At 62.4% G+C, this 52506-nt stretch carries 42 protein-coding genes, 1 tRNA gene and 1 pseudogene; 8 read left to right on the top strand and 36 right to left on the bottom strand.

Annotation, left to right across the window (positions count from 1 at the left end):
- Positions 1–245: 245 nt before the first annotated feature.
- The 3 genes from QMX91_RS05980 to gabD form a co-directional block, all read right to left on the bottom strand.
- Positions 246–1457 (bottom strand): response regulator, encoded by a 1212-nt coding sequence (locus QMX91_RS05980; protein WP_282412406.1) that lies wholly within the window; start codon positions 1455–1457, stop codon positions 246–248.
- Positions 1458–1588: 131 nt separating this feature from the next.
- Positions 1589–2866, bottom strand: a complete 1278-nt coding sequence (gabT, locus tag QMX91_RS05975; RefSeq protein ID WP_003220503.1) for a 4-aminobutyrate--2-oxoglutarate transaminase — start codon at positions 2864–2866, stop codon at positions 1589–1591.
- Between the two features lie 185 nt (positions 2867–3051).
- Positions 3052–4494, bottom strand: a complete 1443-nt coding sequence (gene gabD / locus QMX91_RS05970; RefSeq protein ID WP_007963502.1) for an NADP-dependent succinate-semialdehyde dehydrogenase — start codon at positions 4492–4494, stop codon at positions 3052–3054.
- Positions 4495–4937: 443 nt separating this feature from the next.
- On the opposite strand from gabD, the gene QMX91_RS05965 reads away from it, so the two are divergent.
- A tRNA-Arg gene (locus tag QMX91_RS05965) sits at positions 4938–5014 on the top strand.
- Positions 5015–5090: 76 nt separating this feature from the next.
- Here the strand turns inward: QMX91_RS05965 and QMX91_RS05960 are convergent.
- The 5 genes from QMX91_RS05960 to QMX91_RS05940 form a co-directional block, all read right to left on the bottom strand.
- Positions 5091–5357: a hypothetical protein gene (locus tag QMX91_RS05960; protein WP_225137024.1), complete on the bottom strand. Its 267-nt coding sequence runs from the start codon at positions 5355–5357 to the stop codon at positions 5091–5093.
- Positions 5358–5377: 20 nt separating this feature from the next.
- Positions 5378–5977 carry a hypothetical protein gene (locus QMX91_RS05955; RefSeq protein WP_210556900.1) on the bottom strand — a complete coding sequence of 200 codons (600 nt, stop codon included), beginning with the start codon at positions 5975–5977 and terminating at the stop codon, positions 5378–5380.
- Complete coding sequence (locus tag QMX91_RS05950) at positions 5974–6555, bottom strand: RNA polymerase sigma factor (protein ID WP_262415644.1); 582 nt, start codon at positions 6553–6555, stop codon at positions 5974–5976. Before QMX91_RS05950 ends, QMX91_RS05955 begins: the two co-directional genes overlap by 4 nt.
- Before the next feature lie 29 nt (positions 6556–6584).
- On the bottom strand, positions 6585–8270 hold the full coding sequence (locus tag QMX91_RS05945) for a VWA domain-containing protein (RefSeq protein WP_282412405.1): 1686 nt from the start codon (positions 8268–8270) through the stop codon (positions 6585–6587).
- 88 nt (positions 8271–8358) lie between these two features.
- On the bottom strand, positions 8359–8919 hold the full coding sequence (locus QMX91_RS05940; RefSeq protein ID WP_098966595.1) for a YbhB/YbcL family Raf kinase inhibitor-like protein: 561 nt from the start codon (positions 8917–8919) through the stop codon (positions 8359–8361).
- A 139-nt stretch (positions 8920–9058) separates the two neighbouring features.
- Between QMX91_RS05940 and QMX91_RS05935 the strand changes: the two genes are divergently transcribed.
- Positions 9059–10582, top strand: coding sequence for an FAD-dependent oxidoreductase (locus tag QMX91_RS05935; protein ID WP_282412404.1), 1524 nt, complete (start codon positions 9059–9061; stop codon positions 10580–10582).
- A gap of 103 nt (positions 10583–10685) precedes the next feature.
- Here QMX91_RS05935 and pgaD read toward each other — a convergent pair whose 3' ends face one another.
- The 13 genes from pgaD to QMX91_RS05870 all read right to left on the bottom strand — a co-directional run bounded on the left by pgaD (position 10686) and on the right by QMX91_RS05870 (position 25851).
- Positions 10686–11219, bottom strand: coding sequence for a poly-beta-1,6-N-acetyl-D-glucosamine biosynthesis protein PgaD (gene pgaD / locus QMX91_RS05930; protein ID WP_135294709.1), 534 nt, complete (start codon positions 11217–11219; stop codon positions 10686–10688).
- Positions 11216–12571 carry a poly-beta-1,6-N-acetyl-D-glucosamine synthase gene (gene pgaC, locus QMX91_RS05925; protein ID WP_139053644.1) on the bottom strand — a complete coding sequence of 452 codons (1356 nt, stop codon included), beginning with the start codon at positions 12569–12571 and terminating at the stop codon, positions 11216–11218. Before pgaC ends, pgaD begins: the two co-directional genes overlap by 4 nt.
- Before the next feature lies 1 nt (position 12572).
- The gene (gene pgaB, locus QMX91_RS05920; RefSeq protein WP_282412403.1) at positions 12573–14570 is read right to left on the bottom strand and encodes a poly-beta-1,6-N-acetyl-D-glucosamine N-deacetylase PgaB; all 1998 of its coding nucleotides are present in this window, start codon (positions 14568–14570) and stop codon (positions 12573–12575) included.
- Between the two features lie 12 nt (positions 14571–14582).
- Complete coding sequence (pgaA, locus tag QMX91_RS05915; RefSeq protein WP_282412402.1) at positions 14583–17066, bottom strand: poly-beta-1,6 N-acetyl-D-glucosamine export porin PgaA; 2484 nt, start codon at positions 17064–17066, stop codon at positions 14583–14585.
- Between the two features lie 247 nt (positions 17067–17313).
- On the bottom strand, positions 17314–18819 hold the full coding sequence (locus QMX91_RS05910; RefSeq protein ID WP_282412401.1) for a YdgA family protein: 1506 nt from the start codon (positions 18817–18819) through the stop codon (positions 17314–17316).
- 292 nt (positions 18820–19111) lie between these two features.
- Positions 19112–19747: a hypothetical protein gene (locus tag QMX91_RS05905; RefSeq protein ID WP_025113416.1), complete on the bottom strand. Its 636-nt coding sequence runs from the start codon at positions 19745–19747 to the stop codon at positions 19112–19114.
- Positions 19748–19840: 93 nt separating this feature from the next.
- Entirely contained in the window at positions 19841–21283 is a 1443-nt protein-coding gene (locus QMX91_RS05900) for an efflux transporter outer membrane subunit (RefSeq protein WP_282412400.1), read from the bottom strand.
- Positions 21280–22167: an HlyD family secretion protein gene (locus QMX91_RS05895; RefSeq protein WP_097086795.1), complete on the bottom strand. Its 888-nt coding sequence runs from the start codon at positions 22165–22167 to the stop codon at positions 21280–21282. Before QMX91_RS05895 ends, QMX91_RS05900 begins: the two co-directional genes overlap by 4 nt.
- Complete coding sequence (locus tag QMX91_RS05890) at positions 22164–22373, bottom strand: DUF1656 domain-containing protein (RefSeq protein WP_139053649.1); 210 nt, start codon at positions 22371–22373, stop codon at positions 22164–22166. The genes QMX91_RS05895 and QMX91_RS05890 overlap by 4 nt, the downstream gene beginning before the upstream one ends.
- Complete coding sequence (locus QMX91_RS05885; RefSeq protein ID WP_282412399.1) at positions 22370–24433, bottom strand: FUSC family protein; 2064 nt, start codon at positions 24431–24433, stop codon at positions 22370–22372. The genes QMX91_RS05890 and QMX91_RS05885 overlap by 4 nt, the downstream gene beginning before the upstream one ends.
- Complete coding sequence (locus tag QMX91_RS05880; RefSeq protein ID WP_282412398.1) at positions 24430–24858, bottom strand: MarR family transcriptional regulator; 429 nt, start codon at positions 24856–24858, stop codon at positions 24430–24432. Before QMX91_RS05880 ends, QMX91_RS05885 begins: the two co-directional genes overlap by 4 nt.
- Positions 24859–25016: 158 nt before the next feature.
- A complete protein-coding gene (locus QMX91_RS05875; RefSeq protein WP_098966581.1) occupies positions 25017–25262 on the bottom strand; it encodes a DUF2789 domain-containing protein in 246 nt (81 codons plus the stop codon).
- A 127-nt stretch (positions 25263–25389) separates the two neighbouring features.
- Positions 25390–25851 (bottom strand): YbaK/EbsC family protein, encoded by a 462-nt coding sequence (locus QMX91_RS05870; RefSeq protein WP_098966580.1) that lies wholly within the window; start codon positions 25849–25851, stop codon positions 25390–25392.
- Positions 25852–26005: 154 nt separating this feature from the next.
- On the opposite strand from QMX91_RS05870, the gene QMX91_RS05865 reads away from it, so the two are divergent.
- Complete coding sequence (locus QMX91_RS05865) at positions 26006–26557, top strand: NfeD family protein (RefSeq protein ID WP_282412397.1); 552 nt, start codon at positions 26006–26008, stop codon at positions 26555–26557.
- 2 nt (positions 26558–26559) lie between these two features.
- On the top strand, positions 26560–27318 hold the full coding sequence (locus tag QMX91_RS05860) for a slipin family protein (RefSeq protein WP_041070974.1): 759 nt from the start codon (positions 26560–26562) through the stop codon (positions 27316–27318).
- Here QMX91_RS05860 and QMX91_RS05855 read toward each other — a convergent pair.
- The 7 genes and pseudogenes from QMX91_RS05855 to QMX91_RS05825 all read right to left on the bottom strand — a co-directional run bounded on the left by QMX91_RS05855 (position 27284) and on the right by QMX91_RS05825 (position 40215).
- The gene (locus QMX91_RS05855; RefSeq protein ID WP_134785136.1) at positions 27284–28264 is read right to left on the bottom strand and encodes a sulfotransferase family protein; all 981 of its coding nucleotides are present in this window, start codon (positions 28262–28264) and stop codon (positions 27284–27286) included. The genes QMX91_RS05860 and QMX91_RS05855 overlap by 35 nt on opposite strands.
- Positions 28252–29037 (bottom strand): aspartyl/asparaginyl beta-hydroxylase domain-containing protein, encoded by a 786-nt coding sequence (locus QMX91_RS05850; protein ID WP_282412408.1) that lies wholly within the window; start codon positions 29035–29037, stop codon positions 28252–28254. Before QMX91_RS05850 ends, QMX91_RS05855 begins: the two co-directional genes overlap by 13 nt.
- Positions 29034–29639: an adenylyl-sulfate kinase gene (cysC, locus tag QMX91_RS05845; protein ID WP_134785134.1), complete on the bottom strand. Its 606-nt coding sequence runs from the start codon at positions 29637–29639 to the stop codon at positions 29034–29036. The genes QMX91_RS05850 and cysC overlap by 4 nt, the downstream gene beginning before the upstream one ends.
- Positions 29623–31140: pseudogene (locus QMX91_RS05840) on the bottom strand (TolC family protein). The gene cysC and the pseudogene QMX91_RS05840 overlap by 17 nt, the downstream one beginning before the upstream one ends.
- A 46-nt stretch (positions 31141–31186) precedes the next feature.
- Positions 31187–37498 (bottom strand): Ig-like domain-containing protein, encoded by a 6312-nt coding sequence (locus QMX91_RS05835; RefSeq protein WP_282412407.1) that lies wholly within the window; start codon positions 37496–37498, stop codon positions 31187–31189.
- Between the two features lie 137 nt (positions 37499–37635).
- Positions 37636–38481 carry a sulfotransferase gene (locus QMX91_RS05830; protein ID WP_098966570.1) on the bottom strand — a complete coding sequence of 282 codons (846 nt, stop codon included), beginning with the start codon at positions 38479–38481 and terminating at the stop codon, positions 37636–37638.
- A gap of 54 nt (positions 38482–38535) precedes the next feature.
- A complete protein-coding gene (locus QMX91_RS05825) occupies positions 38536–40215 on the bottom strand; it encodes a glycosyltransferase family 39 protein (protein ID WP_282412396.1) in 1680 nt (559 codons plus the stop codon).
- Between the two features lie 242 nt (positions 40216–40457).
- Between QMX91_RS05825 and QMX91_RS05820 the strand changes: the two genes are divergently transcribed.
- Both QMX91_RS05820 and QMX91_RS05815 read left to right on the top strand, forming a co-directional pair.
- Complete coding sequence (locus tag QMX91_RS05820; protein WP_098966567.1) at positions 40458–41045, top strand: tail fiber protein; 588 nt, start codon at positions 40458–40460, stop codon at positions 41043–41045.
- Between the two features lie 56 nt (positions 41046–41101).
- Entirely contained in the window at positions 41102–41413 is a 312-nt protein-coding gene (locus QMX91_RS05815) for a hypothetical protein (protein WP_139053654.1), read from the top strand.
- Between the two features lie 9 nt (positions 41414–41422).
- Here QMX91_RS05815 and QMX91_RS05810 read toward each other — a convergent pair whose 3' ends face one another.
- From QMX91_RS05810 to QMX91_RS05795, 4 genes are read right to left on the bottom strand one after another with little or no spacing between them, the layout of a single operon-like run.
- Positions 41423–41917: a GNAT family N-acetyltransferase gene (locus QMX91_RS05810; protein WP_098966563.1), complete on the bottom strand. Its 495-nt coding sequence runs from the start codon at positions 41915–41917 to the stop codon at positions 41423–41425.
- Between the two features lie 11 nt (positions 41918–41928).
- Entirely contained in the window at positions 41929–44025 is a 2097-nt protein-coding gene (locus QMX91_RS05805; RefSeq protein WP_282412395.1) for a biotin/lipoyl-binding protein, read from the bottom strand.
- Positions 44026–45345 (bottom strand): HlyD family efflux transporter periplasmic adaptor subunit, encoded by a 1320-nt coding sequence (locus QMX91_RS05800; RefSeq protein ID WP_098966560.1) that lies wholly within the window; start codon positions 45343–45345, stop codon positions 44026–44028. It abuts the gene before it with no gap.
- Positions 45342–46121 (bottom strand): efflux RND transporter periplasmic adaptor subunit, encoded by a 780-nt coding sequence (locus QMX91_RS05795; protein WP_098966558.1) that lies wholly within the window; start codon positions 46119–46121, stop codon positions 45342–45344. Before QMX91_RS05795 ends, QMX91_RS05800 begins: the two co-directional genes overlap by 4 nt.
- 169 nt (positions 46122–46290) lie before the next feature.
- Between QMX91_RS05795 and QMX91_RS05790 the strand changes: the two genes are divergently transcribed.
- Both QMX91_RS05790 and QMX91_RS05785 read left to right on the top strand, forming a co-directional pair.
- Positions 46291–46656 (top strand): type II toxin-antitoxin system RelE/ParE family toxin, encoded by a 366-nt coding sequence (locus tag QMX91_RS05790; protein WP_047290723.1) that lies wholly within the window; start codon positions 46291–46293, stop codon positions 46654–46656.
- Positions 46649–46954, top strand: coding sequence for an XRE family transcriptional regulator (locus QMX91_RS05785; RefSeq protein ID WP_098966556.1), 306 nt, complete (start codon positions 46649–46651; stop codon positions 46952–46954). The genes QMX91_RS05790 and QMX91_RS05785 overlap by 8 nt, the downstream gene beginning before the upstream one ends.
- 95 nt (positions 46955–47049) lie before the next feature.
- On the opposite strand, the gene QMX91_RS05780 is transcribed toward QMX91_RS05785, so the two are convergent.
- From QMX91_RS05780 to QMX91_RS05765, 4 genes are all read right to left on the bottom strand, one after another.
- Positions 47050–48597 carry an efflux transporter outer membrane subunit gene (locus QMX91_RS05780; protein ID WP_282412394.1) on the bottom strand — a complete coding sequence of 516 codons (1548 nt, stop codon included), beginning with the start codon at positions 48595–48597 and terminating at the stop codon, positions 47050–47052.
- The gene (locus QMX91_RS05775; RefSeq protein ID WP_098966553.1) at positions 48594–49664 is read right to left on the bottom strand and encodes an HlyD family secretion protein; all 1071 of its coding nucleotides are present in this window, start codon (positions 49662–49664) and stop codon (positions 48594–48596) included. The genes QMX91_RS05780 and QMX91_RS05775 overlap by 4 nt, the downstream gene beginning before the upstream one ends.
- A gap of 26 nt (positions 49665–49690) precedes the next feature.
- Positions 49691–51229, bottom strand: coding sequence for an MFS transporter (locus QMX91_RS05770; protein WP_282412393.1), 1539 nt, complete (start codon positions 51227–51229; stop codon positions 49691–49693).
- 214 nt (positions 51230–51443) lie between these two features.
- Positions 51444–52361 (bottom strand): LysR family transcriptional regulator, encoded by a 918-nt coding sequence (locus QMX91_RS05765; RefSeq protein ID WP_282412392.1) that lies wholly within the window; start codon positions 52359–52361, stop codon positions 51444–51446.
- Positions 52362–52506 lie beyond the last annotated feature (145 nt).

The raw sequence follows: 52506 nt of genomic DNA, 5'->3' as shown, positions 1-52506 counted from the left end.
CCGGGACCGTCAGGGATGTCATGGATACACACTCCGGAAGGAAAAATACCAGAGCATTTTAGTAAGGCTTACTGCTGACGAAAATTGACTTATTGGCAGGTTATAAGTGCGCTCAGTACAGCAATGAATATCCAATGTGGGAGCGGGCTTGCTCGCGAAGGCGGTAGGTCATTCAGCATTTATGTTGGCTGATACACCGCCTTCGCGAGCAAGCCCGCTCCCACAGGGTTTTGTGAAAAGTCAGATTACTTACGCATCCGCATCAATTCCGGCAGCCCGATCTTCAGCAGTCGCGCCGTACGACTCCTCGCCAGTTCCTCAACGCCCTCATGCTCGGTCAGACGGGCCATCTGCGCCGCCATGTTCATCACCAGCGCCTCACGGGAATAGACCCCACCACCGAGCTGGTAGACCGACGCAATCAACTCACGCAGCTCCAGCGGCAGGCGCCAGCGTGTACGCAGCGCCGAACCGTAGGCCGCGCCAAACTCCGCCAGCGCGTCACCGACTTCCTCCCACTCATCCAGCTCGCCACCGGCCTGTTTCCACTCCTGCAAACAACGCAGCAACGCCAGGTCACCGAGACGATGCAGCATGCCCGCGCAGTAGCAGCGCTCCTGATCCAGATCGAGCAGGCGCGCCAGGGTGCGGGCGTATTCCGCCGTGTGCAGCGACAGCCCCCAATAGCGCTCGGCGTAATCCGCCAGGCACGGGTCACTGAGTCTGGCGCTGCGTTTGAGCGCCAGGCCGAGGATCAGGTTCATGCTCTGTCCGGTGCCGAGGCGATGCAACGCCTGCCCCAGGGTCTGCACCGCCACACCATGATGCTGCGCCGCACTGTTGGCGGCGGCGATCAGCACGGCGGTGATCTGCGGATCGGTGCGGATCTCTTCTTCCAGCAGCTTCAGATCGAGGCCATTGGGATTGAGGCTGCGCTTGACCGCCACTTGCACATCGGTCATCAACGGCGCGCCATCGGCCTGCTCGCGGCGACGCTCGAGGAACACCGACAAGGTCATGCCCGGTGCCAGCGTCGGTACTTCGCAAAATACTTCTTCGCCAGCATCCAGCAGCAAGCCCTGCAAACGCTCGGTCAGGCTTTCCATGTTCAGCGGTTTGGTCAGATAGGCCGTCGGGGCCAACGGGATGGCTTCGCGCACGCTGGCGCTGTCGTTGCGACTGCTCATCAGAATGAACGGCAGCGGCGGATTGCGTTTGCGCTGGCGCACGCTGCGCAGCACGCTCAAACCATCAATGCCCGGCAACTCCCAATCGACAATGGCCAGGTCATAAGGCACTTCGCTGAGTAACGACATGGCTTGCTGGCCATCGGCACACAAGTCCAGCCGCGCATCACAGCGCACGTTGAGCAACACTTGTTTAAGCAGGTCACGAGACCACGGATCGGCCTCGGCAATCAGCACTCGGGGTACGGCGGGTAAATCAACGGCGGTCATGCGCGCTCTCCCTTGCAATGCCTGAACCTTAGCCAATGCCGGCCCTTCAATACAGCGCAAAAGGGTTTCCAAGGCATAAAAAAACCCGCCTAAGCGGGTTTTCTCTCAATCCGATCACACAGTGCCCGAAATTACAGCTCCGAGAAGCACTCTTCGATGATCGCCAGGCCTTTGTCCAGTTGCTCGTCCGGCGAGGTCAGCGGTACGAGAACGCGCAGCACGTTGCCGTAGGTGCCGCAGGACAGCAGGATCAGGCCCTTGTCGCGCGCCTTGGCCACCACAGCCGCAACGGCGGTCGGGTTTGGCTTGTGGCTGTCGCCGTTTTCGAACAGCTCGACCGCGATCATCGCGCCCAGCGCACGCACTTCGCCGATCACCGGGTACTTGGCCTGGATGGCCTTCAAACCGGTTACCAGACGCTCGCCGACAGCCTTGCAGCGGTCCAGCAGTTGCTCTTCTTCGAACACTTCCATCACGGCCAGCGCCGCAGCGCAAGCGATCGGGCTACCGGCGTAGGTGCCGCCCAGGCCGCCTGGAGCGATGGCGTCCATGTATTCGGCCTTGCCGCAGACACCGGCGAGCGGGAAGCCGCCAGCGATGGATTTGGCGAAGGTGGTCAGGTCGGCGGCAACGCCCATCTGTTCCATGGCGAAGAAGGTGCCGGTACGGCCAGCGCCGGTCTGCACTTCGTCAGCGATCAGCAGGATGCCGTGCTGGTCGCACAGGGCACGCAGACGCTTCATGAATTCTTTCGGCGCGACGTAGAAACCACCTTCACCCTGCACAGGCTCGATGATGATCGCGGCGATGTCTTTCGGCTCGGCGTCGTTCTTGAAGATGCGCTCAATGGACGCGATCGAGTCGTCGATGCTCACACCATGCAGTTCGTTCGGGTACAGCGCGCGGAAGATGCCGCCTGGCATCAAGCCCATGCCGGCCGAGTAAGGCACGACCTTACCGGTCAGGCCCAGGGTCATCATGGTGCGACCGTGGTAAGCACCGGTGAAGGCGATCACGCCGGCACGGCCAGTGGCGGCACGGGCGATTTTCACGGCGTTTTCCACGGCTTCGGAACCGGTGGTCACCAGCAGGGTTTTCTTGGCGAAATCACCTGGCACCTTGGCGTTGATCTTTTCGCACAGCTCAACGTACGGCTCGTAGGCCAGCACCTGGAAGCAGGTGTGGGTCAGCTTGTTCAGCTGTTCGGTCACGGCGGCGATGATTTTCGGGTGCACGTGGCCGGTGTTCAGCACAGCGATACCGCCGGCGAAGTCGATGAATTCACGACCTTCAACGTCAGTCACGGTAGCGTTCTTCGCCGATTCAGCGAAGATCGGGTGAATCTGGCCAACACCACGTGGAACAGCTGCGGTACGACGGGCCATCAGTTCAGCGTTAGTCTTGCTCATTACAGTCCTCATTCACCGCTCATCGGGCGGCGTGGTTCAAGGATTAAGCGGGAGGAATCGGCGGTGGCAGCATGCGATGATCGACTGTCACGGCGTTCCCGGCCGCAGAGAAAGTTCCGGTTTGAAACGACGCAAAGGGACAGCGCTCTCGTGCCCTTTGCGTTTGCAGCGATCCCTTTCCCGGCTTAGATGCCCAGGCAGAGGTATTTGATTTCCAGGTAATCTTCGATGCCGTACTTGGAGCCTTCACGACCCAGGCCCGAGGCCTTGATGCCGCCAAACGGCGCGACTTCGTTGGAGATCAGCCCGGTGTTGACGCCGACCATGCCATATTCCAGCGCTTCCGCCACGCGGAACACACGACCGAGGTCACGAGCGTAGAAGTACGACGCCAGACCGAACTCGGTGTCGTTGGACATCGCGATCACTTCGGCTTCGTCTTTGAAGCGGAACAGCGGCGCCAGCGGGCCGAAGGTTTCTTCCTTGGCGACAGCCGCGTCTTTCGGCACGTTGGTCAGGATGGTCGGCTCGAAGAAGTTGCCTTCCATCGGCTTGCCACCGGCCAGCACGGTGGCGCCTTTGGCCACGGCGTCAGCGATGTGCTCTTGCACCTTGGCCACGGCTTTTTCGTCGATCAGCGGGCCAGTGGTGGTGCCTTCTTCCAGACCGTTGCCGATCTTCAGCTTGGCGACGGCCACTTTCAGCTTCTCGGCGAACGCGTCGTAGACCGAATCCTGAATGTACAGACGGTTGGCGCAGACGCAGGTCTGGCCGTTGTTGCGGTATTTGGAAATGATCGCGCCTTCGACGGCCTTATCCAGGTCCGCGTCGTCGAACACGATGAACGGCGCGTTGCCGCCCAGTTCCAGCGAGACTTTCTTGATGTCCTTGGCGCATTCCGACATCAGCTGACGGCCGATTTCGGTCGAGCCGGTGAAGGACAGCTTGCGCACGATCGGGTTGCTGGTCAGCTCGCTGCCGATGTCGCCGGCGCTGCCGGAGACCACGCTGAACACACCTTTAGGGATGCCGGCCCGCTGCGCCAGTTCGGCCAGGGCGAAAGCGGAGAATGGGGTTTGCGACGCTGGCTTGAGCACCATGGTGCAACCGGCGGCCAGCGCAGGGCCGGCTTTACGGGTGATCATCGCCGCCGGGAAGTTCCACGGGGTGATCGCGGCGGTTACGCCGATCGGCTGCTTGATCACGATCAGGCGCTTGTCCGGCTGGTGGCCCGGGATCACGTCACCGTAGATACGCTTGGCTTCTTCGGCGAACCACTCGATGAACGAAGCGGCGTAAACGATTTCGCCCTTGGCTTCGGCCAGCGGCTTGCCCTGCTCGAGGGTCATCAGGCGCGCGAGGTCGTCCTGGTTCTCGATCATCAGTTCGAACCAGCGACGCAGCTTGCCTGCACGCTCCTTGGCGGTCAGTGCACGCCAGGCCGGCAGCGCCTTGTCGGCGGCTTCGATGGCACGGCGGGTTTCGGCAGCGCCCATCTTCGGCACGGTGCCGAGGATTTCGCCGGTGGCCGGGTTGTTGACCTTGATCGTCTGACCGTTGTCCGCATCGACCCAAGCGCCATCAATGAAGGCTTGCTGGCGGAACAACTGGGTGTCTTTAAGCTGCATGTCGGCTTTCCTTAACAGCACCGCGGCCTGCGCGGAGCAAAATTATGATTGTAGAAAGGCGCCTCGCAAGGCTGCCGTCAGGGAAATCATCTACCGGGTGAGGCGCAGCGATCGTGCGTTATTCACAGCATCTGCGCATCCACACCCCGTCAAAGAGCGTTTGAAATCTCAAACGGATCGTAGGAGCAAAGGGGGTAAAGGACAATAGGTCGTTCGAAAAAAAGAACAAAAACCCAGCGTTTGCTGGTTTTTTCAGATCAACGCGCAAAAAGCCCCGGCCGCAACCAAACCATAGATCAGCCAGGAAAAAGCGCCAAGCGAGGGTTTTGCAGGACGTTACAGCTTTAAGGAATGCAGCGTTTCACACCGACACGCGCACTGACAAAACCCGCCAAAACCCGGCATGGACGCCCCGAGCCGACCTAGGTATGATGTCGCCCGCTGCACCAGTAGCTCAGCTGGATAGAGTACTGCCCTCCGAAGGCAGGGGTCGTGGGTTCGAATCCCGCCTGGTGCGCCATGAATTGAAACGAGAAAGCCCCGGACTGTGATGGTCCGGGGCTTTTTTGTGGGCGCGGTGTTTCATGCGACGACGGTCACTCCGTCGTCCAGTCAAACTCATCGTAATCGTCGTCTTCCTCTTCTTCCCCAACCTCCTCAAAAACCTCGTCTTCTTCCACGACGTCTTCTTCCGACTGGTTCAGCAGAAACTCCTTGCGCGCCTCGGTAATCGCGCGCCGCATCTCCTCGCCCTTCTGCGGGCAGTTGAGGAGTTGGGCGATGCGGTCGATTTTTGCTGCCACTTTGTTCTCCAGCGCTTCAGCCATGGCCCGATAGTGCGCGTTTTTGCCGGGCAATGCCAAATGGCTGGGTGAACAAGCGGTCAGTTCTGGCGGATTTTTTCGAGTCGCCGGTCGAGGTCCACGCCGGGGTAGCGTTTGTGCAGGTTGTTGTATAGCGCGTCAGCGGCTTGCAACTGACCGGAGTCGCGCAGGCGCAGGACTTCGCGCAGCTGCGTATCTAGGCCGTTGGCTGGGGCGGCGGCGCGTTTGTTGAGTTTGGCTTGGTCGGCGCTGATCGCGTCGCTTTGCATCGGCGCGGCCATTTCCATCATCGGCGCCGGCGCGGACATGGCCGCAGCGGGTGGAGCGGGCAGTGATTGCGCTTCCGGGGCTTGTTTACGCGCCAATGGCGCGGCCGGTTTGGCCGCCGGGGCGAAGTCGAATTGCGGTTGTGGTTCCGGCGTGTGTTGCACCAGCGACAGCATCAGTGCCACACCGACCAGGCTGGCGAAGGCGACCTGCCAACGCGGTTTCTGACAGGCCCGCAGCCAGCGTTGCCACAGGCCTGGCTTGGGCACCGGTGTTTCGCGGAGAGCAGCCTTGAGGATGAACGCATCAAGGTGCGCCGGCGGTTCAACATTGTGCTGTTCGCGTACATGTTTGATCACAGATTCTTCGGGTGTCTGGCGGGCGTCAGTCATGTCAGTACCTCCTCGGCCAGCAGCCGACGCAGTTTATGCTGGGCGTAGCGCAAGCGGCTCTTGACGGTTTCCAGCGGTGTTTCGGTGAGGCTGGCGATTTGTGCCAGGTCGAGGTCGCCGTGGGCACGCAGCAGGAACACTTCGCGCTGATCGGCAGGCAAGGTTTGCAGAGCGCTTTCCAGGCGCTGGCTGTCGCGGCTGAGGTTCAGTAATTGTTCGGGATCATTGGTCTCGTCGCCAATCGCATGCAGCTGTTCGTCGTAGCTGTCGTGCAGCGGCTGATGTGCGCCGTGTTTGCGCCAGTGATCGATCAGCCGATTGCGCGCAATCTGGAACAGCCACGTACGAAACGTCGCCCGGCCCTGTGGCTGACTGGTGCTGCGGATCAGGCTCAGCCAGGTGTCCTGAAAGACTTCGTCAGCCAATTCCGGTTTGCCGCTCAATCCAAGCAGAAACCGATACAAACCCTGACGATGGCGCGCGTACAAAATCTCGAACGCCGCGCCGTCGCCCTCGCGATAACGCGCCAGCAGCGTTTCATCGCTGCTGGCGGCCGCGCTGTCTGGCGTAGCAAACAGCTGACTGATGAAGCCTTTCAATCGGCTCACTATTCAATCCGTCGCTCAGTGGGCATCGCATTCGATGCGGTTGAGGCGCGCAGGCTTTGCGCCAGTTCCACCAGTTGCACGAACTCGTTGCGCAAGCCGAAGCGGTCGTCGCCCCGAGCGCCACGGGCCAGGGTTTCGGTGTCCTTGAGGCTGAAGTCGCCGGTGTAGCGAGCGTCCTTGAGCTGCTGGGAAAACGCCGCCACTGCCGCCGCGAAACGCAGGTCCTCACTGGCCGGTGCGAGCTGATTGGCAATCGGCCGCTCGATCAGCAGACTTTTCCCACCTTCGGGCTGTTGATAACGCACACGCAACATCGCCAATTCTCCATCCTTCGCAGCAACCACCTTCTCCGATTTACCGTAGCGCAGCGGTTCCAGCCAGCCCTTCTCACCTGTCGGAGCAATTTCATACAGCGCGGTCACCGTGTGTCCTGCGCCGACTTCACCGGCATCGACTTTGTCATTGCTGAAATCCTCACGCTTCAAGGCGCGGTTTTCGTAGCCAAGCAGGCGATATTCACTGACCTGCGCCGGGTTGAATTCCACCTGCAATTTGACGTTTTTCGCCACCACCACCAGGGTCGAACCGAGTTGATCCACCAGCACTTTGCGCGCCTCGCGCAGGTTGTCGATGTAGGCGTAGTTGCCGTCGCCGGCGTCGGCCAGTTGCTCCATCAAGTGTTCATTGTAGTTATCCACACCGAAACCCAGGGTAGTCAGGGAAATCCCGGTTTTGCGTTTATCCACAGCCATTTGTTTGAGGCTGTCGAAGTCGCTGACGCCGACGTTGAAGTCACCGTCGGTGGCCAACAGGATGCGGTTGATGCCTTTGGGAATGAACGCCTGCTGCGCCATTTGATAGGCCAGTTCGATGCCCGACGCGCCAGCGGTTGAACCGCTTGCGGTCAATTGCTCGATGGCTGTGCGAATTTTGGCTTTCTCGTGTCCGGACGTTGGCTCCAGCACCACACGGGATTCGCCGGCATACACCACCAGCGACACCCGATCCTGTTCGCGCAACTGATCGACCAGCAGTTTCAATGTGCTTTTGACCAGTGGCAGCCCTTCGCGGCGATCCATCGAGCCGGACACATCCACCAGAAACACCAGATTCGCCGGGGCCAGCTCCGCCACAGCCCGGTCAGAGGCCTTGATGCCGATGCGCAGCAGGCGGGTGTGCGGATTCCACGGGGTGGCGGCCAGTTCGGTGGTTACGCCGAAGGGCGAACCATCGGTCGGCAGCGCATAGTTGTAGGGAAAATAATTGACCAACTCTTCCAGCCGCACCGCGCCTTCCGGCGGCAGGCGTCCCTGATTGAGCAAACGCCGGACATTGGCGTAGGCGCCGGTATCAACGTCAGCGCTGAAGGTCGAGACCGGAGCCTCGTCCACGCTGTGGATCGGGTTGTCGGCTAGCGCCTGATATTGCTCGCGCTGTTCGTCACGATAGCCTTGTGAATAACTTTCCGGGGCCGGCATCGCCGCGAAACTGGCCATCGGCGCCGGTCGCGCACTGCGCTTGGCCATGGCGCCATCGGCGATCAGCGCCTCATGCTGAATCGACGCCTGTGGCTGGGCCGGCGCCGGAACGGCAGCCGATTCGGGATTGGAAGACACGCCGCAACCGGCGACGGTCAACAACACACCGACGGCAACGGGTCGCAGAAAAGGCAGGGAGCGGGACATGGGGGCTGACCTCGGGATGAAAGTGATCCATTCATCCACTGAGACGGGCAGCCCTTTCAGATCGGGTTAAACCCCGCTGAAAATTTTTTCAGCGGTGATAACGCCGTACCACGCTGCTGTTACGCAATACGTGGCCTTTGATTTTGTCCATCAGTTCGGCGCGGGTCAGGCCGGCTGGCAAGGCGTCCGGGGCCAGATCCAGGGCGTAAATCTGAATGATGTAGTGGTGGGCGCTGTCGCCAACCGGTGGGCACGGCCCGATGTAATGGGTGGTGCCTTTGGTGTTGGTACCGCCCATGCCTTCGAGATTGGATTTGGCGCCGACGCCAGCAGGGATCTGCCGGGTGGTGGCCTTGATGCCATAGTGAATCCAGTGATCGACGCCAGCACCTTTCTGACCGTCCGGGTCGTGCATGACGATCGCGTAGCTCAGGGTGCCGGCAGGCCCGGCGTTCCAGGCCAGCGCCGGGGACTGGTTCTTGCCACCGCAACCGGCCGCATCGCTCGCGGCGGCCGAGGTGAACAGACGGTTGTCCGAGACACCGGGGATGTCGAGGGTAAAGCGCTCGGCCGCCTGCGCCGGAAACTGCACGCAAAGGGCGACGGCGACGGCCGCCAGCCAAGGGTTGAGAGAGGTCAATCGGGTCATTCCGGGAGTACCTTGTGCAGTTGGGCCTTCGTCGGCCTGCAAACTATAGCTGTACCGTTCGTAGCTTGGCAGTGGCAATTGGCTGAACCTCGCACGGCGGCGCAAACTCGTAAGAGAAATGCCTGTCAGGAGCACGAACATGAGCCTGCACCGTGTCGCCCGTGTCGCCGATGTCCCCGAAGACCGTGGCCTGCAAGTCGAAATCGGCGAGCGCAAGATTGTTCTGCTCCATGCCAATGGCCAACTGCGCGCATTTCAGGGCGAATGCCCACATGCCGGGGCGCCACTGGCTGACGGCGCGCTGTGCAACGGACGCCTGATCTGTCCTTGGCATAAAGCCGCATTTCGCGTCGAAGACGGCGCGTTGTGCGAGCCACCGGCCCTCGACAGTCTCAAGCGTTATCCGCTGGAACTACGCGGCGAGGAAGTCTGGGTCGATGACCAGCCGTTAAACGATGCGCACACACCGCCAGAAGATGACCCGCGTACATTCGTGATTGTCGGCGCAGGTGCAGCCGGGACGGCGTGCGCGGCCGCATTGCGGGAAAAAGGGTTCGGTGGCCGGATCATCATGCTCGACCGCGAAGCGGATGCCGGTTACGACCGCACGGTGCTGAGCAAATTTGTCCTCGCCGGCGAGATGTCGGCGCAGGAAACCCCGCCGCTGCGCGATGAAGATTTTTATCAAGAGCAGCGCATCGAACGCCAGCAAGGCGCAATCACTGCCATCGACGCTTCAGCGAAAACCCTGCATTTGCACGACGGCCAATCCCTGCGCTACGACGCCGCAGTGCTCGCCACCGGCGGCGAGCCCAATCCGCTGCAACTACCCGGCGCCGACCTGCCGCAGGTTTTCGTCCTGCGCTCGAAAGCCCAGGCCGAACAGATCATGCGCACCGCCAACCCCGAACAGCGGGCGCTGATCATCGGCGACAGCTTTATCGCCCTCGAATGCGCCTCGGCCCTGCGTCAGTTCGGCCTCGACGTCACAGTCATCGCCCGCCACGCCATCCCGTTTGCCGCGCAATTTGGCGAAGCGGTGGGCAAGGCGATCCGTGCGCTGCATGAACAACACGGGGTGAAATTCATCACCGATCACGAAGCCCGGGAAATCACCGGTGATGGCAAAGTCGAGGCGGTGCTGCTGGACAACGGTTTGCGCGTTTCGGCGGATCTGGTGCTGGCGGGGGTTGGTGTGCATCCGGCCACAGAAGCGTTCGCTTCGCTGCCGAGGGAGAAAGACCAGTCACTGCGCGTCGATGCCGGCCTGCGGGTCTGCGAAGGTCTATGGGCGATTGGCGATATCGCCACGTTCACCCTGAGCGGCCAGCCGCAACGCATTGAGCATTGGCGCCTGGCCCAGCAGCACGCACGCATCGCTGCCGCCAACATGTTGGGTGCCGATGAACATTATCTGGATGTGCCGTTTTTCTGGACCTGGCACTTCGGCAGGAACTACGACTACCTTGGCCATGCCAGTCAGTGGGATGAAATCGAGTTCAAGGGCGAGCCCGAGCATCCGCCCTTCATCGGCCTGTTCGGCCACAACGGCGTGGTGGTTGCCGCTGTGGCATGCGAGGAGGAGCGGGCCATGGCGATGCTGGCCGAGCGGATGAAACAGCCGCTGACGATGGAAGACGCGTGGGAACTGATTCGCTGCTGAATGCTGAACAATGTAGGAGCGGCCGAAGGCTGCGATCTTTTGATCTTGATTTTAAAGATCAAAAGATCGCAGCCTTCGGCAGCTCCTACAGGGGAGTCGTTGTTCAGGTGGGGCGATTCACCGGGTCGCGATTGTCATCATCCTCGGCGTGCAGAAAGATCACCCGTGGGTGTTCCGGCGGCGCCAGTGGTGGCGGCAACTCCGCTGGCTGCAGCGGACGAAAGTTCAGCACCACGTGGCTGATATCACCTTCCTGATCGTTGTGGATGGTCATCACCCCGGGTGTGCGCAGCTTCTCCAGGCGGTCATCGCACAGGCGGAAGCTCTTGCTCAGCCCTTCATCATCGACCACCGGTGCCGGCAAACGACGCTGGGCGAAACTTCTGCTTTTGCGCTGCTGATAACGCGCCCAACCAATCAGGATCACTGCGTTGACCAGCGCCACCCACAGGTAGATCTGCAACGTACCCAGAGCCTCGAATGCCGAATTGTCGATGCGCGGCCCACCGGCGTGGGTCTCGATCAACGGCCACAGTCCGCGAATCAGCAGAAACAGCAGGCCGACCCAGGCCAGCACGGTGAGGACCACATCGACCACCACCAGGAAGGGCCGCTGCCGGGTCCGGATGATTTTCATTTGATGACCTCCTCTTCGTCGTCGCCGACCGGTTTGATACCCCGGTCAGGGCTGACCCAACGCGCACGCTTCTGGTGTTGACCAAACAGCACTTTGGGGAAACTGACCAAGGTGGTGAGCAGGCTGACCAGCCAGAACGCGATCGGATACCAGACCACCCAGAACATGGTTCGGCCCAGACCCGGTTCATAGCGCCGGTCGATGATGATGCTGACTGCGAATTGCACCAGGCAGACAAACGCCAGCAACAGGCCGGTGAACGCCGGGGGCATCAGGTGATGCACGGCAATCGATTCCGGCATGACCACGAACTTGCCGACGCCCCAGAAGATCACCGACAGCAGGAAGGTGAAGGCCCACCCGGTCGACAGGCAGTATTCGAACAGCAGCGGCCACAGGTAACGATGGCGGTACTGCCAGATGCCGCGAATGTTCTTGAACAGCACCTCGGCACCACCCTGCGCCCAGCGCAGGCGCTGCTTCCACAGGCCGCCGAGGGTCTCCGGCATGAGGATCCAGCACAGCGCACGCGGTTCGTAGAAGATGCTCCAGTGATCGAGTTGCAGCTTCCAGCTGATGTCGATGTCTTCGGTGATCATGTCCGGGCTCCAGTAGCCGACCCGGTTCAGCGCCGTACGGCGGAACGCGACGATGACCCCGGACACGGTGAAGATCCGCCCGAACACCCGTTGCGTGCGCTTGATCAGCCCGATGATCGATGAGAACTCGCCAACCTGCACTCGCCCGACCAGCGTCGAACGCGTGCGAATCCGCGGGTTGCCGGTCACCGCGCCGAGGCGCGCGTTGTCGAGCATCGGCGCCACCAGATAGGCCGCCGTGTTCGGCGCCAGCAGCGCGTCACCGTCGATGCACACCAGATATTCGCTGCGCGCAGCAATCGCCCCCATGCGCAGGGCCACAGCCTTGCCCTGGTTTTCTGCCAGATGCAGCACCCGCAGGCGTGGGTCTTCCTGGGCGAGCCGGTCGAGCACTTCGGCGGTGTTGTCCTTGGAGCCGTCGTTGATCGCAATGACTTCGATGTTCGGATAGTGCTGGGCCAGCGCCGCGTGAATCGTGTCGGCAGCGTTTTCGCCTTCGTTGTAGCAAGGGATCAGGATCGAGATCAGCGGCTCGCCTTCCAGTGGCGGCGGCAAAGTGTCGTCCTTCCATGGCCAGTGGCGTTCCCAGTGCAGCCAGAAATACAGGCCGCCGGCAATCCACAGGCCGGACATGAACAACGGGTAGAAGAACACGAAGTCCATCAGGAACTGCCCGGTGACCAGGAAGATCAACCCCAGCGGCACGCCGAGGACGAGCGCCAGAACAAGCAGGGCTAACAGTCTATCCAGCATGTCATGGGTTCCATTTGTTGGAGAGCGCAGGCCTTACGGTTTTCAGGTCCGGCAGATTGTCGAGGAAGTTGTCCGGGTAGTAACCGAAACTGGTCGCACCCTGACGCTTGAGCCGGCCCATCCAGTCGGCCAGTTGGGCGCCGTCGATGTCGGCCTGATCCTTTTTCGTCCAGTCGCGGGCCTGCAGTTCGAAGACTGTGCGATCCAGTGCACCGGGGCGCTGTTTGATCTTCGCCACCAGTTCTTCAAGCCACGGGCCGGATTGCGCCTGGGTCTGTTTTTCCATCAGCGGCATGGCCATCGGCGCCGTCCAGTCGTAGGTCACGAGGAAGTCGTCGAGGTTCTGCGCAAACCAGGCTTCGCTCTCAGGATTGAGTACCGGCTCGGCGAAGATGTTGCGTGCGGTCAGCACTTGCGGGCCACGGATCGCACGTACCTTGGCGGTCAGCTCATTGGTGAAGTCGATCAGGTATTTGCTCTTGAACCGCGTCCAGCGCTGCATGGCTGCCGGATCATCGCGAAGCGCAGCAATGGACCCCGGCAAGCCGTGCGCGGCATACGCCTTCAGGGCCTCGGGGCTGGCGTCTTCGAAGTCCGAGAGCACCGCGTCGTCGTGATAGAGAATGCCGTCGACCGAGGTCAGGCGCGCCACGTCTTCGTAGATTTCACCGATGATCTGCCGTACTTGCGGATCGAACGGCGACAGGCGCTGATACTGGCCCGGATCGACCGAGGTGGTGCCGGTCTGCGGATCCCAGCGCGTGACACGCGGCAACTTCGAATCGAGGCCGAAACTCAGGACCGGCATCCAGGCGAACACTTTCACGTGCGCCCGAGTGCGCAGTTGCCAGGCGACACGGTCAAAGATGTCGGCGCGCACCGGCAGGTGACGGTTGGGGAAGTACAGCGAGTGCACCAGCCCGTCGCCCTTCGGATCGGCGAAGGCCTGCAGGAACACAGTGTTGGCGCCCATGTCGGCCATGCGCTGGATCAGCTTGCCGAGGTTGATTTCCTGCTGCGCCGGGTCCGGGTCGTAAACGTTGTCCAGATCGACATGCACCACGCGCATGGCGAAGTCCGATTGCACGCCGACGATGCTGTTGGCGAAATGCTCGCCGTCAGGATCGGAGGCCACCAGGAAGCGCGGACTGCTCATCAGGTTGTCGAGAGCGTCCAGACCGTCATCCAGGGTCAGGGCCATCTCGTAGCCCTGCTCGCCGACCACGGTCAGCGAAGTACCGTCCGCCGTGCCGTAGGGCCAGACCCAGACTCGCGGTTTCTTGCCGGTGACCTTGCGGATCTTCTCCGAGATGGTCGCGACGTCGTTGCGGATTCGCGTCTGGAAATCGGCCTCGGATTCGTAGCGTTTGGTCACCGGGTCGTAACGCCGCGTGGCCGCCGCCGGCTGCATGTTGCCTTGCGGGTTGGCGAGGATGCCTTTGTGGCTGGCGTCGGTGTGCGCGGCGATTTCCACCAGACCCGACTGCGAGATTTCCCGCACCTGATCCCAGGTCAGGAAGTCGGAGCGTGCGCGGGGTGCGCCGGCAAAATCCACCGGTTGATTGAGCGGCGTATCGATCCAGGTGCCGACCGGCGCCAGCAACGCGTGCCAGTTGTAGGCGCGCAGCACCGGCAACACGCGGGTATAGAAGCTTGAGTAACCGTCGTCGAAACTGAGCAGGATCGCTTTGGCCGGCAGTTCCGGGCCGCCCTTGCGCGCCGCCATGATCTGATCGACGGTGACCGGCTGGTAGCCGTTCTCGCGCAGCCAGGCCAACTGTTCGATCATGCGCTCGGTGCGCACGGCCACCACGGCCTGATCAGGGTCACGGTCTTCGACGTCGTGATAGGCGATGCCCAGCACGTGGTTTTTCGGCCACGGTTTTTCACTGGCCGCCAGCGGACGTTGCGAGGGCGGCGCGAAAGCCGGGGCTTGCTGGGCGCAGGCGCTGATCAGCAGCACTCCCAGCAGAAGGATGAAACGCGTCATCAAAGGCATCTTCAAACTCTTCTAGAAGCGGAAAGTGAGGTCGACAAGCAGACGCAGATCGGTCTCCCGATCACCGTCGTAGGGCCGGTTGATCACACTGAACAAACCGCCCACCTCGAACACGTCGTTCCAGGCATAACGCTGGCCGTAGCCGAGCATCGCCATGCCGCCGGTGCCGTGGTCGCGCTGGCTGTACGTCCCCGCGCCGGCCTGGAATTGCTGGCTCCAGGAGGTTTCGTAGCGGTGGTAAAGCACATGGTTGACGTTGACCGTCGGCATCACGCTGAAGTCCGACTTCGGGTTGAAGTACGGCACGTCCTCGGAATTGGAGTTATGGCTGGTGCCGACTTCCAGACCGGCATCGACCTGCACGTTCGGCGCGCTGTAAACGCCCTCGCGCCCGGTGAGCAAGGCCTCGACGCGGTTGTTGCCATCACTGAAGTGCGACGGGCTGACCGACAGGCGCCACTCGCGGCTCTCGTTGGCGCGCCAGCGGATGAACGCGTTGCCGCCGTTGGCCTTGATGTCGCTGTTGAGCGCACGCAACGGCGTCTCGGCCGACAGGTAGGCGAAGCTGCCGCCGTACTGCCAGTTGTCGTTGATGTCGCGGGCAATCGCGATGCGTGCGCCCTGTTTGGCGCCGTAACCGTAATCGTGATTGGAAACTTCGGCTTCCAGGCTCATGTCACGGGTGCGCCGTTCCAGGCCAACGCGCTGGAAGCGGTCGGTGCCGGTGCCTTCGGCGAAATCGCCGGTGGCATAACCGGCGCCGACGAACACCCGCCAGTCTTCATTGATCGGCGGGCTGTACAGCGTGCTCTGGATGCCGAAATCACGGCTGCCACTGACCGCGCCCGCACCACCGCTGCCGCCGCCCCCATTGGCTTTGCCGCCGTAGGCTTCGACGCGCAGTTCGGACATGTCGTGCACTTCACGCTCACGGGCCGCGCGCTGCACCTGACGGTTGTCGGGAAAACGCGCGACCACGTCATCGGTCAGCGCATCCATTTGCCGCCATTCCTGCAGGGTCATCGCGGTGCGCGCCTGAGCCAGTTCCAGGCCCATGTCGCGCGGGGCCATGCTTTCGGTTTCCTTGAGCTGGTTTTCCGCGCGGCGTGGCCATTGTCGGGCCAGATACAGATCGGCCTGGGCCAGACGCAAACCGAGGTTGCCCGGGGCCTGATCGACCAGGGTTTGCAGACGTTCCTCCCCGTGTGGCAGATCGGAACCGTAGGTACCGGCCTGCGCCGCGAGCTGCTGGGCGTCCATCCATTCGTCGTTGGGGTTGCCGATCGGCAAGCCCTTGAGTTCGACGCGCGGCTTCTGGGTCTTGGCCAGATCCTCGGCGACTTTGCGCGCTTCATCGGCGCGGTCACTTTCCAGCAGCGAGTAGTACAACGCGGTGGTGTCTTCGAGACGATCACCGACATCGGCGTCCGGCGCCGACAGCACCTGGCGATACAGGTCAGTGGAGACTTCCGGCTGGCGCTGATCCAGATACGACGCCGCCACCCAGCGCATGGCGTAGGTCGGAATCTTCACGCCTTCGCTTTGCAGCTTCTGATATTCATTGATCACGTCGGCGGTGCGCGCCCGCGCCTTGAGTGCGCCCATGCGGTCGATGCGCCAGCGAATCACGTCATCGTGGGCGCTGGCGTCCGGGGTCCAGTTGGCGAGCAATTTGTCGTAATCGGCCAGCGCGCGGTCGGCGATCACATAGCGTTCTTTTTCGCTGCGGGTGGCGAGTTCGGCCAGACGCACGCGTTCGGCAGCCAGATCACCTTCGAGGCGACGCAGGGTGACCGGGTCGATCAGCCCCGGACGTTGATTGGCCAGACGCAGCGCCGGTTCCGGCAGCCGCGCCTTTTGCAGGGCGACCACGTATTCACGGGCGACTTCCGGCTTGCTGCCGGCACGCATGAACGCCTGATCGTATTCAAACAATGCGTCGTACTGCTTGCCGGCGCGGGTCAGGGCATAGCCCAGTGCGAGACGGCGTGAGGGATCGTCGGGTTTGGCGGCAACCAGAGCCTTGGCGCGGGTCACGGCTTCGTCGGGTTTGCCCGCGTCAGCCTGGGTCAGCGCCAGCCCCAGTTGCAGGTCAGCGTTGTCCGGCTCCAGCGCCAGGGCCTTGTTGTAGACCTGGGTCGCCTGCTCCCAACGCTTGAGGTTGCGATAGGCGCGTGCGGTGGCGGTCAGTGCCTGCACCGGCAGCACCCGGTCACGGCCCTGGGTCTCATAGACCTGCACCACCTCGGCATCGAGGCCGGCCCAACTGGCGATCTGCAGGTGATCGCTGATCTGGCCGGTGGTCGATTGCCCCGGTGGCACCTGGCGCAGCACGTTCAGCGCAGGCGTGGTCTGCCCGGCACGGGCATCACGCACCATCTGATCATAGGCCGTATCGGCAAACGCCAGTGCCGGCCAGAGCAACTGGCTGCACAGCGCAACGCGAAACAACGGGCGTAAACCACGATGTAAAACAGGAACATCTATACGCGGCATTCGTCAGCATCCTTACATGGCCAGCCGGGTCGCAATGCCCCCCTTGCCCATTCGTAACGGAGACCGAGTCAAAAGAGACCCAGCCAAGCTTAGTCAGGCAGTCTTGCATGCAAGCGTAGTCGAATATCCAGAACGCAATAATTGTTCAGAATCGCGGCGCCGGCTCAGACGAAAACCCGCACACCAGACAGCAAAACGCCCGGCGTCTGTGGATCAGAGGCCGGGCGTTGTTATTTAGAACGCAGGATTACTGCACTTGCGTGACGCCAGCGAACTTGCTCATCAGGAAGCCGACGAACTGCTCGACGGTCATCTTCTGGCCGTTGAACTCCACCTGATTGGCGGCGTAATGCAGCTTGGTCACGACGTTGGTGCCATCGACGGTCGCCAACTGCGAACCGACGGCCATGCCGGAAAACATGTCGGCACCGGCGCTGGCCTGGTCGACGATGGCTTTGGCATCAGTCTGACCGTCGAGCTGCGCCTGCACGCTGAGCAGATCGATCAGCATCGGCTTGGACACCTGAATGTTCAGGTCCAGCAGCGCGACCAACTGTTTACCCAGTTGATCCGGCGGCAGATCCATCGACTGTGGCTTGGTCAGATCAATCACCAGGCTGGCGCGGCTTTCACCGTTGGCGGTTTTCAGCGACAGGTTTTCCAGCGCGATCTGTGGACTGGCGGCCAGCAGTTTCTGCAGGTCAGCCTTGACCTGTGCCGACTCGGCTTCGGTCAGGTTCAGTTCCGGTGCCGGCAGGCCGGCTTCGGCAGCGGCCGCCGCTTCCTTCTCGTACGGCTGCAATTTGGTCTGGTAGATCTGCATCAGCGACATGGTCGACGGGATGTCGAGGTTCTTCAGGCTCATAGCCATGTTGGCCGAACCGATTTTCTTGTCGTTGAGGGTGACTTCACCCACCTTGTAATCAGCGCGGCCCGAGGCATTGCTGCCGCTCTCTTCGGTGAGGTTCTTCATTTCGAAGTTCTTCACGCCGAGCACCGACTGCTTGGCACCGAAAGTGGTTTTGCTGCTGGTCAGCTCCAGGGTGTTTTCCCCGGTGTAGTAGCCGTAGCTGCTCTTGGTGAGGTTGCTGGCCAGGGTCAGACCGTTGAGTTCGACCTGCACCGGTGCTTGATCCTGCGACACGGTGACCAGTTTCAGGTTGTCCATGTAGCCGTCAGCCTTGACCTTCTGCGCCTGGGCACTGGCGGAGATGTTCATGGTCAGGCCGGAGAATTTCAGGCTCGACTGCTCGTCCAGCGCGGTTTCCAGCGGCAGCAATTCAAGGCTGCTGGTGGTGGATTCGTCGTAGCCGATGTTGGTCACGCCCTTGAGCGGCGCGGCGCCCTTGGTGGCGGCAAACCATTTTTCGGTGGCCGGGCTCTTTTCCAGCTCGTAATTGCTGGTGGCCATGACCGGCAGCCACTTCAGCGATACCAGGCGCGAGAAAGGCAGTGGGCCGTGCTCGATGTGGTCGACGAACAGCAACTCGACCGGCTGGTCGCCGAACATCTCGCCCTCGCCCTTGAGGCGGTAGTGCGCGGTGCTGGTGAAAGTGTGACGCTCCAGCGACACCAGCTCCAGCGACGCGGTGCCATTGGAGCCGGCCATCGCGGTCTGCAGCTCTTTGTTGGCGTTGCTGACGGCGTTGTTCAGTACGCCTTCAATCTTGGTCCCGGTATACCAGGCCCCGCCGGCGCTGATCGCACCGATGGCAACAACAATCCCGAGAAGCACGCCTGCTGATTTATTCATGAATGACCTGATCAATGTCCGTGGCTGTAAGTGTCGTCGTCTTCCCTGAACCCGTGACCGGGTCGCGGCTCGACTCCGCTGAAATTAGCGGTGGAGATTAGCACTGGCAGCGCGAGGCGGCCCAATGTTTAAAGGTTAAAGAGTGTCTATGGGGAGTGTGGACAGCTGACAGGCGGGGAGAGTTGCAGTGTTTTTGAGGACGCTATCGCGAGCAGGCTCACTCCTACAATTGAAATGCGTTCCCCTGTAGGAGTGAGCCTGCTCGCGATAGGGCCACTGGATTCCCAGAAGCTCAGGAATACTGAACCTCGATCTCATCGAGTTGATGATCGAAGCTCTTCAACCGCGCCGTCCAAGTGTAGACCAGCACTTCAAAGTCGCGATCGATCACCGCCCCGCCCGGCCCGTCAGCGCGCGGGTCACAGAAATCCAGCTGATAGCGCTCGCGGGCCATGGCCGTGGCGACATCCGACAGCTCGCGGGCATTGTTGAGCCAGTGCCAGCCTTCGTCGGCAATCTGCTTGTCGAGTTCCAGGCACTGTTTTTTCAAGGCTTCGAGGCTTTTTTCCAGCGGGGTGCCGGTGAGTTCGCCCATGACTTCGGCGAAGGTGCGTCCCGGTTGCCAGTAGCTGCCCCAGAAGTAGCGGTCGAACACGGTTTCGACCCGACGCAGGGCGACTTTGGTGTCCCAGATCAGCACCAGGGTCTTGCCTTGTTCAAGTTGTCTTTTCTTGACCCGCTGCACCTGGATCGACGCCCAGGCCACCACCACGATTGCCATCACCGCGATCAACGCGGTGGCGCTGTCGAGGAAGACCATGGCCTTGTCGATCTGATGGGCCAGCATGATGCCGTAGAAATAGGTGGCCGATAGCAGCACCAGCGCTACAAGGGCGCACCAGAAGCCGAGAGCGTAAGGGTTTTTCATTATTGGTTTCCCCTAGACCAGCGCTAGCAATGTGCGCTGAAAGGGTGCGTTGCACGTGGCACCCCTTCAACACTTCAAAGCATAGCAACGGCTTCAGGGTTTGCTGGCGCTCGAGGCTTGCGTTCGTCCGCTTTCCCAACCGCCACCGAGGGCGAGGAACAAATCGATCTGGCTCATAGCGACCTGGGTGTTGGCGGCGGCCAGTTGCGCGGTGACGTCGGTGTAGGTGCGGGTCGCCTGCAGGTCGGCGAGGAACGACTCGCGCCCGGCCTGGAAGAAGCGGTGGGTCTGGTCCGCCGCCAGTTTCGCCGACTGCTCGGCATCGGCCAGGGCGTCGCGGCGTTGCAGCAGCGCGCTGTATTGGGCCAGACCGGTCTGGGTTTCGCGGATGGCGTTGAGCACCACGCCGTCGAAATGCGCCAGTGCGGCCTGGGTGTTGGCCTCGGCTTCACGGATCCGCGCACGGGCGCCGTTGGTCGGCACCTTCCAACTCAACGACGGGCCGAAGCCCCAGCGGTTGGTCGACGGATCGCCCAAGTCGTCAATAAGACCGACGGTGCCGATGGTCGCGCCGATGCTGATGTCCGGATACAGCTCGCCCGTGGCGACGCCGACGCCCGCTGTCGAGGCCGCCAAGCGACGTTCCGCCTGACGGATATCGGGACGACGCTTGAGCAGCGCCGCACCGTCGCCCACCGGCACCAGTTGGGCAATTTTCGGCAGTTCGGCACAAGTGGCGGTACCGGCCGGCAATTGCTCGACCGGTTTGGCCAGCAGCATCGACAGGCGGAACAACCCGGCCTGACGCGCTGCCTCATAGCGCGGCAGGTCGGCGCGCAACGACTTGAATTGGGTTTGCGAACGGGTGACTTGGGTCTCATCACCACGCCCGGCATCGCGCAGGCGCTGGATCAGCGTGGTGCTCTGCGATTGCAGATCGAGGGAATGCTGGGCAATTTCCCGCTCTTCGTTGGCCGCGCACACTTGGGTGTAGGCGCGAACCACATCGGCCACCAAAGTGATGCGTGCGGTGTCAGCCGCTGCTTGAGTCGCATCGGCGTTAGCCTTCGCGCCTTCGATACCGCGTTGCAGGGTGCCCCACAGATCGAACTGATAAGACGCGCTGATGCCAATATCGCCGACGTTGTCGACCGGGACTTTTTCCGGCAGCAAGAACGCCTGACCGGATTCCTGCAAACGCTGGGCGCCCATCTTTACGCCTGCGCTCCAGCCACCCGCCGCTTCGGCCTCATCGACTTGCGCGCGAGCCCGTTGAAGGTTCGCCGCCGCTACGCGCAAATCCGTGTTGGACGCCATGGCCTGCTGCACCAGTTGATCCAGACGCGGGTCCTTATACAGCCGCCACCAATCCGCCGGCACCGGCGCTGACACCACCGGTTTGCCCTCCACCGCCAGTTCGCCCTGAAAGTCCTTGCGCTGTACCGCCGCGTCAGCGGGCAGGTGATAGTCCGGCCCGACCATCTGACAGGCCGAGAGCATCACGCCCAACCCGGCGATCATCAGGGCCCTGTTCATTGCGCGGGCTCCTGCGTTTTGTCGTCGATGATCGACACGGTCGCGGTCCGCCCGGCGATCATGCGGAAGTCTTCCGGCACCTCGTCAAAGGCGATACGCACTGGAATCCGTTGTGCCAGGCGCACCCAGCTGAACGCCGGGTTGACGTTGGGCAGCAGGTTGTTGCCGCTGGTGCGGTCGCGGTCTTCGATACCGGCGACAATGCTTTCAACATGCCCGCGCAGCTTGGCTTTGTCGCCGATCACGCGGATATCCACCGACTGCCCGACATGAATGCCGTCGAGTTTGGTTTCTTCGAAATAGCCGTCGATGTGGAACGAGTTGCTGTCGACCACCGACAGCACCGGCCGCCCGGCGGTGACGAATTCCTGCACACGCGGCGCGCGGTCGTTGACGTAGCCATCCACCGGGCTGCGGATCACCGAACGGTCGAGGTTGAGCTGGGCGCTGTCCACCGTCACCAGCGCTTCGGCCAGCGCCGATTGCGCCCGGGCGACTTTCGACTGGCTTTCTTCCAGCTGTTCGGCCGGCACCAGGTTGCCCAAGCCACGGTTACGCTTGGCTTCGCGCTGCGCCTGGGCCAGGGTTTCTTCCCGATCGGCGACAGCGGCTTTAGCCTGACGCAGAGCCAGTTTGAAACGGTCCTGGTCGATGCTGAACAGCACCTGGCCGCGTTTGATCAACTGGTTGTCCTTGACCTCGACCTGCTGGATCAGCCCGGACACATCCGGAGCGATCTGGATGATGTCGGCGCGGATGTGGCCGTCGCGGGTCCACGGCGCAAACATGTAATACATCACCATGCGCCAGACGAGGACGACGGCAAAAGTCACGATCAGCAGGGTCAGGACCACGCGACCGATGGTCAGAAACGGTTTTTTCATGTCATCAGGTATCGACTGAGTGAGTCCACGCCGTACAGCATCACGGCGTAGAGGGCCACGTTGAACAATGCCCGGTGCCAGACCAGACGGTAAAAGTGCACACGCGTGAGCACGCCGTGCACCAGCAGAAACAACACATAGGTGATGCCCATCAGCACCAGCAGGGTGGGCAGGAAAATCCCGCTGATATCCAGATCACCGATCATAGGGGCGCTCCATCGGGCAGCGGTTCTTCGGCATCGCCCGTGCTGACGAATTCCACACCGGGCAGCAGCGCCAGGCGCAAACCGCTCAAGGCATGCAACAGGTTTAGCCGGGTTTCTTCATCGCCGTGGCCTTTGAGGGCGCGGCGCGCACGGTCCATGGTCATCAGTAGCGGGCTCGGTGCCGGCAAGCGTTCGCCGGCCTTCAGACACGCGCGAAAATACTCGCCGACCTCAGCCACCACTTGCTGCAGCAGGGCCTTCGGCGCGCCGCTGACCCGTGGCGTGTAAGCCAGCAGATCGAGCAGGTTCAAGCCCACGCGCACTTCACGCATGGCAATCCCGGTGTCCTGACCGGTCATGGCCAGACGCGGCAAGTGCTGCATCAGACGATCGAGCAACTGCACGCCCAGATGCCGATGTTCGGCCAGATTGGCCGGCTCGGTCATGCGCACGATGTCTTTCCAGCTGAAGCGGGTCAGACGTTTGGCGGCCAGCTCGACGCCGAACGGGCGGGCGATCAGGGTCCAGATAAACGCGAACAGCAGGCCCAGAGGGCCGGCCAGGTTGGAGTTCACGAAGGCGAAGAAGTCCGCGTCGTAAGCGCCCTGAATGCTGATGAACGACGAGGTGTTGACCAGCGTCAGGAGCATGCCGAGGAAGAAGCGTGGCTGCACCGTCAGGGTGCCGACACAGATGAACGGAACCGCAAACGCCAGTACCAGCATCGGGAAATCGTGCAGGTTCGGCAGAATCAGAAACAGGTAAAGGCTGGCGAACAGCACCGACATCCCGGTCCAGAAAAAGAACCGGTAGATCTGCGGTGCCGGGTCGTCCATCGAGGCGAAGAAACTGCACGCTACCGCCGCCAGAATCACCGCACTGCCACCGTCCGGCCAGCCGAGCAGAATCCACAGCACCGAAGCGACGATGATCGCCAGAACGGTCGAGGCCACCGAATACAGCATCATCCCGCGGTCGAGAAATGGCGTCAGCCGCCCGAGGCGCCAGTGCCGGTACACCGCGCGCCAGCTGTCCTGGCGCTCGCAGAGAATCGCGTCCTGCAAACTGCGGCAGTCCTGCCACAGATCGATGAATTCGCCGAGGCGATAAATCGCGTTGGAGAACAGCAATTGCTTGCGATCGTCCAGCGCCTCGCAGCTTGGTTGCAGGGCCTGGAGTTGATCCTTGAGCGCCTGCCACCGTTCGAGATCGGCGTCGTTATGGCCGAGCCATTGCTGGGTCGCGGTCAGCAGTGGGGCAAACTTTTCCACCAGTTCCGGTGTGCGTCGCTCAAGGGCATAGAGCGAGTCTTCCAGCGCGTCGATCACCGGCAACAGGTGGATCATCCGCCCGCGCAGCTCCTTGGTGTTGCGCACGGTTTGCGGTCGAGCGCCTTCGTGGGGCAACTGGCCGATCATCAATTCGAGGCTGTTGAAATTGGCGACCATGGCCATGCGCAGCGCGGCGATCTGTTCAGGCTGCACGTCGCGGCTGAGAAACTTCAGGCTGTAGGTGGTGGCGTCAGCGAACCACTTGCCCACCGCGTCGTTGAACACCGGCGCCAAGCGACGCGGCCAGAACATCGCGCCGACCACCGCCGCCACAGCGATGCCGAGAAAAATCTCTTCGGTGCGCGCCTCCGCCACGTCCCACACCGCCAGCGGGTTATCCACGGTCGGCAAGGCAATCAGCGGCAAGGTGTAGCCGGCCAGCATCAGTGCGTAGTTATTGGCGGTACGCAGGTGCAGCGACAGGAACAGCAAAATCCCCGTCCACAAGGCAATCACCACCACCAGCACATACGGACTCTGCACGAACATCGGCACGAACAGCACTGCCGCCGCCGCTCCGAGAAAAGTGCCGATGGCGCGGTACAGCGCCTTGGAGCTGGTCGGCCCGAGAAACGGGCTGGAGACAATGTACACCGTGGCCATCGCCCAATACGGACGCGGCATTTGCATGAGCAAGGCGATGTACAGCGCAATCATCGACGCTGCAAAGGTACGGACCCCGTAGAACCAGTCACGGGCAGGCGGGATGCCAGAGAAAAAACCGTTCAAGAATTGATCACCACAGGCGGATTGGCCGCCTCAAAAGCTCGCAGTATCCGAAGCGTAGCTTCCAGATCACTCTGGTCGATGCCTTCGAGCACTTCATGACGCAGACGCACCAGTTCGATCTCCACCGCTTGCACCAGTTCACGGCCGGTGTCGGTCAGGCTCAGGCACTTGGCCCGACGATCCTGCGCATCTTCGGTGCGGCAGACGTAGCCGGCGTGGCACAACTGATCGAGCAGGCGCACCAGCGACGGACTCTCCATCCCGGCCGCCTGCGCCACCTGCACCTGACGCACACCCTCGCCCAGCCGTCCGATCATCAACAACGGCACGGCGCAGGCTTCGGAGATTCCATAGTTGACCAGCGTGGTCTGGCAGATCTTCCGCCAATGCCTGGCGGCCACCACCATGGCACTGCTGATGTTCATCTGAAGAGCGTCGAGGGAATTCGGCACGGGAAAATGCACACTGTTAGTTTGCTAACTATCAATATCGCATTGGCGGGGAATTTCAGTCAAGTTTTGAAACAAATCTGCCCGTTGGTCGTGCGCACCGTAAACAGATGTGGCCGTTCGCAAAATAATGGTTATCCCTCCCGCCCATTGCGCAACAACACATTCAACTGATCCACCACCTCCGCCCAATCCGCATCATCAAGAATCTCGCCGCGCAAAAAATCCGCCTGGCTTTTGCTCCAGAAAAACGCGTCTGCGAGGTGCAATTCGGGTTTGAGTGGTGAATGGGTGGCGATGAATTGCTCGATGCCAGTCGGGTCGCTGTCCAGTCCCAGTTGCTTGAACAGGGATGGGAGGCTGTGGGTGGGCTGCTCCATGGAGGACTCCTTAAGGAATGCGGTGGATGGGCGATTATTCGCGAGCAAGCCCGCTCCCACAGGGGATTGCGGTCAACCTGTGGGAGCGGGCTTGCTCGCGAAGGCGTCAGTGGCCGCACCACAAAACCTAATGACTCAACTCCTGCACCTGCGCATGCGGCACCATTTTCAGAAACTCGGGCATGCTCATGTGCAGCAGGTAGTTGTGGTTGCCGGCTTCCAGGTAAATGTCTTTCTGCCGGGTCAGCAGCGGGTCGATGACCATGTCCAGGCCGTAGGAATCACCGAGCGGCGGCACCGCACCGCGTTCGCAGTCATCGAAGATATGCGCCAGGTTGCTCTCCCGGGTGATCTGCCATGCGCCGCGAATGCGCACTTTACTCAAGTCCAGGTGCCGGCTGGCCGGCAGCACGGCCATCAGGTAATGCCCGTGATGGTCGTCGAGAATGACCGACTTGGCCACGCGTTCGGCGGGCACCCCGGAAACCCGTGCGGTTTCCAGACTGCTGGCCGAGTGGCGGTGGGCCACGATGTCATATTCGCAATGCGCCCGGTTCAGGCTGCTCTGCACTTTTTTTGCCATACGCATGCTGCACCTCGGTGTCCCGCTGAACGTTGTGCCTGTTCTGCTGAGTCTAGTTCGGCCAGTTGCTGATGAAGGGAAATCCGCTCATTGGACACATCCGCTTATTGATCAAAATTCATACGACGTCAGGCTCAACTAGACTTAAGGAAACACCCCCATGACTCTCCCGGAGGGTCACGTGAACAGCCGATGTTGCACGTTTTTCCTGATACTGCTGGCCAGCGGCTCGGCCCTCGCGGCTGATGTCCTGCCGACGGCGGTCAATCCGCTCGGCCTGTGGCTGATCACCCTTGGCATTGCCTTTCTGATCGCCGAAGCAGCGCTGCCCAACTACGGGGTGATCGGCCTCGGCGGGATCATCATGTTCGTCATCGGCGCGCTGATTCTGGGCAACGCCGAGTTGCCGGTGCCGATGATCATCGGCCTCGGCCTGCTCAGCGCCCTGCTGCTGATCGCATTGATCGTCCGCGCCTTGAAAACCCGCCCGCGCCACGCCGTCAGCGGCGATGCCGGGCTGGTCGGCAGCGTGACGGCGGTGACCACCGTACAAGCGCAAAACGCCCGCAACGGTTGGGTGCAATTGCAGGGTGAACACTGGCAAGTGCACAGCACGACACCGCTGCACGCCGGGCAATCGGTGCGCGTGCTCGGGCGTAAAGGCTTACTGCTGAAAGTCGCCGCGACTGACGCGGTGCGACACGGAGAGTGATCATGGGTCTGCAAATCGGTTTCGTTGCACTGCTGCTGTTGGTGATCGCCCTCGCCGGGTCAACCTTCCGCATCCTGCGTGAGTACGAGCGCGGCGTGGTGTTCCAGCTCGGGCGCTTCTGGCAGGTCAAGGGCCCAGGGCTGATCCTGCTGATTCCGGTGGTGCAGCAAATGGTCCGGGTCGACCTGCGCACCGTGGTCCTCGACGTGCCGCCACAGGATGTGATCACCCGCGACAACGTCTCGGTGAAGGTCAACGCGGTGCTGTACTTCCGCGTGCTCGACCCGCAGAAGGCGATCATTCAGGTCGAAGACTTTCTCTCGGCCACCAGCCAACTGGCGCAGACCACCCTGCGCGCGGTGCTCGGCAAACATGAGCTGGATGAACTGCTGGCCGAACGCGAGCAGTTGAACATCGACATCCAGCAGGTGCTCGACGCCCAGACCGACGCCTGGGGCATCAAGGTCGCCAACGTCGAGATCAAGCACGTCGACCTCAACGAATCGATGGTGCGTGCGATTGCCAAACAGGCCGAAGCCGAACGCGAACGCCGGGCCAAGGTGATCCACGCCGAAGGCGAACTGCAGGCCTCGGAAAAACTCATGCAAGCCGCCGAAATGCTCGGCCGCCAGCCCGGTGCCATGCAATTGCGTTACATGCAGACGCTGAGTTCGATTGCCGGTGACAAGAGCTCGACGATTGTCTTTCCGTTGCCGATCGAGTTGCTCAAGGGGATGGCGGATCTGTCGGGAAAAACCTGACAGCAAAAGATCGCAGCAACTCAAGATTCACAAAGGCATCCTGGGCACATTGCCGAACCCGTTCGCGCAACCACGGCGAAGCCTCGCGGCGCTTGTCTTCGCCATCAGCGACAAAACGCTGGGACGGCTGCTTGGCGTGCTGCACCGTCGCCGCCAACACCTGCTGCCGCTGCTCGGCATTCAAGCGGAAAAAATTCGCCAATCGGCCGGCCATGGCCTCGGGCAATTCGCTGTAGTTCACCAGCAGTCCATCACCCTCACGGCAGTGCAGATAAGCCGACGCCAGCAAGCGACCAAGCCGTCGTGCGATGAAGTCTTCACTGCCGGTAAACGGCAAACCATCGTCGAGCACACAGTTCCCAAGCATCCCCGGCACCATGTGCATCCCCGGACGGCGCACGTGCGACACGGCGATTTCCAGCGGATCGCGGTACACGAACAACCATGGCGTATCGGGAAAGCATGCCTGCAACAGCGGCCACTCGCCGATGTTCCAGGCGTCGAGCTTGATCACCAGTCGCTGCTCGACACCGCGTCGACGTTGACCGTAGGCCGAGAGCAATCCACGGATCGCTGCACGCCGCTCGACTTCGGGCAGCTCACCTCGCAAAAGCGCATCAAGCGGCGGTGGCTCCGAGACCACAATATGGTCATCGAGCCGCGCGAGCATCTGGCTGATCAACGTCGAACCGCAACGCGAGGCGTGCAGGATAAAGGCACTCGGCGCCAACCCCGGGCTTTGCGCTTGCCACTCGGTCAGCACCGACAGCGATGTCTGCCGGCGAAAAGCCTGATTGAACGGCAACCGCAGCGCCTCTTCGACGGCGTCACGAAAAAAAGGCTGATGCAGTGGCGTTTCACCAAACCAGCACCAGTCGACTTGCCACTGCCCCGCCAGCGGCCAGATCCGGATCGGCAACCAACCGTGCAGATTCAGCCGCTCCATTGTTCGTTCCATTGCCGACGACCGCTGCGCATCGCGGCGCGCAGTTCTTCGCGGGAGAATGGCAAGCCGTGTTTGGCGGCCAGCTCCAGAGTGCGCTCGATGAACGACTCAGGCTCCGCCATGTGCTGCAGAGTCGCCGCCAACGCTGCGTCACCTGCAACCAGTCGCTGGAATTGCTGTAACGCCGAATCAGCCGGTTGCGTTGCAGGAGTGTCGCGCAAACCTTCGGCGATCTTCTGCGTGAGCCAGGCCCCGGGCCGGCAGTCGAGCACCAGATGAATCCGCGCGCAGGTATCGAAATTATCCACCCGATGCGCACGAGCAAGATCGAGAAACCAGCACTCCCCCGCCGCCATCAGCACCCGTTGATCATCGAGCCAGAAATCCACTGCAGGTGGGCTGAGCAACGGAATATGCAGGCGCAGATCGGCATCCGGCCCTTCCAGGTCGTAATCACGATGCTCGTGAATTCGCCCGCCCGGCCCCAGTCGCAACAAGCGCGCACAGACGATATCCAGCGTCAGATCGCGCAGCCCCAACCGCCAGCGTTCATCGCACAGCCAAGGCGTGCGCTGCAGCGTTTCGCCGCGCCCGGGCGATAACTCGGTCAGCGCATCGGCGGCCGAAATCAGTGCCACACCGCTCCAGTCGCCCGTGAAGTAATCCGTGTTGAAGTGGCCATGCCATGCCTCTTCGGCAATCGCCTGCAGCGCCTGTAACAGCAGCGGCAAGTCCACCGCCACCGGCAGACGCGAACAGACCGGGCGGCTCATGCCTTGGGCAACACCGCGCATTCGCCAAGCCAGGTCAGCAGCCGATCCAGACAGGCCTCCACAGTCTGCACGCCGGTGTCGAGCACCAGCGAGGGCTGCGCGGGCGGCTCGTACGGTGCCGAAACCCCGGTGAAACCGGCCATTTCGCCACGCCGTGCGCGGGCGTAATGCCCCTTCGGATCACGCTGCTCGCACACCGCCAACGACGCGCTGCACCAGACCTCGCGATAGTCCGCAGCCAAACGCCGAGCGAACACTTCGCGCAGCTCCAGCAACGGCGCGATCATCGCCAGAATCACGATCTGCCCGTTCTCCACCAGCAGCGCTGCCAGCTCGCTGGCACGGCGAATGTTCTCCAGGCGATCGGCGTCGCTGAACCCCAGATCGCGGTTGAGCCCGACCCGCAAGCCGTCGCCATCGAGCACCACGCTGTGCAATCCACGGGCGAATAGCTCGGCGTGCAACGCCTGGGCCAGCGTCGATTTGCCCGCCGCCGGCAGGCCAGTCAACAAAATCGCCGCACCGCGATGGCCGTTGCGGGCTTCGCGTTGCGAGCGGCTGACGCTGGCGACAGGCGCCAGCAGATTATCGGGCAGCGGCATGCGCCACCACAGGCACCGAGATATCCCCCGACGCCCACGCGGACTCGCGGTTGGCCAACGCCGTGGCGATCGACTGCACTTCGGTGGACTGCACCTGATCCGGCAGCGGGTCGAGACCAGCGCTGGCGAAGATCTGTCCATAGGCGTTGCGCAGATCGGCATACGACAAGTCACGGCGCAGGTCGGCTTGCAGGTTGTTCAGCTCGCCCTGAATCAGTTCAAGTTCACCGATACCGGCGGCCTGATGCCGATTGCGCAATTGGCCGACGATCTGCCCGTCGATGTCCGACAGTTGCTGATTGGTCTTGAACTGCCGCAGCGCCTCCTGATAGTTGGCGTTCGCCACATACAGCTGCGCCAGCACCGCGATCGACATCGCCTGCCGCCGGGCGGCGGCGACTTCCTCACCCGCCTTGGCGACGTCGATGGCCGCCGGAGCGGAAATCACGTTGAACAGGTTTCAGGTGACTTTCACGCCGTAGTCGGCCCAACCCTGTTCGACGAGGAACGAGTTGCTGTCGTAATGCCCGCCGGCGGAAAACTCCAGACCCGGCAGCAGGCGCAACATCGCCTTGCGGGTTTCGGCGGCGCTGATGCGGCTCTGATAATCCTGCTCGCGCAGTTCCGGACGGCTGGTCAGGGCTTCCTGCTCGAGTTTGGCCATGGCGACCTTGAGTTCGGGAATCTGATAACCGTCATCGGTCGCCAGCGTCAGGTTGGTGCCCAGCGGCAGGTTGATCAGCGTTGCCAATTCGGTTTTCGCCAGCGACAGGGCGCGGCGCTGTTCTTCCAGTTGCCGCGTGGCTTCGATCAGCGAGCGCTGGTAACCGAGTGCCTGCACCGGGTCGCCGATGCGCTGATCGCTCAGGCTCTGGCTGTCACGCCGGGCGGTGTCGACGCGGGCCATCAGGCTGTCGATCTGCTTGAGCAACCGTTCGGCAGCCATCGCGCGCCAATAGGCTGAGCGCACGTCCTGAACGATGGTGTTGATCACCTTGCGCCGGCGTTCCTGCACGATCAGGCGCTGGTCGCCCTGCTGCTTGGCGCTGATGTAGCTGACGCCGAAGTCGAGGACGTTCCAGACCATGGTCAGGTCGGCGACATCGCGGTCGCGGTCCTGCGAGGTCGAGGGTTCCAGAGACTGAGTGCCGGTGCGCACGCTCTGGCTGCTGGAGGCGTTGACGTTGTTGCGCCCGACGTAACCGGCGTCCAGCGCCATGCGCGGCAGCATGTCGAAACTGGCGAGGTCGAGCTGCCGCTTGGCCAGCGCTTCCTCCATGATCTTCAAACGGCCTTCGAGGTTGTATTTCACCGCGCGGGCCATGGCCTGATGCAGGGTCAGCGGGCCACGCAGCGGCTCCTGATCCTTGTACATGCTCTGCAGGTCGGTTCTGGCCCGCTGCTCACTGACGCTGCGTTCGATCGGCTCACTGGTCACTGCACATCCGCTGATCGCCAGCGCCAGCAGGCTGGCGCCGAACAACTTCTGACTTTTCTTCATCCCTGGATCGCCCCTAGGTGCCGCACCGTGTTGAGTAGTTGTGTGTTCAGGCCTGCATTTCGCTGATGCCGACCTGGCGCAATGCCGCTGCCAGGTCGTCGACCCGGTGCTGCTCGCTGTCCTTGAGTTGTTGCAATTGCTGCCCGAGGGTCGGCGCGCCAAATACCCCGCGCAGCCCTTGGGAAATGTCACCGGCCTTGAGCGAGTGACTGTCGAAGGCGTTCAGCGCCTCCCGCTCGGCGCCGTCGTTCTGGTGGAACAGGCTCGACAGCGTACTGCTGGCGAAGACTCCGCCATCACCGCCACCGAAACCGAGGAAGCCGTGCCCGCTGCCGTCACCGCTTCCGTCGCTGCTGCTGAATACCTGGGCGATGAAGCTCGGGCTCAGAGCACCGTGATTGATGAAAATGTCCCCCAGCGGCCGGATGCCGTCGCCCAGTACACGCTGCTCGAACAGCGGCGGGAAGGTCAGCGGCGAGCCGAGATTGCCGGTCGGTGGCGTAAACACAAACGGTTGCAACGGCACGTCCGGGGCCGGCGGCGGTGCGACCGGATCGCTGCTGCGGGACAGCGGATCGGGAATCACCCCATTGATCGGCGTAGTCGGCACCGTTGGCGGAATAACCGGCGGCACGGTATTGATCGCGTAGTTATTGGAGCTGCTGACACCGCTGCCGCTGTTGCCGGACAGGTCACTGACCCCGGCGCTGTTGACGCTGATCGCATTACTGGCGCTGTTGATGTTGGCGCCCGGGGTCAGCGTCGCGGTCCAGGTCTTGCCGCCGTCGTTGCTGCTCAGGTTCGACAGGGTGCCGTTGCCGACATTGATGTCACTGAGATCAAACCCGGTCACCGCCTCATTGAAGCTGATGGTTACCTGCGAGGTCTGGCCCACACCCAGATTCGGATTGGCAACCACCACCGTGGCGGTCGGCCGTTCGCTGTCGAGGGCGTAGTTGTTCGACACCGCCACCGTGCTGCCGGCGTTGCCCGCCAGGTCGCTGACGTTGCTGGTGTCCAGCGCAATGAAATTGCTCGGGTCGGTGACATTCGCGGTCGGCGTGAACGTCGCGGTCCAGGTCTTGCCGCCATCGCTGCTGGTCAGATTGCTCAGGTCGCCGTTGGTCACGCTCAGGTCGGACAGGTCGAAATTGCTCACCGCCTCGCTGAAGGTGAAGGTCACCGTGGTGGTCTGGCCGATGCCCAGATGCGGATTGGCGACCACGATGTCCACCGTCGGCCGGGTTGCATCGAGGATGTAGTTGTTGGAGATGGCGATACTCGCCCCAGCATTGCCGGCCAGATCCTGAACACCGGCGGTGTCGATCAGAATCAGGTTGGTCGCGTCATTGACGCCGGCTGTCGGGGTGAAAGTCGCCGTCCAGGTCACGCCACCGTCGCTGCTGGTCAGGTTCGACAGCGCACCGTTGGCAACGCTGATGTCCGACAGGTCAAACCCGCTCACCGCCTCGCTGAAGGTGATGGTCACTGTGGTGGTTTCACCAATGCCCAGGCGGTTGTCGGCAACCACGATGGTGGCGGTCGGCAGCGCGGTGTCGATGGCGAAGTTGTTGGAATCGGTGGTACCGATGCCGCTGTTGCCCGACAGGTTGGCCACCCCGGCATTGTTCAGGGTGATCAGGTTGGTGGCGTCGGTGACATTGGCTGTCGGCGTGAAGGTGGCCGTCCAGGTGATACCGCCGTCGCTGCTGCTGACATTGCTCAACGTGCCGTTGGCGATGGTCAGGTCGCTGTTGTCAAAACCGCTGACCGCTTCGCTGAAGGTGATGGTCACCAGCGAGGTTTCCCCGGCCCTGAGCGACGTGTCGGCAACCACGATGGTGGCGGTCGGCACCTGAGTCTGGATCTGATAGTTGGCCGAACTGGTGGTGCCGGTGCCGGTGTTTCCGGCCAGGTCGGTGATGCCGGTGTTGTTCAGGACAATCAGGTTGGTGAGGTCGGTGATACCGATGTTCGGCGTGAACGTGGCCGTCCAGGTAATGCCGCCGTCGCTAGACGAAACATTGCTCAGGGTGCCGTTGGCGACGCTCAGATCGGAGTTGTCGAATCCGGTCACGGCCTCACTGAAGGTGATGGTCACCTGCGCGGTTTCACCGGGACGCAGATCGCTGTCGGTCATGACAATGGTCGCCGTCGGACGCTGACTGTCGACCGCATAGTTGTTGGAATCGGTGGTACCGCTGCCGACGTTGCCCGCCAGATCGGCGATGCCGGTGTTGTCCAGGGTGATCAGGTTGGTGGTGTCGGTGATCCCCGCCGCCGGCGTGAACGTCGCCGTCCAGGTGAGGCCGCCGTCGCTGCTGCTCACCGCACTCAGCGTGCCGTTGGCGATGGTCAGGTCGGCGTTGGTGAAACCGGTCACCGCTTCGCTGAAGGTGATGGTCACCAGGCTGGTCTGGCCGACGCCGAGCGCGGTGTCAGCCACCACGATGGTGGCGGTCGGGCGCTGAGTGTCGATCGAGTAATTGTTGGAATCGGTGGTGCCGCTGCCGGCATTGCCCGACAGGTTCTGTACGCCGGCGTTGTCCAGGGTGATCAGGTTGGTGGCGTCGGTGATGTTGCTGGTCGGCGTGAAGGTCGCTGTCCAGGTGATGCCACCGTCGCTGCTGCTGACTGCCGACAATGTGCCGTTGGCTATCGTCAGGTCGGCATTGCTGAAACCGGTCACCGCTTCGCTGAAGGTGATGGTCACCAGTGAGGACTCGCCGATCTTCAGACTGGAGTCCGCCACGATGATGGTCGCGGTCGGCACCACGGTGTCGATGGTGTAGTTGTTGGAGTTGGTCGTGCCGCTGCCGGCGTTGCCCGCCAGGTCGGCGATACCGGTATTGGCCAGCGTGATCAGGTTGCTTGCGTCGTTGATGCCCACGTTCGGCGTGAATGTTGCCGTCCAGGTGATGCCGCCATCGCTGCTACTCACCGCCGTCAACGTGCCATTGGCGATGGTCAGGTCGGCGTTGGTGAAACCGCTCACCGCTTCGCTGAACGTGATGGTCACCAACGAGGTTTCGCCGGCCGTAAGGTTGCTGTCGGCGACCACGATGGTTGCGGTCGGGCGCTGGGTGTCTATGGCGTAGTTGTTGGAGTCGGTGGTGCCGCTACCGGCGTTGCCCGCCAGGTCGGCAATGCCGGTGTTGTCCAGGGTAATCAGGTTGGTGGTATCGGTGACGCTGGCGCTCGGAGTGAACGTCGCGGTCCAGGTGATGCCGCCGTCGCTGCTGCTGACTGCGCTCAGCGTGCCGTTGGCAATGGTCAGGTCGGCGTTGGTGAAACCGGTCACCGCTTCGCTGAAGGTGATGGTTACCAGCGAGGTTTCGCCGATCCGCAGGTTGTTATCAGCCACCACGATGGTCGCGGTCGGGCGCACGGTGTCGATGGCGTAATTGTTGGAGTCGGTGGTGCCGCTGCCGGCGTTGCCGTTCAGGTCAGCGATGCCGGTATTGTTCAGCGTGATCAGATTGGTCGCATCAGTGATGCTGGCAGTCGGCGTGAAGGTCGCCGTCCAGGTGATGCCGCCATCGCTGCTGCTGAGCGCCGACAACGTGCCGTTGGCAATGGTCAGGTCGGCATTGGTGAAGCCGGTCACGGCTTCGCTGAAGGTGATGGTCACCAGCGAGGTTTCGCCGATCCGCAGGTTGTTGTCGGCCACCACGATGGTCGCGGTCGGCCGCGCAGTGTCGATGGCGTAGTTGTTGGAATTGGTGGTGCCGCTGCCGGCATTGCCGGCCAGATCGACGACCCCGGTGTTGTCCAGGGTGACCAGGTTGGTGGTGTCGGTGATGTTGGTGGTCGGGGTGAGCGTGGCGGTCCAGGTGATGCCGCCGTCGCTGCTGCTCAGACCGCTCAGGGTGCCGTTGGCCACCGTCAGGTCGGCGGTGGTGAAGCCGCTGACCGCTTCGCTGAAGGTGATGGTCACCAGCGAGGTTTCACCCGCTGCCAGATTGCTGTCGGCCACGACAATGGTCGCGGTTGGCCGCACGGTATCGATCACGTAGTTGGCCGAATCAGTCGTGCCGCTGCCGGCGTTGCCGGCGAGGTCGGCGATACCAGTGTTGTCCAGAGTGATCAGGTTGGTGGTATCGGTGATGCTGGCGGTCGGGGTGAACGTTCCGGTCCAGGTGATTCCACCGTCACTGCTGCTGACTGCTGACAGTGTGCCATTCGCGATGGTCAGGTCGGCGTTGGTGAAACCGGTGACCGCTTCGCTGAAGGTAAAGGTCACCAGCGACGTGTCGCCGATCTTCAACGCCGTGTCGGCCATCACGATGGTCACGGTCGGCCGCACGGTGTCGATCGCATAGTTGACGGAACTGGTCGTGCCGACGCCCGCCACGCCGTCGCTGATCGCATTGACCCCGGTGTTATCGAGGGTGATCAGGTTGGTGGCGTCGGTGATGTTGTTGGTCGGAGTGAAGGTCGCGGTCCAGGTCAGGCCACCGTCGCTGCTGCTGACCGCTGTCAGCGTACCGTTGGCAATGGTCAGGTCGGCGTTGGTGAAACCGGTGACCGCGCGGCTGAAGGTGATGGTCACCAGCGAGGTTTCGCCGATTTTCAACGCCGTGTCCGACATCACGATGGTTGCGGTGGGTGGTTCCACATAAGCGGTATTGAGTGTGCCGCCATTGTTGTAGATCGCCGCGAAGGCCAACGGTACAGAGCCCGTCACGCCGCCGCCCAGTTCTGCGCCGCCGGCGCCGCTGCCGGCCGCGTTGCCGCTGATGGCGCTGAAGTTGGCGGCGGTGATCAGTACCGTGCCGCCCTGGTTCCAGATCGCACCGACACCCCGTCCGCCGTCGCCGCCGTTCAGGTTGTTGCTGCCCTGGCCGCTACCACCGCCGCCACCGCCGCCCGCACCGAGGTTGTTGCTGATGACCGAGGTGCCGACAATTTTCAGGGTGCCGGTGGAGGCGTTGTAAATGCCGCCGGCCGCATTGCCGCCGACGCCGCCCACCTTGTCCCAGCCGGAGCCGCCACCGCCGCCGCCAATCGAAATGGTGCCGTTGTTCGCGGTGCCGCCATTGCCGCCGTTGCTGTAATAGGACACGCCCACGCCGCCGGCACCGCCGACGGTGGAGCCGCCGCGGCCGCCCATGTGCGTGGCGTCGTAGCCACCGCCGTAGCCACCGACGCCACCACTGCCGGCCTGGCCGCCCAACGTCCCGGTGCCCGGCCCGGCCGTACCGCCATGGCCGCCGCCCTGACCACCGAGGCCGCCGCCACCGCCACCGCCGCCGCCGTAGTTGGCTCCCGTGACCCCCCCACCACCGCCACCACCGGCCGCCGCGTTACCGGTGACCGAAACGTTGTTCAAGGTCAGGACGCCGGCGTTGAAAATCCCCCCGCCCATGGCCCCGGTTGCGCCATAGCCGCCATTTCCGCCATTGCCCGAGACCAATCCGCGAGTAATGACCAGACCATCGAGTGTCACCGTGCTGCTGGAGGTGATTTCCACCACCCGCGTCCGGTACTGGCCATCGAGGGTGACGTCCGCCACCCCGTCGTTGTTCAGGTCGCCATCAACGGTGATGTTCTTGTTGATCAGCAATTCCGAGGTGAGCTGCACCGTCATGCCGCTGCTGAAGGTCACGATGTCGCCGTTCTGCGCCGACGCCAGCGCTGCGCGCAGCGAGCCGACCCCGGTGTTCGCATTGTTGGTGGCAGTCCAGGTGGCGAGGCCCCACTGGTACTCGCTCATCGACAGGGTCGACAGCACGTTGGCGCTCTCGATCCTGCCCGTGGCGATTTCCAGATCCCAGTCGCCGCCCACCCCGGTGCGGTTGTTCGAGGCGGCCACATCGCGGCCGGTCAATTGTGCCAGCGAGTCGACGAAACTCAGGCCGCGGTCACCTTCGGCGGTGTAGCAGCCGTAAATGAGAATGTCGCCGCCGACGTTCATGTCCTTGCCGATTTCCGCCAGCACCGCACTGCGTTGCGCGACGTTGTCCGCCGACAGATAGCTGTTGCCGAGCCACAGGTCACCGGCGTTGCCGTGAGCGATGATCTGCACCGAGCTGACACCCGAATGCTGGTCGAGGTAATCAGCGATCTGCTGCAAGCCGTCCTTGCTGGCATCGAGCTTGACCACCTGCGCGCCGGGAGCAACGCCTTTGAGCAGGCTGTCGGCATCCTTGACCCGGGCATCGACGAACACCACGCTCTGGCCCGGTACGGCGACAGGGCTGGCAGCCGGCGTGGCATCGGCCTGGCCGTGGGTGTCCTTGCTGACCGACGGATGATCGGCCGTGGGCGCCTTCGCTGCATCGGCAGTGGGGTGGCTGTCGGGCTGGGCCGCAGCGGTATCGGCCACGGTGGCCGCGACAGCGCCGTCGAACAGCATGCGCGGTTCCAGCGACATGATCAGCGGCGCAGCCAGCGTCCGTTGGCCTTCGGTTACCCGCGACTTTTGCTTGCTCCACCACATGTTGCTCACCCGGACTCGAACAGTTGTAAACGCATCAATGAAAAACGCCGCGATCAACTGATCGCGGCGTCGGACTTCATACGAATCACATTGGCAGCGCTGGCTGAGCCATCGAGCCAAAAGGACAGATCGGCGTATTGCTTGAACAGGTCCGGCGGCAGAATCGTGCGTCGGGACTGCAGGGCGACCTTGGGTTTGACCTTGTGCAGGCCGGCCACACCCAGGGCCTGGTCGAACTCCGGCGCGTCATAGGCCAGGTGTTCGAAATCGTGCTCGAACCAGGGTTCGCCAATGAAGTCGTAGACCAGCCGCAGCACCCGCTCCGGGGCCTGGGTCAACAAGTCGTAATCGACGATCAGCAGCGAATCGGCGTGCTCGCCGTAATAGGCTTCTTTGAGCGCTGCCCAGGCAAAACCAACCAGACGATTGCGCTGGGCCAGGGTTTCGCAGCGGCTGTAGACCGTGTTGCGTTCGACAGCATCGCCGAACAGCTTGGTGTTTTCATAAGGATTGGCGCGGTACAACCGTTCCAGGCTGTCCATCACCCAGGCGACGTTGCGCACGCAGGCAATGACTTTGGCTTTAGGGAACAGATCGCTGATCGCCGGCAGGCGCGAACTCCACTGCCGGTTGGTGTCGAACACCACCGGTTTGTCAGCCTTGTCGGCATAGTAGGAATCGAACAGCCCGCGCAGCAGGCGCCGGCGCATTTCGGTGTCGATCACCGCGCCGAATTCGCTGCCGGCGCTGCACTGTTCAAGGACACCGGAGAAGAGTGCGCCGACCGGACTGGTCATGCCGGCATGAAAGCGCGGGTTCTGCAGAAGAATCGCAGAAAGCAGGGTAGAGCCTGAGCGCGGCAAGCCGGAGATAAAGTGGAACTGCTGCAATCCCTTCACCCTACTTTGTAAGTCCTTTTGTCCGACGAGCGTAGTCCAACAATACCCTTTCGACTAGTAGTGTTTTGATATCAAAACAGAGCAAAACGGACTATGAAGATCTGTTTTTATCGCCAAAGAAAAGGTGAACCGTTTAAAACATTGCATCGCTGTCCCGTTATCGGTGGTCAACGAAAAAAGTCGCGCATTCGCGCCGCCGGCATGGGTCTGATCACGCAACTGCCAGTTCTTCGGCAAGGGTCGGAACGGATCGGGCACGTCCACATCCAGATCACCGATCAACCAGACGCGAGCACTGCCCTTGGGCAGGTCGTCGAGTCGATCCAGATAGACCTCCTCGGACACCAGGGTGCCGAAACCGTAGTGATTCGGGCGCGTCGAACGACCATCGGCGGCGGGCGGGGTAAACAGGCGCACCTGAGCGTCAGTGCGGTTGTAGTAGACGTAACTGAGATACCAGAGCATGTCGCTGGTGACGATCCGGTCACCGCTGACGAAATGCCGGTTGATGTAATCGACCATGACATTGAACTGATCGTGCGGGTCGACCGTGGCGTTGGTGTTTACGCCCACCAGCTCAACCCCGACCCATGACACCAGAACCGCCACTGCCAGCACACGAGCGCGGCGGTACAACCGGTCGATGGCCAGCGCCGCCAGCATCGGCAATCCCAGCGCATAGGCTGTCAGGTAACGCTCGATGAACACCGGACTGATGAAGGACACCGCGAACACCAGCAACAACGGCACACCGGTGTAAAGCGCCAGCAAAACGCTGCCATGGTTCACGCTGCGGTCGCGGGCCACGGCCACGCCCGCCAGCGCCAGCAGAGCCAGCGGTACGCCGCAGAACAGCAGCAACGGGAGATGCTCGCCTTCATCCTGGATCAACCAGAGCCAGATCATCGACGGCAGCGAGGACAGGGTCACTGGATCTTCCCAGCCCACATCGCCACCGACCTTGAGTTCTTCCATGTGTTGCGTCAGATCAAGCAGGTTCGGCAACCACGGCAGGTAGAGCACAACGATGGCCAGATTGGCCAGCCACCAGTCCTTGCGCTGGATATGCCGCAGGCGATAACCCGGCAGCAGGCGAATCAGTCCCAGGTACAGCCAATGGCTCAGCGCCGCCAGCACGGCGAAGTAGTGGGTATACAACGCGGCGCTCATCAGCAATGCATAGATCAGCAGATACCGGTGGCGCTGCGGACGCCTGACCCAACAAATCAGCGCCAGTGTGGAACCGATCAGGAGCAGGCCGAGCAGCGAGTACATGCGCACTTCCTGGCTGTAGCGCACCGCCGTCGGCAGCAACGCCAGCAGCACCCCGGCAATGATTGCGGCGCGACGGGTGGCCAGGCGATCGACCAGGCACACCCCCAGCCCGACCGTGGCGATGCCGGCCAGCGCGCTGAGGCTGCGGATCGACAGAATCGTGTCGCCGAACAACCCGATCCAGCCGTGCAGCAGCATGAAATACAACGGCGGATGCACGTCGAACGCCGCGTGCTCCCAGATACCACTCAGCGAATAGTTCGCCAGCAACAGGCTTGAGCCTTCGTCGCCCCAGATCGCGGCGGCGTTCAGGTCATAAAAACGCACCACCGTCGCCAACAACAGAATCGGTATCAGCCACTGCCGGCGAGCCCAGCGCCATAAACGCCGGACACCGGCATTCGGTGCGGCAAACGGGTCCTGGGTATCCCCCAGCGGAGTCTCGCGACGCGCTTCCATCAACCTTCCCTTACAGATTTACCGAGTAAAAACCAGCGCCATTCATTGCGCACACTGTAGGCCAGAGTCGAAGTCGACGCGCGGCCACGACGACGTCCGGCAAGTCCGCCGATCCGGGTCTACGCTACCGCTTGGCGTGACCTGCCCGCGCAAACGCAAGGCGTCAGCACAGCATCTGTGCCTGTCCTGCAACCAAGGCTAACGCGCGGCGCGCCGACCACATAACAGAAGGATGAGGAACCATGGAAGTCTTTATGGGTACGATTCAACCGTTCGCCTTCAACTTCGCCCCCAGTGGCTGGGCCTTGTGCAACGGACAAATCCTGAGCATCTCGCAATACCAGGCATTGTTCGCTTTGCTGGGCACCTTCTACGGCGGCAACGGCACGACCAATTTTCAGTTGCCTGACCTGCAAGGTCGCGTACCCGTGGCACAGGGTAACGGACAGGGGCTTACGCCGCGTGTCATCGGTCAGGTGTATGGCACGGAAAACGTCACGGCCACGATCGCCAACATGCCTAACCACACCCACGCGATGACCGGCCTTTCTGCCAACACCGCCCTGCAACTGGCTGTGCCTGCAAGCAATCCGGCGACCGTGCCGACCGCCACCAACTCGTACATCGGCGCGTCCGGCGGCGGCCCTGGCTCGGCGAACATCTATTCCGATGCCCAAGGTGCCACGCCGGTTCCCATCAAAGGCCTGACCACGACTGTCACCGGGGACATTTCCTCCACGGGCGGCAGTCAGCCGTTGCCCATCGTCAACCCCTCTCTGGTCGTCAACTTCAGCATTGCCCTGAACGGGCTGTTCCCTTCGCGCAACTGAACCACTGTCGGGGGCCTCGGGCCCCCGACCGTTTTTCTCTTCACTGGAGTCAGACCATGTTGCAAGCGGTTCAGATCCAACACGTCCAGGCATTGCTGGGCCAGCAACACACGCTGCACCTGCCGGATGGCACGGCGCTGCCGATCCACATCGAGTACCTCGACGAAGTCCCCGCCGCGAAGACGCGCTACAGCGAGCGCATGCCGTTCTGCCTCGAATTCAACAGTCTGGTGCCGACCGGGTTCGTTGACGGCCTGTGCGCACTGGAACTGCCGGAACTGGGGCGAGTGGAGGATATTTTCGTCTCACGAGTGCCAGCAATGGGGCGGGATCCGCAACTGGGTTATTTCTGTATTTCCTTCAACTGAAATCCCACCTCATTGCGGATACCACACCAGCCGCTCCGCCGCCGGATTACGCTCCTCCACCGCAAAACCCAACGCCAGATAGTGTTGCCGCGCGTGGGGGTTGTTTGCCCAGACCACCGTTGCCACCGGGCAGCGAACCTGCTGCGCGGCCTTTTGCACGCCTTGCAATACCGCGCGGCCGTAACCCTTGCCCCGCGCCTGGGGGATGAAGGCGATGTATAACACGCGGATTTCATTGGGGCCGAAGTCGGTGCTCAGTGCACCGATGGCCGTCCCGAGTTTTTCCACGACGTAGTGCATGGCGTTGGGATGGTTTTCACCCACGCCCTGTTCCTGCACCTGGAATTGCTGGGCGATCACTTGCTGCACCACTTCCTGCTCGCCGTCGATCCATTGCAGATCCGGGCGCGCCGACTGATAGAGGTGGTGCAAAAACGGCTCGTCGGTGGCCCGCGCAGGTCGCACCACCAATCCGTCTGCCGTCACATCTGCGTTGCTCGCCATGTTCACGCTCCCTAGAAACCGCTTTCCCTGACCCCCAGCGCCGCCAGCCGGCGCCAGGCCACGCCGAGTACCGACTCGCCCCTGCCCTGCAACACCACCACACCGCGCAACGGCTGAACCGGGGCTGGTGGCTGATCCAGCGCTGTCAATCGCGCGCCATATTGCGCCTGTACAGGCTCGGCTCGTTGCTGTTGATCACGGCGCACGGCAATCGGCCCGTGATGATCGGAGGTCAGCGCCTCCTGATCGACATAAGCCACGCCATTGGTATCGACTTCATCCAGTTTTACGCTGATCGCCGGATGCATCGGATCATCGGCGATGAACCGCCCGGTTGCACCCGGTTTGACCCGCCACAACTCGGCCTCGGCGATATAGCCGCGCAGGCGCAAACCGTCCTCGACCACCCGCGCCAGCGCATCCTTGCTCGACAGCCAGCGCCCCGGCGTCAGATTCGGCAGCAGATCACGCACAGTGCCGGCATGGGGCGCGCGCAACAGCAGGCGCTCGCGTCGAGCGCTCAGACCACGATATTGCGCCACGGCTTCGGCGAGGCGTTGCTCGATGATACTGGCGTCGGCAGCGGTTTCGCTGCGACCGGCCTGTCGGCGCATCAGCAATTGCTGGATCTGGATTTCCCGACGGACGATGGCCTGCTGCGAATCGAGGTCCGGCGACTCCAGTTCGATCAGCACATCGCCCTGAGCGACTTTCTGGCCATCCGCGACCTTGACTGATTTGACTCGCGCCGCCACCGGCGCATGCAACGCACTGGCCCGGCCGCTCTCAAGCATCGTCGGCAGTTCCACCGCGCTGCGCCACGGCACGATCAGCACCAGCAGCAGACCAAGCACAGCCAGGCTGCTGAGCAGCACACGCGGGCCATGCGCCTGTTCGCGGCGGCTCCACCACTGGCGCCACTCATTCATGATCGGCAGGAAGATGAACCAGACCAGTTCCACCAGCATGAGGAAAATCCCCAACACCTTGAAGAACAGGTGATAGACCGCCAGCGCGATCCCGAAAAACAACGCCGCGCGCCACAACCACGAGCCATACCCCCAGATCAGCAAGCGCCGTTGCATCTTCGGCGACCAAGGCTCCGGCGCCGGAGCGCCATAGCCGAACAAAAATTCGCGTAACCGCCAGCGACACAGGGCAAAGGCTCGCCCCTGAAGGTTGTCGACCTCCCACAGATCACTGAGCAGAAAATAACCATCAAAACGCATGAACGGGTTGAGGTTGACCACCAGTGTAGTGATCCACGTGGCGCTGGCGAGCATGAACGCTGCCGTGCGCCCGGGGCCATCGGGCAACAGCGACCAAGCCAGCAGCGCGATGCACGCCAGCAGCAGTTCCGCGAGCACCCCACCGGCACCGATCAGCAGCCGCGCACGCCGATCGTTGACCCGCCAGGCATCGCTGACATCGGTGTAAAACATCGGCAGCAAGACCATGAACGCCACGCCCATGCTCTGCACCCGACACCCGGCACGCTTGGCCATGAATGCATGGCCGAACTCGTGGCACAGCTTGGCAAAGAACAACGCAACGCCGAACGCCAATGCGCCGCCAAGGCTGAACAGGTGCGGGAAAGTACCGACAAAGCGCTGCCAGTCCCGCGACACCAGAAACACTCCCAGACCCAGCGTCAGCGGCAAACCGTAGCGCAACACCCGCGGGCCGAAGCGCTCCAGCCAGGGCCAGGCGCGGTTGAGAAAGGCGTCCGGGCGCCACATCGGAATACGGAAAAACAGGTATTGATGCAGCAGGATTTTCCACAGACTCTGGCGTTGCGCGAGGGCCTTGAGCGAGTAACTGGCACGCTGCTGATCGTCGAGGGCGCTGATCAGATCATGCCCGCGCAGAAATGTCAGCAGTTGCTCCAGCTCGACGCCGTCCAGCGGCAAGCCCGGTTCGCGGTTGGCGGCGCGCAGCACCTGTTCGGCATCGCCCAGCGACCAATGGCGCAGCAGACGCATCGCCGCCGTGCCGAGTTTGAAATAGCGACCGCGCACCGGATCGGCCAGGGTCCAGCGCGGTGAACCGTCCAGTGCCGGCGCCGCGGGCGACAGTTGCAGGTCGGCACGCAGGCTCGGCAGATTCATTTACAGGCCCACGCTCTGGCGCAGACCGGCCAGAGGGCGGCGCAGCAGGTACAAGGCCAGCGGGGCGCGATCACCGAAAATTTTTGCCGTGCCGCGCAGGCCGATACGCGGTGGCGCATCAGCAAAATTGGCATCCAGTCGATAAGCCAGTTGCCCGCCCGCCGTCGGTTGCGCCTCGTAAGCCGAGCGCTCCAGCGTGGCGAGGTGGCGCTGCAACGGATCGCTGTCGAGAAACAGCGCGACTTCGGCACCCGGCGCCAACGCAATCGCGTCGCCCACCGCCAGTTCGATGCGCAGTTCGGCTTGATTCGGGTCAGCGATTTCCATCAACCGCTCGCCGGTCTGCACCGGTCTGCCGGTCAGGCGCTCGGCATCGGCGAACACTGCAATGCCGTCACGCTCCGCGCGCACTTCGCTGCGCGCCAGCAACTCGCGGGCGTAATCGCGCTCGGCGCGTTTTTGCTCGGCACGGGCGGCGAGCAAATCGACCCTGGCACTGGATTCGGCATCGGCAAACGAACGTTGCGAGTTGGATTTCAGTTCCGCTTCCGCGACGCCCAAGGCACGCTCGGCGACATCGGCCTGGGCCTTGAGGGTGGTGCTTTCAAATCGCAGCAGCAGGTCGCCGGTTTTCACCGGTTGATTGGGCTTGACCAAAAACTCGGCGATCACCCCGTCCAGCGGCGCCGCGACCACGCGCCCGCCCTGCGGCACCACCTCCGCCGGGGCCAGTACCGACTGGCGCACCGGGATCAGCAACCCGAGCAACAGCACCGCCACCAACGCCACCTGACGCTTGCGCGTCCAGCGCAGGCGCCACGGTTTGCGCGGCTGCAGCGCCAGCCAGGCGTGACTGTAGGTGTCGCCCAGTTGCGACAGCAGCACTTGTTCGGAAGGATTCCACGGCACATCGCGGGCCAGCCACAGACCGCCGAACACCTCGCCCTGGCGGTCGATCAGCGGCAGCCAGAACACCTGCGCCGCCGACAGCGAGCGCCAGTCGGCCTGAATCGACTCGGCAAGCAGTTGCGGGGTAATCACCCGCGCCTGCTTCAGCACATCCTGCTGGAACAACTGCGTCACGGCTTGCTCGACAAACGCCACGAACGGCGCATTCGGCTCCACCGCGCTGACGCCGGTCACCGCCTGTACCTTGCCGGCGATCAGCAGCGCTGCATGACGAAAGCCGAACAACGACTGGCCGTCATTGACCAGACTGTAGGCCAGTTGCGAGGCATCGCGGGCGGCGCGGGTCTGGCGTTCGAGGTCAAGGAACCGCGCGAACACCTGCTCGGCAGCGCCGGCTACCGGGGCGTTCATTTAAGCTCCGCAAAGTGCGCCGTGCCGCTCATGCCGGCGAGCAAGCCCTTGGCTTCGGGAAGTGTGGCGACCAGCAACAGTGTCTGGCTGCCTTCGTCGATGCGCGCACCGAGGCGTTTGACCGTGGCATCAAGCGGCTGGCCGGTTTCGTCGGGGACAAAGCTGAAGGTCTGGCCGGGTTTAAGCCTGGCCATCCAGCGCGACGGCACCAACAAGTGGATCTCCAGGGTGCGGTTATCCACCACGTCCAGCAGCGGCGCGCCGGCCGCCACGCTTTCGAAACGCTGGACCTTGCGCTCGACCACTTGCCCGTCGAATGGCGCGACCACGCTGCAGCGTTTGACCTGAACCTGATAAACCTGAGATTGCGCCTGGGTTTCGCTGACCTTGGCCTCGGCCCGCGCCACTTCGAAACGCCCGACGGAATTGAGCGCGGCCAACTGCCGGTTGTGCGCCAACTCCTCACCGGCACCGCGATTGGCAGCCTGCGCTGCATTGAGCTGAGCCTGATACGCCGAGCAATCGAACTTCGCCAGCACATCGCCCTTCTTGAACGACTCGCCCTCGCTGAACGGCAACTCGACAATCCGCCCCGACAGCTCGCTGGCCAGCGTCGCCTGATCCCGAGCTCGCAACACACCCCGCGCCTCACTGCTCGCCGTGGTTGCCGCAGGCGCTGCGTTATCCAGCAGCGGATCGTCTGGCCCGGGCGTTTGCGCCTGAACTGCACACGTAACAAAGGTCAATCCGATAACCCAACCGCGCAAACGCTGCATAACCGCTACTCCCTGACGGATGAGCGGAGTCTACGACAGCGGGGATTAGCGTCAAGCGAAAGGCCATCACTGTGCCGTTACGCTTGCTGTAATCCGACCGAAGCGCTATGGTCAACCCATCGAAAATATGACTTTGATGGAATATTCCATAACACTCATATTAGTGCCCATGAATTGGGATATCGAATACACCGACGAGTTCGGCAACTGGTGGGAAGAACTGACTGAGAGCGAGCAGAGTTCTGTGGCGGCAAGCGTCAAACTGCTTGGGCAATTCGGCCCAGGTCTGCGTTTTCCGCATAGCAGCGCAATCAATGGCGCGCGGCATGGTCATTTACGGGAATTGCGCGTCCAGCATGGCGGGCGACCGTATCGCGTGCTCTATGCGTTTGATCCAAGACGCTGCGCGTTGCTTTTGATCGGTGGAGATAAAACCGGTCAGGACCGCTGGTATGAACTCAACGTCCCGCTCGCCGATCGACTGTACGATGAGCATCTCGAAACATTGCGCAAAGAGGGTTGCAACAATGGCTAAGAAATTCGCCGACCTCGAAGCACGCATGACACCCGAAGCACGGGCGCTTGCCGATTCGATCTACGAACAACACATCAAGGAAATGCCGCTTAACGAACTGCGACAAGCCAAGGCCTTGAGCCAGGCCACGCTGGCTGAAATGCTGCACGTCAACCAAGCGGCCATCTCGAAAATGGAGCGCCGTACCGATATGTACATCAGCACGCTGCGCAACTATATCCGGGCAATGGGTGGCGAACTTGAAATCATCGCGACCTTTCCCGACGGGCAAATCAAAATCGAAAATTTCGCAGGCTGAACAGCCATAACCCGCTTCAACCTGTGAATCTTCCACTGTGCAATAGCCGTATAGTGGCCAATCGAATTCGCCGATTTGCTCCCTCAGGCGCAATCTCAGCGCCGCGCCACCTCCCCCACCGGATACACCGCCTCCCATCCCCCACCCAGCGCCTTGTACAACCCGACCATCGCCAGCGACACCCCGGTCGAGCTCTCCACCCACTGCTCCTGAGTCGCCAGCAACGCGCCTTGAACGGTGAGGACGTTGACGAAATCGACCACGCCTTCGACGTACTGCTGCTGTGCGGTGCGCAGGGCGATCTGGTTCTGGCGTACGGCTTCCGCGAGGCTGTCGCGGCGGCGTTGGCTGGCGTTGTAAGCCGTCAGTTGGTCGTCGATTTCATGCCAGGCGCGCAGCACGGTCTGCTGGTAGGCGATGGCCGCTTCCTGTTGCTGGGCCTCGCGCAGTTGCAACATGCCGCGCAGGCGTCCGCCGTCGAACAGCGGCAGGCTGAATTGCGGGCCGATACCGAAAGCGCGCGAGCCCCAGGAACCGAAATCGCTCAGTTGCATCGCTTGCGATCCGAGGTTGCCGGACAGGGTGATGCGCGGATAGAAATCGCCCTTGGCCACGCCGATGTTGGCAGTGGCCGCATGCAGACGCGCCTCGGCCTGCCGGATGTCCGGACGGCGTTCGGCCAGCTGCGACGGCAGGCCGATGGCGACTTGCAGCGGTGACTGCGGCACCGCGCCGTCTGTGGATAACTCCTTGGCCAGGGCCTGCGGCGGTTCGCCCATCAGCAGGCTGATCGCGTTGATCAATTGCGACTGACGCTGCTCGAGGGCCGGCAGGCGCGATTCGATGGCCGCGACCTGCGCGGCGGCTTCGGCGACGTCGAGATCGGTTGCCACACCATCGCTCAGGCGCAGTTGCGAAAGCTTGAGGCTGTGCCGGGCGACGTCGAGGTTCTGCTCGGTGACCGCGCGGGTGTTTTGCACGCCGCGCAGCTGGATGTAGTTCTGCGCGGTGTCGGCGAGCACCGCCAGAAGCACACCGCGACGGTCGTTTTCGGCGACTTCGAGGTTGGCATCGGCGGCTTCGGTTTCACGGCGCACGCGGCCCCAGAAATCCAGTTCCCAGGACGCGGAGAAACCGGCGTCCCACAGGTTGAAGGCGGAATCGCCGTTGTGCCCGGACGGGTCATTCAGGCCTTCGCCACTGTTGCGTTTACGCGCGTAGCTGCCGGTAGCGGCGGTGTTCGGGTAGCGATCCGCGGTGATCACTTGGCGCGCGGCACGGCTTTGTTGCAAGCGGCTGCTGGCCAGTTGCAGATCGAGGTTGCTGTTCATCGCCCGCTGGGTCAGGGCTGAGAGTTGCGGGTCGTGGAAAACCTCCCACCAGCGTTCGTTCAGCGGTTCGCTGACGGCTTGGCTGGAGCCGGATTTGGCGGGTTTGGCCCAGTCGGCGATCTGCGTGGGTTCGGGCTTGCGGAAGTCCGGGCCGACGGTGCAGGCGCTGAGGCCAAGAGCGAGCAAGGCACCGAGGGTGAGTTGCTGCCACTGGCCTCTTCGCGAGCAAGCCCGCTCCCACATTGGGTAATGCGTTCCCCCGGTGGGAGCGGGCTTGCTCGCGAAGGCGTCAGTTCTATCAAAACTGTTCATCGCTGAGTCACCTCACGTTCCGCCGACGCCGAACGGCGAGTATCGATACTCGCCTCCACCGACATGCCCACACGCAAACGCTCGGCCAACGGCTGACCCGGTTCAAGCACGATCTTCACCGGAATCCGCTGCACGACCTTGGTGAAGTTACCCGTGGCGTTGTCCGGTTTCACCGCGGCGAATGTCACGCCGGTGGCCGGGGCGATGCTTTCGACGCGACCGCTCAAGGCCTCACCGCCGAGGCTGTCGACGCGTACCTGCACGTGCTGGCCCGGCTGCACGTCCGTCAGTTGGGTTTCTTGAAAATTTGCGACTACATACGCCTGCTGCAACGGCACCACCGCCAGCAGCTTGCTGCCCGGCGTGACATAAGCGCCGACGCGCACAGCACGCTCGCCGATCATGCCGTCCTGCGGCGCGGTGATCCGGGTGTAGGACAACTCGAAACTGGCGATTTCCAGCGCCGCTTGCGCGTGCTTCAGATTGCCCTCGGCGGCATCGCGCTGCGCCGTGAGAATCTCGACCTGCTTGCGTTCAGCCGCGAGCTTCGCGCTGGCGGTATCGAGCCGAGCGGTTGCCTGATCAATACGCGTGCGGGCCTGTTGCGCGTTCTGCACCGTGCCGGCACCTACACCGGCGAGGTGGTTGTAGCGATTGAGTTCCTGCTGGGCGAAGGCCATTTCTGCCTTGGCCGAGACCACCGAGGCCTGCGCCTGAGCAATCACCGAGGTCTGCCGCTCCAGCGTGGCCTTGGCGTTTTGCAACTGAGCGCGGGCGACCAGGGTTTGCGCATCGGCCGCTTCAGCGGCGGCGCGCAAATCGCGATCATCGATCAGCGCCAGCAATTGCCCGGCCTTGACCTGCTGGTTGTCTTCCACCAGCACTTCCTTGATGAACCCGGCCACGCGCGGCACCACCAAGGTGAAGTCGGCGGAAACGAACGCGTCGTTGGTGTTTTGCTGAGTACGCTTGCCGAACAGTCCCGGCACCGCCAGGTACAGCAACACGCCGACAGCCAGTGCGGCCGCCACGGCCACCGCGAGTTTTTGCTTTGCTTGAGTCGTCATAAAAACCTTCGGTATCAGTGAAGCAATCAGGTCGGCGCACGGGGCGGAAAGATCCGCGTCGGCAGCCAGAAAATCAGCAGGATCAGCGCCACTGCGACGCCAGCCATGCACACATAGAGATCAGAGGAAGTCAGCACCACGGCCTGTTCGTGCAGGCGATGGGCGAGGCCCGGGTCGCTGCGATCGGCCAGCGGTGAGTTGCCGAGGTTGTCGATCAACATGGTCGAGTGGAAATGCAGACGCGCGGTGGTCAGCGCCTCAATGACTCCGGTGGCGATCACCGCCGCCAGGCCTTTCACCGTGTTGAACCACGCGGAGGCGAACGGCCCGTCCTGCGGCTGGATGCTGCCGGTCGAGAGCATCAACAGCGGCAGCACCGACATTGGCTGACCGAAAATCTGCAGCCATTGCAGGACGTAGAAGTTGTCGCGGATCCACTCCGAGGTCAGCAGCGAGCCACCCAGGCAGGACAGGGTCAACATGCTCAAACCGATGCCGAGCACCCAACGGCAATCGACCCAACGCAAGTTGCACAGCGCCGCCACCAGCGGCAGCGCGATCAACTGCGGCAACGCGGCGATCAGCATGATCGGCGCGGTCTGCACCGGGCGATAACCCTGGACCTGCGCCAGGTAGCTCGACGGAATCAGCACCACCGCCTGCAACACCACCAGCACCCCGGCCAGGGTCATCAGCGCGAACGACAAGTTGCGGATGCCGAGCATCTGCAACTTGAAAAACGGAATCGGCTGCGACCATTCATTGATCAGAAACGCCACCAGCAACAGCGAACCGGCGCCGAGCAAACCGCAGATCAGGCTCGACTCGAACCAGTCCAGCCGATTGCCCTGGAGCAAGCCGATCACCAGCATGCAGATCGCCGGGAAGCCCAGCAGCAGGCCCTTCCAGTTGAAGGTCTTGAGGCGCTCCAGGCGCAGCGGATCCTGCGGAATCCCCCAGGCCACCATCGCCATGGCGATCAGGCACGGCACGATGATTTGCCAGAACGTCCATTGCCAGCCGACATACTCACTCCACAGCCCGGCCAGCGGCGTGCCGAGTCCTGGGCCGAACGTCGCCGTCAACGCATAACCGGCCAAACCATAGAGCTTGAAGTTGGCCGGCAGAAAACGCAGGGCGACGGTCATCAGCATCGGCGGCAACGCGCCGCCGGCCAGACCTTGCAGGGTGCGCATCAGCAGCAGGCTTTCGTAATTCGGGGCGAATGGGCACAGCACGCCGAGCAGCGTAAAGACGCTGATCGCGCAGAGGGTAAAACGACGCAGTGAGAAGGTCACCGAGCACCAAGGGGCGAATGCCATCGCGGCGACCGAGGTCGCGGCGTAGCAGGACACCAGCCAGGTGCCTTCGTCATAACCGATGTTCAGCGCGCCCCGAATGTCGGCCAGTGCGACTTTGGTCACCATTTCGTTGAGGCCCGAGACCAGCACCGCCAGCAGCACACCAACCAGGCCGGCGATGATTCGCGCCCCGAACACCGGTGGCGCAGCCGCCGTCGCCGGACTGGCCGCAGCGATGGGCGCCGGGACCGTCAGGGATGTCATGGATACACACTCCGGAAGGAAAAATACCGGAGCATTTTAGTAAGGCTTACTGCTGACGAAAATTGACTTATTGGCAGGTTATAAGTGCGCTCAGTACAGCAATGAATATCCAATGTGGGAGCGGGCTTGCTCGCGAAAGCGGTGGGTCATGCACCCTATGCATTGCCTGACACGACGCCTTCGGGAGCAAGCCCCCTCCCACATTGATTCGGTGTCAGGGTTGCGCGGCCAGCCAGGTTTCGTCGCAACACGCCTTGAGCGTTTCGCGCAGCCAGCGGTGCGCCGGGTCTTTGTCGAAGCGCGGGTGCCAGGCCTGAGTCAGCATCAGCGTCGGCAACGGGATCGGCAGGTTGAACGAGCGCAGCTTCAGGCCCAATCGGCGCACGCTGAGCAACGCTTCCTTGGGCACCGGCAGGATCAGGTCGGAATCGGGCAAGGCAAACATCGCCGCGTGGAAACTCGGAGCGATCACCGCCACCCGCCGCTCCAGACCCAGGGCGTTCAACGCGGTGTCGATGGGGCCGCGAGCAATGCCACGGCGCGACATGCTGATATGGGAGAAACCGGCATAGCGCTCGGCGGTGATTTCGCCGTCGAGCAGTGGATGATCCTCACGCACCAGACCGACGAAATGCGTGGAGAACAGGTTCTGCACTTTGACTTCCGGGGTTACCGGACGGGTGTTGCTGACACTCAGATCAATCCGTCCTTCACGCAACGCTTCGTCGTCGCCATCGCCCTCGGGGACGAAGCGCAACTCGCAGTGTGGCGCCTGCTGGTCGAGGGTATCGAACAGCTTGCCGCCATATACGCCAATGAAAAAGTCGTTGGCGCGGATGCTGAAGCGCCGGCGCAGGGTGCCCAGATCCACGCTGTCGGCGGAGCGAAACAGCAGCGCCGCTTGCTCGACGACATCGCGCACCTGCTCGCGCAATTCCAGGGTTTTGGGGGTTGGCACCAGGCCGCGACCGGCGCGCACCAGGATCGGATCGCCGATCGCCTCGCGGATTCGCGTCAGAGTGCGGCTCATGGCGGCGGGGCTGAGGTTCATCCGCCGCGCGGCGCCGACCACACTGCCCTCGTCGAGCAGAGCGTCGAGGGCGACCAGAAGGTTCATGTCCGGGAGTTGCATGCTGAGCACTCTTGGCTGATCTGGATTGATCTGGGTGCAATGCTAGCAAACATCCTTCAAATTTGACGGCGGCTGAAAGGACGCCTTCGCGAGCAAGCCCGCTCCCACAGGGGAACGCATTCCAAAATGTGGGAGCGGGCTTGCT

Origin of the sequence: Pseudomonas sp. PS01299 (assembly GCF_029960145.1) — a bacterium.
In the GTDB taxonomy this organism is placed as follows: domain Bacteria; phylum Pseudomonadota; class Gammaproteobacteria; order Pseudomonadales; family Pseudomonadaceae; genus Aquipseudomonas; species Aquipseudomonas putida_A.
This window is presented reverse-complemented; position numbering and strand designations above follow the sequence as displayed.

Bases quoted from the DNA above. Each gene is read 5' to 3' on its own strand.
- QMX91_RS05905 (WP_025113416.1), bottom strand. From the start codon at position 19,747: ATGAAAAACCCTTACGCTCTCGGCTTCTGGTGCGCCCTTGTAGCGCTG.
- QMX91_RS05870 (WP_098966580.1), bottom strand. From the start codon at position 25,851: ATGCGTATGGCAAAAAAAGTGCAGAGCAGCCTGAACCGGGCGCATTGC.
- QMX91_RS05895 (WP_097086795.1), bottom strand. From the start codon at position 22,167: ATGAAAAAACCGTTTCTGACCATCGGTCGCGTGGTCCTGACCCTGCTG.
- QMX91_RS05980 (WP_282412406.1), bottom strand. From the start codon at position 1,457: ATGACCGCCGTTGATTTACCCGCCGTACCCCGAGTGCTGATTGCCGAG.
- QMX91_RS05860 (WP_041070974.1), top strand. From the start codon at position 26,560: ATGGGTCTGCAAATCGGTTTCGTTGCACTGCTGCTGTTGGTGATCGCC.
- QMX91_RS05945 (WP_282412405.1), bottom strand. From the start codon at position 8,270: ATGTCCCGCTCCCTGCCTTTTCTGCGACCCGTTGCCGTCGGTGTGTTG.
- QMX91_RS05865 (WP_282412397.1), top strand. From the start codon at position 26,006: ATGACTCTCCCGGAGGGTCACGTGAACAGCCGATGTTGCACGTTTTTC.
- QMX91_RS05935 (WP_282412404.1), top strand. From the start codon at position 9,059: ATGAGCCTGCACCGTGTCGCCCGTGTCGCCGATGTCCCCGAAGACCGT.
- QMX91_RS05815 (WP_139053654.1), top strand. From the start codon at position 41,102: ATGTTGCAAGCGGTTCAGATCCAACACGTCCAGGCATTGCTGGGCCAG.
- pgaD (WP_135294709.1), bottom strand. From the start codon at position 11,219: ATGAAAATCATCCGGACCCGGCAGCGGCCCTTCCTGGTGGTGGTCGAT.
- QMX91_RS05775 (WP_098966553.1), bottom strand. From the start codon at position 49,664: ATGACGACTCAAGCAAAGCAAAAACTCGCGGTGGCCGTGGCGGCCGCA.
- cysC (WP_134785134.1), bottom strand. From the start codon at position 29,639: ATGCCGCTGCCCGATAATCTGCTGGCGCCTGTCGCCAGCGTCAGCCGC.
- pgaB (WP_282412403.1), bottom strand. From the start codon at position 14,570: ATGCCTTTGATGACGCGTTTCATCCTTCTGCTGGGAGTGCTGCTGATC.
- QMX91_RS05805 (WP_282412395.1), bottom strand. From the start codon at position 44,025: ATGAATCTGCCGAGCCTGCGTGCCGACCTGCAACTGTCGCCCGCGGCG.
- QMX91_RS05955 (WP_210556900.1), bottom strand. From the start codon at position 5,977: ATGACTGACGCCCGCCAGACACCCGAAGAATCTGTGATCAAACATGTA.
- QMX91_RS05820 (WP_098966567.1), top strand. From the start codon at position 40,458: ATGGAAGTCTTTATGGGTACGATTCAACCGTTCGCCTTCAACTTCGCC.
- QMX91_RS05780 (WP_282412394.1), bottom strand. From the start codon at position 48,597: ATGAACAGTTTTGATAGAACTGACGCCTTCGCGAGCAAGCCCGCTCCC.
- QMX91_RS05785 (WP_098966556.1), top strand. From the start codon at position 46,649: ATGGCTAAGAAATTCGCCGACCTCGAAGCACGCATGACACCCGAAGCA.
- QMX91_RS05880 (WP_282412398.1), bottom strand. From the start codon at position 24,858: ATGAACATCAGCAGTGCCATGGTGGTGGCCGCCAGGCATTGGCGGAAG.
- QMX91_RS05770 (WP_282412393.1), bottom strand. From the start codon at position 51,229: ATGACATCCCTGACGGTCCCGGCGCCCATCGCTGCGGCCAGTCCGGCG.
- gabT (WP_003220503.1), bottom strand. From the start codon at position 2,866: ATGAGCAAGACTAACGCTGAACTGATGGCCCGTCGTACCGCAGCTGTT.
- QMX91_RS05800 (WP_098966560.1), bottom strand. From the start codon at position 45,345: ATGAACGCCCCGGTAGCCGGCGCTGCCGAGCAGGTGTTCGCGCGGTTC.
- QMX91_RS05900 (WP_282412400.1), bottom strand. From the start codon at position 21,283: ATGAACAGGGCCCTGATGATCGCCGGGTTGGGCGTGATGCTCTCGGCC.
- pgaA (WP_282412402.1), bottom strand. From the start codon at position 17,066: ATGCCGCGTATAGATGTTCCTGTTTTACATCGTGGTTTACGCCCGTTG.
- QMX91_RS05795 (WP_098966558.1), bottom strand. From the start codon at position 46,121: ATGCAGCGTTTGCGCGGTTGGGTTATCGGATTGACCTTTGTTACGTGT.
- QMX91_RS05910 (WP_282412401.1), bottom strand. From the start codon at position 18,819: ATGAATAAATCAGCAGGCGTGCTTCTCGGGATTGTTGTTGCCATCGGT.
- gabD (WP_007963502.1), bottom strand. From the start codon at position 4,494: ATGCAGCTTAAAGACACCCAGTTGTTCCGCCAGCAAGCCTTCATTGAT.
- QMX91_RS05810 (WP_098966563.1), bottom strand. From the start codon at position 41,917: ATGGCGAGCAACGCAGATGTGACGGCAGACGGATTGGTGGTGCGACCT.
- QMX91_RS05875 (WP_098966581.1), bottom strand. From the start codon at position 25,262: ATGGAGCAGCCCACCCACAGCCTCCCATCCCTGTTCAAGCAACTGGGA.
- QMX91_RS05850 (WP_282412408.1), bottom strand. From the start codon at position 29,037: ATGAGCCGCCCGGTCTGTTCGCGTCTGCCGGTGGCGGTGGACTTGCCG.
- QMX91_RS05765 (WP_282412392.1), bottom strand. From the start codon at position 52,361: ATGCAACTCCCGGACATGAACCTTCTGGTCGCCCTCGACGCTCTGCTC.
- pgaC (WP_139053644.1), bottom strand. From the start codon at position 12,571: ATGCTGGATAGACTGTTAGCCCTGCTTGTTCTGGCGCTCGTCCTCGGC.
- QMX91_RS05855 (WP_134785136.1), bottom strand. From the start codon at position 28,264: ATGGAGCGGCTGAATCTGCACGGTTGGTTGCCGATCCGGATCTGGCCG.
- QMX91_RS05825 (WP_282412396.1), bottom strand. From the start codon at position 40,215: ATGGAAGCGCGTCGCGAGACTCCGCTGGGGGATACCCAGGACCCGTTT.
- QMX91_RS05835 (WP_282412407.1), bottom strand. From the start codon at position 37,498: ATGCTGTTCGACGGCGCTGTCGCGGCCACCGTGGCCGATACCGCTGCG.
- QMX91_RS05940 (WP_098966595.1), bottom strand. From the start codon at position 8,919: ATGACCCGATTGACCTCTCTCAACCCTTGGCTGGCGGCCGTCGCCGTC.
- QMX91_RS05890 (WP_139053649.1), bottom strand. From the start codon at position 22,373: ATGATCGGTGATCTGGATATCAGCGGGATTTTCCTGCCCACCCTGCTG.
- QMX91_RS05790 (WP_047290723.1), top strand. From the start codon at position 46,291: ATGAATTGGGATATCGAATACACCGACGAGTTCGGCAACTGGTGGGAA.